The following is a 55,629-nucleotide window of genomic DNA, read 5'->3' on the forward strand; positions in this document are numbered from 1 at the left end:
GTCACCGGGGTGAGCGCGCTGGTCTCGGTCGCGGCCGGGGTGCTCGAGGTGCTCTCGGCGCTGATCCTAGGCTGGGTGATCGACGCCGCGCTGGCGGGCAAGGCGGAGGGGTTCTTCGCCGGCAACGCGGCCCTGTTGCTGGGGGTGGCGGCCTTCTTCGTGCTGCTGCGCCCGGTGGTGCTGGGCGTGTCGGGCCTGCTGCAGAGCGTGGTGCTGTCGCCTTCGATCTACACGCTGGTGCTGTCGCGGCTGCACCGACACACGCTGGGCCAGGCGGTCAGCTTCTTCGACAACGACTTCGCCGGGCGCATCGCGCAAAAGCAGATGCAGGCGGCGCGGGCCACCACCGATCTCACCGTCGACACGATCCAGACCGTGTTCTTCGCGCTGGCCTCGCTGGTCGGCTCGGTGCTGCTGTTGCTGACCATCGACACGCTGACGGCGGCGCTGCTGGCGCTCTGGCTGATCGGCTACATCGCCCTGATCAGGCTCTACATGCCGAAGATCCGCGCCACCTCGACGGCGCGGGCGGCGGCGCGGGCCATGGTGACGGGGCAGGTGGTCGACACCATCACCAACATCAAGACGGTCAAGCTGTTCGGTCATTCCGACCACGAGGACCGCGCCGCGATCGACGCGATGCACCAGTTCCGCGAGCGCAGCCTGGGCTTCGGCAAGGTCTCGGCGGGCTTCCGGTTCTGGCTGATGGCGCTGGCCGGGGTGCTGCCGGTGCTCGTCACCGGGGCGACCCTGTGGTTCTGGAGCCGCGGCGCGGCCAGCGCCGGCGACATCGCCGCGGCGGGGGCGGTCTCGCTCCGGTTGGCGCAGATGACCGGCTGGGTCAGCTTCACGCTGATGACGATCTATTCCAACCTGGGCGAGATCGAGGACGCGATCCATACCCTGTCGCCCGCGCATGGGCTGACCGACCGCACGGGCGCGGCCGCGCTCGACGTGCGCGCGGGCGCGGTGCGCTTCGAGGATGTCCGTTTCACCTATGGCGGCGGCGCGGGCGGGCTGCGGGGCGTCACGCTCGACATCCGCCCCGGCGAGAAGATCGGCGTGGTTGGCGCCTCGGGGGCGGGCAAGTCGACATTGGTGGCGGCGCTGCTCAGGCTCTACGACGTCGAACAGGGCCGCATCCTGATCGACGGGCAGGACATCGCCCATGTCACGCAGGAAAGCCTGCGCCGCCGGATCGGCATGGTCACGCAGGACACGGCGATGTTCAATCGCTCGGCCCGCGACAACATCCGCTACGGTCACCCCGATGCCGGGCAGGAGGCGGTGGAACGCGCGGCCCGGCGCGCCGAGGCGCATGGCTTCATCGCCGATCTCGCCGATCCCAAGGGGCGGCGCGGCTACGACGCCCATCTGGGCGAGCGGGGCGTCAAGCTGTCGGGCGGCCAGCGCCAGCGCATCGCCATCGCCCGCGCCCTGCTCAAGGACGCGCCGATCCTGGTGCTCGACGAGGCGACCTCGGCGCTCGACTCGGAGGTCGAGGCGCAGATCCAGACCGCGCTGGAGCAGGCGATGGCCGGCAAGACGGTGATCGCCATCGCGCACCGGCTTTCGACCATTGCGCGGATGGACCGGATCGTGGTCATGGAGGGCGGCCGCATCGTCGAGGAAGGCACGCATGATGCCCTGCTCGAACGCGGCGGGGTCTATGCGCGTTACTGGGCCCGCCAATCGGGCGGGTTCCTCGGGCAGGAGGCCGCCGAATAGAAGAGGACGCCATGACCGACAACCTGCCGCCGAAGACCCCGCAGCCCGATCCCGCCCCCCGTGGCGAGGTGACGATCGAGACGGTGACGCATCACGGCATGGGACGGCTGGCGGACGGCACGCTGGTGCCGCGCGTGCTGCCGGGCGAGGTGGTGACGCTGTCCGGGGAGGGGGCGAAGATCGTCACCCCGTCCCCGGAGCGCGTCTCCCCGCCCTGCCGCCACTTCAAGGCCTGCGGCGGCTGCGCGATGCAGCACGCCTCCGACGGATTCGTGGCGGATTGGAAGGCGGGCATCGTGCGCGCCGCGCTGCGCGCCCAGGGCATCGAGGGCGAGATCGCCCGCGTGCTGACCTCTCCGCCCGACAGCCGCCGCCGTGCCCGCCTCGCCGGTCGGCGCACCAAGAAGGGGGCGCTGGTCGGGTTTCACGCCCGCGCCTCGGACACGGTGGTCGAGGTGCCGGGCTGCCGGCTGATACTGCCGGCGCTCACCGCGTTGATCCCGGCACTGGAGCGGATCGCCGTGCTCGCGGCCTCGCGCAAGGGGGAGGCGGGCCTGACCGTCACCGACAGCACAGCCGGGCCGGATCTGCATATCGACACCGACAAGCCGCTCACCGAGGAGCTGCGGATCACGCTGCCGGAGATCGCCCGCGAGGCCGGTCTGTCGCGGCTGGTCTGGGGCGACGAGATCGTGGCCGAGCTGGAGCCGCCGGTGCAGCAGATGGGCCGGGCCCGCGTCGTGCCGCCGCCCGGCGCCTTCCTGCAGGCCACGGCGCATGGCGAGGCGGCGCTGCGCGACACGGTGCGCGAAGCCGTCGGCGACGCGGCGCGGATCGTCGATCTCTTCGCCGGCTGCGGCACCTTCACCCTGCCGCTGGCCGAAACGGCCGAGGTTCACGCCGTCGAGGGCGAGGCCGCGATGCTTGCCGCGCTCGACCGGGGCTGGCGGGGCGTGCCGGGCCTCAAACGGGTGACCACGGAGGCGCGCGATCTGTTCCGGCGGCCGCTGCTTGCCGATGAGCTGGGGCGATTCGACGCCGCCGTGATCGACCCGCCGCGCGCCGGGGCGCAGGCGCAGATCGCCGAACTGGCCGCCTCTCAAATCGGCGTGATCGCGATGGTGTCCTGCAACCCGGCAAGCTTTGCACGGGACGCAAAAACGCTGCTGAATCAGGGGTATGAGATGGGGCCGATCACCGTGGTCGACCAATTCCGCTGGTCCCCGCATGTGGAGTTGGCGACACGATTCACCCGAAGCTAATCATGCTGCCCGATGCTCGCCCCTAGGCGGCATTTCCCAAATCGGCTAGCTTCGCGCCAAACGGCACAGACCGGGACAGTGGGCAGTATGACCATCGACAGACGCAAGTTTCTCCTCGCCGCGCCGGCGCTTCTGGCGGCATGCTCGGGGCGCCAGCTCCTGAGCTACAACGGCCCCAAGGTCACCTCGATCATGGCCTTCAAGCAGCAGCGCAAGATGTACCTGCTGCATGGCAACAAGGCCCTGAAATCCTACCCGTTCCAGCTCGGCTTCACGCCGGTGGGCCACAAGCAGTTCGAGGGCGACGGCAAGACGCCCGAGGGGACCTACATCATCGATCGGCGCAACCCGAACAGCTCCTATCACCTGTCGGTCGGTATCTCCTATCCGAACGACCGCGACCGTGCCTTCGCCGAGGCGCATGGCAAGCGGCCCGGTGGCGACATCTTCATCCACGGCACGCCGTCGGATGTGCTCGGCAAGAAGGACTGGACCGCCGGCTGCATCGCCGTGACCAATGAAGAGGTCGAGGAGATCTACGCGATGGTGGGCGATTACACCCCGGTCTTCGTCAAGGCCTGAGCCGGTCATCGGCACCATGAACCGGACATGCGAAGGGGCGCCGCGGCGCCCCTTTTTCGTGCCTGTTATGCGATGCCGTCAGGCCGCGAGCACCATCCGGGGCCGTCAGGCCGCGAGCACCATGGTCCACCAGATCTTGCCTGCGGGCTCCTGGAACCAGGCGAGGCCCATGCGCTGGGCGGCCGGATCGAGGATGACGTCGCGGGTCGCGGCTTCTTCCATCCAGGCGGCCAGCGTCTCGAGTTCGGTCTCGTAGGTCTCGGAGATCGTCTCGCCGATGAGCCGCCCCATGTAGCCCACGCGCCGCAGTCGGTCGACCGGAGAGGAGCCGTCGGAGCCGAAATGCCAGGGCCGGTTCTGGATGCTCATGTCGCGCGAATGGGTCGCAGCCGCGGCGTTGAGCTGCGCGTCGAGCGTCAGCTGGGACAGCCCGCGCGCCCGGCGCAGCGTGTTGACGCCGTCGAGCATCCGGTACGGGATCTGCGCCTCATCCTCGGGCGTGATACGGTAGACCTGCGGCAGCGGCAGCCCGTCCGGACCGATCCGGCCCTGGGGCGCGCGGGCGCAGGCCGTGAGGCCAGTTAAGAGAAAACCGAGAATCAGCGCGCGTCGCTGCATGTGTCACCTTTCGGGTCCGAACCGGGCCTGATTAGCGGCAGTGGAGCGACAGATCAAACGGGATCGGCGGGGCTTCGCCGCGGTGACGTTTGAGTGAATTGCGCCTCACGAGATCGCGATCTAGTGCTGTGGCGTCACGACATTCCCTTTTGGAGATTCGCATGGGCCACGCCCCGAAAGCGTTGAACCGCCGTCACTTCGTCGCCGCCTCTGCCGCCTTCGGCGCGGCCGCGCTCGCCAGCCCGGCGCTGGCGCTGTCCGGCTCGACCGAGATCGAGAGCGACATCTCGTCCTCGGTGAGCCGCAACGTCTCGAGCTTCCGCACGCTCGACTGGCGGCCCTACTTCGCGGATCTGCGCAACGGCGCGATCCTGTGCGACACCCAGAGCCGGGCGCTGCATTTCTGGAGCGAGGATCAGAGCATCTACAAGCTCTACCCGACTTCGGTGCCGCTGACCCCCGACCTGACCCGTCTGGGCCGGACCGAGATCATCAAGAAGGTCGAGGGCCCCGACTGGCGCCCGACGCCCGAGATGCGCCAGCGCAACCCGGAATGGCCGGAATACATCCCCGCCGGTCCCGATAGCCCGCTCGGCACCCATGCGATGTGGCTGACCTGGCAGTACTACCGGATCCACGGCACCCACGACACGCGCAAGATCGGCCGCCGGTCGTCGAATGGCTGCATCGGTCTCTACAACGAGCACATCGCCGAACTGTTCTCGCTCTCGACCCTCGGCACGCAGGTCATGCTGATCTGAGATCGCGCCGCATCGATCGGCAAAAAGGGGGCCTCGCGGCCCCCTTTTTTCTGTCAGAGCCAGCCCGACAGATTTTCGCGGATCACCCGCTCCAGCATGTCGACATGCTCGGCATGGTCGTTGAGGCAGGGGATGTAAGTGAAGGTCTCGCCGCCGGCATGCTCGAAGCTCTCGCGGATCTCCTCGTTGATCTCCTCGAGCGTCTCGATGCAGTCGGCCGAGAAGGCCGGGGCGCAGATCGACAGCTTGCGAACGCCCTCGTCTTTGGCCAGCCGGGCCACCTCCTCGACGGTGTAGGGCTTGAGCCATTCCTCGCGGCCGAAGACCGACTGGAAGGTGGTCACCACCCGGGTGTTCTCCCAGCCCAGAGCCTCGCGCAGCAGCCGCGTCGTCTTCTGGCACTGGCAGTGATACGGGTCGCCTTCGAGCAGGTAGCGCTTGGGCAGCCCGTGATAGGAGCAGACCAGCACCTCGGGGCGGTTCTCGGGGTCGGGATGGGCGCGACGTACCGAGTTGGCGAGCGCCTGGATGTAGTCCGGCCGGTCGAAATAGGGGTCGACCACCCGCGCCGTCGGCTGCCACTTCTCACGGCCCAGCGCCTTAAAGAACGCGTCATTGGCGGTCGCCGAGGTGGCGCCCGCATATTGCGGGTAGAGCGGGAAGAAGAGGATCTTGCGGCAGCCGTTCTCCACCATCTTGCGCACCACCGAGGCGGTCGAGGGATTGCCGTAGCGCATGCAGAACTCCACCTGCACCGCATCGCCGTGCTGCGCGGCGAAACGCTGGCGCAGCGCCTCGGTCTGGGCGCGGGTGATGGTCCGGAGCGGGCTTTCGTTCATCTCCTCGTTCCAGATCGAGCGATAGGCCGCGCCGGATTTCTGGGGCCGGGTCGACAGGATGATGCCCTGCAGGATCGGCTGCCAGATCATGGGGTTGGTATCGACCACCCGGCGGTCGGAGAGGAACTCCGACAGGTAGCGCCGCATCGAGCGGTAATCGGTGCCGTCGGGCGTGCCGAGATTCGCGACGAGGATGCCGACGCGGGATGTCGGCAGCGCCGGATGCTCGGCGGGGGCGTGGGTCGGGCGGGTCGCGTCGAGCATCATCTGTCCTCAGGGCTGCGTCTGGTTAGGCATGTTTGCACAGAAAAGTAGCCGTAGGGCGACCCGGTCAATCGGCGTTTTCGTCGCGGGCGCGTCTGAGTGCCTCTTCGAGGCTGTGGCTGGCCGATCCCGGGCGCAACGGTTGCGGCTGGTCGGCCGAGGGTGCCCAGCCGGTCAGGGTGATGACCTCGAAGCGCGCGCCGATCCGGCCGTCTGGGCGGCCCGCGCTTTCGGCGAGAAGCCGTGCGGCCTCGGCCAGCACGGCCCGCCGGGTAAAGCGGCGAAGCCGGCCGGCCATGGCGTTGGTCTCGCCCATGGCGCGCAGATCGCGCATCAGGTGGAACGGGGTCTCGTAGCTGACATCATAGGGCGTGGCGTCGGCCACCGGGAGCGCCAGCCCGGCACGCTGCAGCAGCGCGCCGAGATCGCGGATCTCGCCCATCGGCGCGACCCGGGGCGACAGCCCGCCGCTGACGGCGGTTTCGGCGGCGGTGAGCGCAGCGCGCAGCTCGCCCAAGGTTTCACCGCCGAACAGCGTGACGATCAGCAGCCCATCGGGCTGCAGCGCCCGGGCGCACTGGATCAGCTGTCCGACCGGGTCCTCGGCCCAATGCAGCGCCAGCGCGTGGACCACCAGGTCATGCGCGCCGGGGACCAGATCGAGGGTCGGCGTGTCGAGCACGATCCGCGCCGCCGGCATCCGCGCGGCCCATAATTCGGGCCATGGCGTGACCACCGCCGGGTCGTGAAAGCTGCGGTTAACCTCGGCGAGTCTATCCTCGACGTCATCGGCCGCCGCCTCCTGCAGGAACAGCGCCGGGACGCGACGCGCGCGGGCGCGGCGGCTTTCGAGGGCGGGGCGGTCGAACAGGGCGGGGCGCTGGGTCGTGGACATGGGGCCGAAATAGAGACTGAACATGGGAATGCAAAGCGTGCTGAGGGCGATCTACCCGCCCGCCTGCTTGTCCTGCGGCGAAATGACCGAGGCGGATTTCGCGCTGTGCGGCGCCTGCTGGCACGACACGCCTTTCTTGGGCGACACGCTGTGCACGCTCTGTGCCCGGCCGCTGCCGGGCGAAGCTGAGCCGGGGCTGCGCTGCGACGCCTGCCTTGCCGCGCCGCCGCCATGGACGGCCGGGCGCGCGGTGCTGCGCTATTCGGGAGGCGGTCGAAGGCTGGCCCTGGCGCTCAAGCATGGCGACCGCACCGATCTCGCCCGGCCGCTGGGCGACTGGATGGCGGGGGCAGCGGTGGATCTGGTCGAAGCGGATACGCTGGTGGTGCCGGTGCCGCTGCATCGCGGCAGGCTCTGGACCCGGCGCTACAACCAGTCGGCGCTGCTGGCGGCGCGGATCGCGTGGCGGCTGGGCCTCGAGACCTGTCCCGACGCGCTGTGGCGGCGCCGTGCGACCACGAGCCTCGCGGGCGATGCCGAAACCCGCCGCGCGACGCTCGATGGCGCGATCGTGCCGCACCCGCGCCGGGGCGCGCGGATGGCGGGGCGCCCGGTGCTGATCGTCGACGACGTGCTGACTTCCGGGGCGACGCTTTCGGCCTGCGCGCGGGCGGCGCGGAGCGCGGCGGCAAGCGAGATCCGCGTGATCGCACTGGCCCGCGCCGCTCCGGATGCCTAGATCATGGGAAACCCCTTTGTTTTCCGGAGAACCCGAATGGCCGAGACCACCCCCCAGATCGAGATCTACACCTCGCCGACCTGCGGCTACTGCCACGCCGCCAAGCGCCTGCTGGCCCAGAAGGGCGTCAGCTATACCGAGATCAACGTGGTGGCCCAGCCCGAGCGTCGGGCCGAGATGATGCAGCGCGCCAATGGCGGCCGAACCGTGCCGCAGATCTTCATCGGCGGCACCCATGTCGGCGGCTATGACGACATGGCGCTTCTGGACCGTCGCGGCGGGCTCGACCCGATGCTGGGCAAGTGAGCCGCGCCGCGCTCCTGCAGCTCACCGCCTCGGACGATCCTGCGCAGAACGTCGAGACGCTGCGCGGGATGGTCCGGGAGGCGGTGGCGCAGGGCGCGGAGCTGGTCTGTACGCCGGAGGTGTCCAACTGCGTCTCGGCCAGCCGGTCGCGGCAGATCGAGGTGCTTCGGCCCGAGGCCGAGGACCCGATGCTGGCCGCGATGCGCGACGAGGCGGCGCGGGCGGGCATCTGGCTGTCGCTCGGCTCGATCGCGGTCAAGACCGACGACCCGGATGGCCCCTTTGCCAACCGCTCCTTTCTGATCGGACCGGATGGCGGCATCGCCGCGCGCTACGACAAGATCCATATGTTCGACGTCGAGGTGAGCGCGACCGAGACCTATCGCGAATCGGCAGGCTACCGTCCCGGTGACCGCGCCGTGCTGGCCGAGACGCCGTTGGGGCGGATCGGGCTCAGCATCTGCTACGACGTCCGGTTTCCGCATCTCTACCGCCGCCTCGCCCAGGCGGGGGCCGAGATCCTGCTGGTGCCCAGCGCGTTTTCTCCCGTCACCGGTGCCGCCCATTGGGAGACGCTGCTGCGGGCGCGGGCCATCGAGACCGGCTGCTACGTGCTCGCCGCGGCGCAGACCGGGCGGCACGCGGCGCGCGAGGGGCGGGCGCGCGAGACTTGGGGGCACAGCCTCGCCGTCGACCCCTGGGGCGCGGTGATCGCGGATTCCGGAACGGCACCCGGCGTCGCGATCGTTGATTTGGACATGGCCGAAGTGGCACAAGCGAGACGGCGCGTGCCCTCGCTCGCGCATGACCGCCCCTATGATGGCCCCGAATGAACCAGCCCGTCGACAATCTCGCCATCACGCTGTTCAGCGAGATCCTCGCCGTCGACCAGCTGGCGCGCAACACCATGTCGCGGGTGCTGCCCAAGGGCATGGAGCTGTCGCATTTCTCGGTGCTGAACCACCTCGCCTTCTCGGGGACCGAGCGGACGCCGGCGCAGCTGGCCAAGACCTTTCACCTGACGCGCGGCGCGATGACCAACACGCTGGGCAAGCTCGAATGGGCGGGGTGGGTGCATATCCGCCCCGACTGGGACGATGCGCGTCGCAAGATGGTGGCGATCAGCCCGGCCGGGCTCGAGGCGCGCAACGCCGCCGTCGCCGCGATCACGCCGATCGTCGCTGAGGTGGTCGAGCGGGTCGGGGCCGAGCGCGCCCGCGCCGCGCTGCCGGTGCTGCGCGAGCTGCGGCTTCGGCTGTCGGACGTCGAATAGGCCCCGCCGTCTCTCGGGATTTCGGCGTCAGAGGGTCACCCGTTCGGGCCGCAGGCTGGCGGTGACGTAGTTCACCGACAGGTCACGCTCCGACAGCGACCAGCTCCAGTTGATTGGGTTGAACACCATGCCGCGCCGGTCCACCGGCGTCAGCCCGGCGCGCCGCAGCAGCTCGTAGAGCTCGTCGGGGGTGATGAACTTGTTCCAGTCATGCGTGCCCTTGGGCAGCCAGCGCATCACCCATTCGGCGCCGATGATCGCCATGCCGAAGCTCTTGGCGTTGCGGTTGAGGGTCGAGCAGATATGCAGCCCGCCGGGCTTGAGCAGGTCGTGGCAGGCGGTGAGGTAGTCGACCGGCGAGGCGACATGCTCGACCACCTCCATGTTGAGCACCACGTCGAACTGCTCGCCCGCCTCGGCCATCGCCTCGGCGGTGGTGTGGCGGTAATCGATCTCGAGACCCGATTGCTCGGCATGCAGCCGGGCCACCGGGATGTTGCGTTCTGCGGCGTCGGCGCCGACCACCGTCGCCCCCAGCCGTGCCATCGGCTCGCACAGGAGACCGCCGCCGCAGCCGATATCAAGGATCCGCAAGCCCTCGGCGGGTTTCTTCGCCGAAAGGTCGCGGTCGAACTGCGCCGCGATCTGGTCGGTGATGTAGCCCAGCCGGCAGGGGTTGAGCATGTGCAGCGGCTTGAACTTGCCGCCCTCGTCCCACCATTCGGCGGCCATCGCCTCGAACTTGGCGACCTCGGCGGGGTCGATGCTGGAGCGGGCGGTCTCGGGCTGCGGCATGATCTTGTCCTTCCTGGTCGTGGGCGGGTGACGGCTCCGCGCTTGTGCCTATATAGGTCGGGCATGGACAAGGTCTCAGGTCACCGCCGCGCGCTCGCGCATCTCTATCCTCCCATCGAGCCGTTCGATCAGCGCATGGTCGACATGGGCGATGGGCACCGGGTCTATGTCGAGCAATGCGGCAACCCGACGGGCCGGCCGGTGGTGGTGGTGCATGGCGGGCCGGGGGGCGGATGCAGCCCGGCGATGCGGCGCTACTTCGACCCCGAGATCTGGCGGATCGTGCTGTTCGACCAGCGCGGCTGCGGCCGCTCGCGGCCGCATGCCAGCGTCGAGGCCAACACCACATGGCATCTGGTCGCGGACATGGAGCGGATTCGCGAGCTGCTCGGGATCGGGCGCTGGGCGCTGTTCGGTGGCAGCTGGGGAGCGACGCTGGCGCTGGTCTATGCCCAGACCCATCCCGAACGGGCCGCGGCGCTGATGCTGCGCGGCGTGTTCCTGATGACCGAGGCCGAGTTGCAATGGTTCTATGGCGGCGGCGCCGGCCAGTTCTGGCCCGAGCTGTGGGAGCGCTTCGTCGCGCCGATCCCCGTAGAGGAGCGCGGCGACATGATCGCCGCCTATCACCGGCGGCTGTTCTCGGGCGATGGCGGGGTGGAGCTGCGCCACGCCCGACTCTGGGCCGGCTGGGAAAACGCGCTGGCCTCGATCGACAATGACGGGCCTCTTGGCGATGGCCCGGCCGAATATGCCCGCGCCTTCGCCCGGCTCGAGAACCATTACTTCCACAATCGCGGCTTCCTCATGCCGGGGCAGGGGATCCTCGATCGGATGGACCGGATCGCGCGGATCCCGGGGCTGATCGTGCAGGGGCGCTACGACATGATCTGCCCGCCCGCCGGGGCGCACCGGCTGGCGGCGCTCTGGCCCGCGGCGCGGCTCAGGATGATCCCGCGCGCCGGCCACGCCCTGTCCGAGCCGGGCATCGCCGCCGAGCTGGTGCGCGCCACCGATGCGCTGGGCCGCGGCAATGAGGGGCCGGTCTTCGGCCGCGCGACGTAAGGTCAAGGCCGCAAGGCTTTACAGCTACCCCCACATCGCTAACCTGAAGGCAATCAAGAGGGTGCGGAAATGCACCGTGCTGGCCCGTTCGGGCCACAGGGGGGTCTCGGGCGGTTTGGGGAGCGTGATCAGGATCGTGTTGCAGCGTCTGGGCTTCGGCCTGCTGACGCTGTTGATCGTCTCGATGGTGATCTTCGGCGCGGTTAACCTGCTTCCGGGCGATTTCGCGCAAGCCGTGCTGGGCCAGTCGGCCACGCCAGAGGCGGTTGCGGCGATCCGCACCCAGCTCGGTCTCGATCAGCCGCTGCCGATCCGCTACGTCGCCTGGCTGCGGGACGCGGCGCGCGGTGATCTGGGGGTGAGCTTCGCGCAGGCCAACTTCGCCAGCTTCACTGGACGGGTCGATCCCTCGGCCACGGTGCTGGCTCAGATCGCGCCGCGTTTCGCCAACACCATGTTTCTCGCCGGGGTCACCGCCGTGATCGCCGTGCCGCTGGCGGTGGGGCTGGGCATCCTCGCGGCGCTGTGGCGCGACACCGCCTTCGACAAGGGCGCCAACATCGCCACGCTGTCCTCGATCTCGAGCCCGGAATTCTTCCTCGCCTACATCCTGATCCTGCTTCTGGCGGTGGTGAACCCGGTGCTGCCGTCGCTGTCCAACATCTTTCCCGGCATGAGCTTCGGCGAGCGGCTGGAGCGGACGCTGCTGCCGGCGCTGACGCTGACGCTGGTGGTGACGGCGCACATGATGCGCATGACCCGCGCCGCGATCCTCAACCTGATGGCGCAGCCCTATATCGAGATGGCCCGCCTCAAGGGGATGCGCCCCTTCCGGGTGATCTGGCGCCACGCGCTGCCCAACGCGCTGGCGCCGATCGTCAACGTGGTCGCGCTCAACCTCGCCTATCTGGTCACCGGCGTCGTCGTGGTCGAGGTGGTCTTCGTCTATCCGGGCATCGGCCAGCTCTTCGTCGACAGCGTGAAGCTGCGTGACATCCCGGTGGTGCAGGCCTGCTGCCTGATCTTCGCCGCGGCCTACATCCTGCTGAACCTCACCGCCGACATCCTGTCGATCGTCTCGAACCCGCGGCTGAGGCACCCGAAATGAGCGTCTGGCTCTGGATCGTGGCCGTGCTGGCGGCGCTCTTGGGCCTGGGCTGGGCCGGGCGGGCGCTGGGCCGGCTGAGCGGGCGGCGGCGGTTCCGCGACATGTCGTTGGCCGAGGCCTTCGGCTGGGCGCTGGCGCTCGCGGCGCTGCTCGGGGCGGCTTGGCTCTGGACCCGGCCCGGCGCGGTCTATTTCCGCTGGGCACTGATCGGCTTTGCGATCTCTGCCGTGGCAGCCTTCGTCTTCCGCCTGCTCGGCCGCCATCTCGGGCCCGAGCGGCTGAGAAAGCAGTTCCGCAAGATGCCGCTGACGGCGGCCTTCGGCATCCTCGTGATCATCATCTATGCTGTCGTCGCGATCTTCGCGGGCTGGATCGCGCCGCATGGGCAGGAGGCGGTTCTGGGCGCGGCCAACGTGGTGCCCGGCGGCGATCCGGCGATGGGCGGCGACCCGGCCTTTCCGCTCGGCACCGACCGGATCGGCCGCGACATCCTCTCGCGCCTGATCTACGGCGCCCAGAACACGGTCGGGCTCGCCTTCGCGACCACGCTGCTGGCCTTCTTCCTCGGCGGCACGCTGGGGCTTCTGGCGGCGGTGGTGGGCGGCTGGCTCGACCAGCTGCTGAGCCGCGGCGTCGACGTGCTGATGGCGATCCCCTCGCTCATCTTCGCGCTGCTGCTGCTGACCATCGCCAGCGTCTGGGCCGAGGGGGCGCGCGGTTGGCTCACCTTCTACATGGTGGTGATCATCGCGGTGATCGATTCGACCCGGGTGTTCCGGCTGGCCCGCTCGGTCGGCATCGGCATCGTGGTGATGGATTACGTCGAGGCGGCGAAGCTGCGCGGCGAAGGCATGGGCCATCTCGTGTTCCGCGAGATCCTGCCCAACGCCATGGCGCCGCTGCTCGCGGAGTTCGGGCTCAGGTTCTGCTTCGTGTTCCTGACCATCGCCTCGCTGTCCTTCCTCGGGGTCGGCATCCAGCCGCCGCTGGCCGATTGGGGCACCATGGTCCGCGACCTCGCGCAGTTCATCAACTTCGCGGCCTTCGCGCCGATGGTGGCGCTGGCGCCGCTGCTGCCGGCGCTGGCGATCGCGCTGCTGACGGTGGGGGTGAACTTCGTCGTCGACTGGATGCTGCACCGCGCCTCGGGGCTGAAATCGTGACGCCGCTGCTGGAAATCCGCGACCTGTGGATCGAGGGGCGCTCGGACGAGGAGTGGCACCCGATCGTCGAGGGGGTCGACCTGACGCTGGGCCGGGGCGAGGTGCTGGGGCTGATCGGCGAATCCGGGGCGGGCAAGTCGACGCTCGGTCTCGCCGCGATGGGCTATGCGCGCGACGGGGTGCGGATCTCCGGCGGTTCGGTGCGGTTCGACGGGATGGATCTGCTCCGCGCGTCAACCGAGCAGAAACGCAGCCTGTTGGGGCGCCGCATCGCCTATGTCGCGCAATCGGCGGCGGCGAGCTTCAACCCCGCCCACAAGCTGATCGACCAGCATGTCGAGGCACCGGTGCGGCACGGCATCCGCGACCGGGGGGAGAGTGTCGCCGACGCGGTCGAGCTCTACGAGAAGCTGCGCCTGCCTGATCCCGACCGGATCGGATTTCGCTACCCGCACCAGGTCTCGGGTGGCCAGCTGCAGCGGATGATGACCGCGATGGCGATGTCCTGCCGCCCCGACCTGATCATCTTCGACGAGCCGACCACCGCGCTCGACGTGACCACGCAGATCGAGGTTCTGGCGGCGATCCGCGACATCGTCGACCAGTTCGGCACCTCGGCGATCTACATCACCCACGACCTCGCGGTGGTGGCGCAGATGGCCGACCGCATCAAGGTGCTGCTCTCCGGCCGCGAGGTCGAGACCGCGCCGACGCGGGAGATGCTCACCCATCCCCGCGAGGAATACACCAAGTCGCTCTGGGCGGTGCGCGGCTTTCACCGGCCCGAGAAGCCCGCCCCCGCGCCCGGCGACACGCCGATCCTCTCGGTCGAGGGCGTCACCGCCGCCTATGGCCGGCAGACCGTGCTCGAGGAGATCTCCTTCGATATCCATCCCGGCCGCACCGTCGCCGTGGTGGGCGAGAGCGGATCGGGCAAGTCGACCACCGCGCGGGTGATCACCGGGTTGCTGCCGCCCCGCTCCGGCACGGTGCGCTTCGAGGGCGAGGCGCTGCCCGCCGGGTACCGGCAGCGCGGCAAGGACCAGCTGCGGCAGATCCAGATGATCTACCAGATGGCCGACACGGCGCTGAACCCGCGCCAGAGCGTGGCGCAGATCATCGGCCGGCCGGTGCGGTTCTATCGCGGGCTCAGGGGGCGCGCCTTGCGCGCCCGTGTCGACGAGCTGATGGAACAGATCGAGCTCGATCCCGCTACCTTCCGCGACCGGCTTCCGGGCGAGCTGTCGGGCGGGCAGAAGCAGCGCGTCGGCATCGCCCGCGCGCTCGCCGCCGAGCCGCGTCTTATCATCTGCGACGAGGTCACCAGCGCGCTCGACCAGATCGTGGCCGAGGGCATCTTGCGGCTTCTGGCGCGGCTGCAGGACGAGCTGGGGTTGAGCTACATGTTCATCACCCACGACCTCGCCACGGTGAAAGCGATCGCCGATGAGGTGGTGGTGATGCAGTCGGGCCGGGTGATCGAACAGGGTGCGAAGACCGCGATGTTCACGCCGCCGCACCACCCCTACACCGACCTGCTGCTCTCTTCGGTGCCCGAGATGGACCCCGACTGGCTCGACCGGCTGCTGGCCGAACGCGGAGTTGAGGGGCTCGGCGAGGCGGCCACTGATAGGATGTAAGCGAATCGGTCCGAGAAGGCCGAAGAAAAACAAGAGGGAGAACCACATGCTGCCACAGATCAGCCGCCGAGGATTGCTCCGGTCCGGCGCTGCCGCGGGCCTTCTGTCCGTCACCGGCCTGCCGCTGCGCGCGCAGTCGCGCGGGGGCACGCTCAAGCTCGGGCTTGCGGGCGCCAACACCTCCGACAGCTGGGACGGGCGCACCCATTCCGACACCTACATGATCGTCACCGCCCATGGCGCGGTGTTCGACTGCCTGACCGAGATCGCCGCCAATGGCGAACTGGTGGGCGAGCTGGCCGAGAGCTGGGAATCGACGCCCGATGCCAAGACCTGGACCTTCGACCTGCGCCAAGGCGTGACCTTCCACAACGGCCAGCCCTTCACCGCCGACGACGTGATCGCCTCGCTGAAGCTGCATCTCGACGAGGACGCGAAATCCGCCGCGCGCCCGATCGTCGCGCCGATCACCGAGATGAAGAAGCTCGGCGAGCATCAGGTGCAGTTCACGCTCGAGGCCGGCAATGCCGACTTCCCGTTCCTGATGTCGGACTACCACCTGCTGATGTATCCGCATCAGAACGTCGAGGAAGCGATCGCCAAGGGCATCGGCACCGGACTCTACAAGGTCGAGAGCTTCGATCCGGGCGTGCGCACGCTGCTCTCCCGCGTCGACAGCCATTACAAGGACGGCAAGGCCGGCTGGTTCGACCAGATCGAGGTGATCGCGATCAATGACGGCTCGGCGCGGATGACGGCGCTGATGACGGGCCAGGTCGACGCCGTGAACAATGTCGAGTTCCAGGTCGAGCCGCTCCTGAAGGCCAACCCGCAGCTCGCGCTCAACGAGGTGACGGGCAACCAGCATTACACCTTCCCGATGCTCACCGACCTCTCGCCGATGGACAACCTCAAGGTCCGGCAGGCGCTCAAGCACGCGGTGCGGCGCGAGGAGATGGTCGAGAAGATCCTGCTCGGCCACGGCGCGGTCGCCAACGACCACCCGATCGGCCCGGCGAACCAGTACTACTTCGCCGATCTCGAGCAGAACGAATACGACCCCGAGAAGTCGAAATCGCTCCTGAAGGAGGCCGGTCTCGACGGGCTGAGCATCGACCTCTCGGTGTCCGAGGCCGCCTTCTCCGGGGCGATCGATGCGGGCCTGCTGTATCAGGCCAGCGCCAAGGATTGCGGCATCGACATCAACGTCGTGCAGGAGCCGGCCGATGGCTACTGGTCCAACGTCTGGATCAAGAAGCCCTGGTGCGCCTCCTACTGGTCGGGCCGAGTCACCGAGGACTGGATGTTCACGCTGGGCTACGAGAGCGGGGCGGCGTGGAACGACACCCATTGGGACGACCAGCGCTTCCAGACCCTGCTGAAGGACGCGCGCGCCGAGCTCGACAGCGACAAGCGCCGCGAAATGTATCACGAGATGCAGCGCCTGTGCTCCAAGGAGGGCGCGACGGCGATCCCGATGTATGCGAACTTCGTCGACGGCTACAACACCAAGCTCGGCCATCCCGACGTGGTGGGCAACGTCTTCGATCTCGACAGCAACCGCATCTGCGAACGGTGGTGGATGGCCTGACGCCATCGCACCGCTGGCGCGCCGTTCCCGGGGAGGGGGCGGCGCGCTGCGCGTCTTGCTCTAGGCCTTAACCGGAATCGAAACCTACGCCTCGAGCCCTGCGCTGAACCGCACCTCACCCTCGGGTGGGCCGCCTCTGAAGGCCAGCCACATGACGTTGCGCGCTGGGGTGTCGCGATAGGTGACCGCCCCGTCCGCGACAAAGCCGAAGCGTCCGTAATAGAGCGCGCTGCCCGTCAGCACGCAGCCCCGCGCACCGGCCGTCTCGATCTTTTCCAAGCCTTGCCTGATCAGGCTCGATCCTATGCCGCTCCGCTGCCGGCGCGGCCGCACGGAGACCGGTCCGATCCCGAACCAGCCCTCGCGCTCGGACCCGACCATGGCCGGGGAGAACGCGACATGCCCGACGATCTCGCCGGCCTCGACCGCGACCAGAGACAGGGTCAGATCGCCATCGCGGCGCAGCATGTCCAGCGCCTCGGCCTCCGTGCCGTCGCTGAAGCGCATCGGCGCGAAGGCCTCGCGGGTCAGCTCGCGGACCGCATCCACGTCTCCTGGTTCTTCGGGTCGAACGCGCATGGCCGAGGATAGGCGGAAATCCCGCAACCATGACAGGTCTTTCCCCGAAGCAAGGTGACGGCGCTCTGCCCGGCGCGCGGGGCGCCGCGCAGGAACCGACACCCGGCGGCGGCGTTGGCTGCGTGACACATGATCTTTCGTCAGGAACGAGGACTACGATGCCCGAGAATTTCGCTGGAGAGCTGACCCAGGACGTCCGTACCCAGATGGTGGACCTGTTGAACAAGAACCTTGTCAACATGCTCGCCCTGACGCTGGCGGTGAAGCAGGCGCACTGGAACCTCAAGGGGCCGGGCTTCATCGGGGTGCACGAGCTGCTCGACCAGGCCGCCGACCGGCTGCGCGAAGGCGCTGACCTGATGGCCGAACGCGCCGTGATCCTCGGCGGCTTCGCCCGCGGTACCCTCGAGGTCGCCGCCGAGAAGTCGCAGATGGACGCCTACCCGGTCGAGGTCAGCGACATCAAGAAGCACGTCGAGGAGCTGAAGTCGCGTTACATGTTCGTCGGCGGCGAGGTCCGCAAGGCGATGGAAGAGGCGGGCGACGCCGGCGACGAGGACACCGCCGACCTGTTCACCGAGGTGAGCCGCACGCTCGACAAGGATGCCTGGTTCATCGGCGCCAACGCCTGATCGGCGCCGTTCCGACGCCAGACCCACCCAAGAGACGCGCCGCCTTCGCGGCGCGTTTTTTCATGCGCCGCGATTGACCCCGCCGCGCGGCGGGTGGAGGCTCGGTCCAGTACCGGAGGACAGGGCATGACGGATCTCGAACTCTATGGCCACCCGGACTCGGGCCATGCCTGCAAGGTGGCGCTGGCGCTGACCCTTGCCGGTCTGCCCTGGCGCGCCACCCGCATCGACATCTGGGCCCCGCCCGACACCCGTCCGGCGGCCTTTCTCGCCGCAAGCTCTGCCGCCGAGGTGCCGGTGCTGATGATCGACGGCGTGGCGCATGCCCAGTCCGGCGCGATCCTGATCGAGCTCGCGACCCGCTTCCACTGCCTCGGCGGCGAGAGCCCGGCCGGGCTCCGGCGCGGCCGCGAGGTGATCTTGTGGGAGGCGAACCGCATCGGCATGTGCCTGCCGCAGCTCAAGGAGGCGCGGCGGCTGGGCGGGGCGCATTTCGACCCTGCGGTGGTCGACTGGCTGGAGGGACGCTTCGCCGTCGACCGGGCGCGCTTCGATCGGATGCTGGGCGGGGCCGACTTCCTGCACGGCGCGGCGCCGGGGATCGGCGACTGCGCGGTCTGGGGCTACGCGCAGTGGCTGACGGAGGCCGGCGTCACCCCCAGCCCGGTGATGGCGGGCTGGCTCGAGCGGATGCGGGCGCTGCCGGCGGCGCGCACGCCCGAGGCCTTCTTTCCAGCCGACTGAAAAGGGGCTGCGAACACCGGCCTTGCAGACTCGGGCGCTGCCGCCTATATCCCCCTTCAACAGCGGTGCGTCGGTCGCGAGATCGGCGCTCCACCGGGAAAGATCGACGGGCCGCTGGCCCGTTTTTTTGTGCTTGGAGGACCCCATGTCCGACCTCATCGCCAAGGCCGCGATCGACCGCCGCGTCCAGGAGATCATCGAGCCCGTCATCACCGACATGGGCTTCGAGCTGGTGCGCGTGCGTCTGATGTCGGGCAAGTCCACGACGCTGCAGATCATGGCACAGAAGCCCGACGGCACGATCGAGGTCGACGATTGCGGCCGGATCTCGACCGCCGTCTCGGCGGTGCTCGACGTCGAGGACCCGATTCTCGACGCCTACACGCTCGAGGTTTCCTCGCCCGGCATCGACCGGCCCCTGACCCGGCTCAAGGATTTCGACCAGTGGCAGGGCTTCGAGGCCAAGATCGAGACCGAGGAGCTGATCGACGGCCGCCGCCGCTTCAAGGGCGAGCTGGCCGGCATCGAGGGCGACGAGGTGCTGATCGAGATCGAGGAAGGCACGATCGGGCTGAAATTCGAATGGCTGTCGGACGCCAAGCTGGTGCTGACCGACGAGCTCATTCGCGAGGTGCTGCGCTCGCGCAAGGATGCGGGGCAGATCGACGAGACCCAATTCGACGATGTTGAAACCATCATTGATGGTGATGAGGAGAACGACTGATGGCCATCACGTCCGCAAACCAGCTGGAGCTTCTGCAGACCGCCGAGGCGGTGGCGCGCGAGAAGATGATCGACCCGGGCCTCGTCGTCGAGGCGATGGAGGAGAGTCTCGCCCGCGCCGCCAAGAGCCGCTACGGCGCCGAGATGGACATCCGGGTCAATATCGACCGCAAGACCGGCCGCGCCCGCTTTACCCGCGTGCGCACCGTGGTCGCCGATGACGAGCTGGAGAACTACCAGGCGGAGCTGACCGTCGATCAGGCCAAGCAGTATCTCGACGATCCCAAGATCGGCGACATCTACGAGGAAGAGGTGCCGCCGGTCGAGCTGGGCCGCATCGCCGCGCAATCGGCCAAGCAGGTGATCCTGCAGAAGGTCCGCGAAGCCGAGCGCGATCGCCAGTACGAAGAGTTCAAGGACCGCGCCGGCACGATCATCAACGCCACCGTCAAGCGCGAGGAATACGGCAACATCGTCGTCGAGCTTCCCGGCGCCGGCGAAGCCGTGCTGCGTCGCAACGAGAAGATCGGCCGCGAGGCCTATCGCCCCGGCGACCGGATCCGCTGCTACGTCAAGGACGTGCGCCGCGAGGTTCGCGGCCCGCAGATCTTCCTGTCGCGCACCGCGCCGGAGTTCATGGCCGAGCTGTTCAAGATGGAAGTGCCCGAGATCTACGAGGGCATCATCGAGATCAAGGCCGTGGCCCGCGACCCAGGGAGCCGCGCCAAGATCGCCGTGATCTCCTACGACAATTCGATCGACCCGGTCGGCGCCTGCGTCGGCATGCGCGGCTCGCGCGTGCAGGCCGTGGTCGGCGAGCTTCAGGGCGAGAAGATCGACATCATCCCGTGGAACGAGGACATGCCGACCTTCCTGGTCAACGCGCTGCAGCCGGCCGAGGTGTCGAAGGTGGTGTTCGACGAGGAAGCCGAGCGCATCGAGGTCGTCGTTCCCGAGGAGCAGCTCTCGCTCGCCATCGGCCGGCGCGGCCAGAACGTGCGTCTGGCCAGCCAGCTGACCGGTCTCGACATCGACATCCTGACCGAAGAGCAGGAGAGCAAGCGCCGTCAGGCCGAGTTCGAGACCCGCACCAAGCTGTTCATGGACACGCTCGATCTCGACGAGTTCTTCGCGCAACTTCTCGTCTCCGAGGGGTTCACAAATCTCGAAGAGGTCGCATATGTCGATCAGGACGAGCTTCTGGTGATCGACGGTGTCGATGAGGACACCGCCGGCGAGCTTCAGGCGCGTGCCCGCGACTATCTCGACGCGCAGAACAAGGCGGCGCTGGAGCGCGCCCGTGAGCTGGGTGCCGAGGAGAGCCTGATCGGCTTCCCGGGGCTGAGCCCGCAGATGGTCGAGGCGCTGGCCAAGGACGGCGTCAAGACGCTCGAGGATTTCGCCACCTGCGCCGACTGGGAACTGGCCGGCGGCTGGACCGTGCAGAACGGCGAGCGCATCAAGGATGACGGCGTGCTCGAGCCCTTCGATGTCAGCCTCGAGGAGGCGCAGGAGCTGGTGATGACGGCGCGCGTCGCGCTGGGCTGGGTCGACCCCGAGGAACTGGCCGCCGACGAGGCCGCCCGGGCCGAAGCCGAGAACGAAGAAGAGGCCTGAGGCATAGATGGGTCGCGGTGGAATGAAGGCGGAGCGGGCCGAGGGGCCGGAACGGAAATGCATCGTCACCGGTGACGTGCAGCCGAAATCCGGGCTGATCCGCTTCGTGATCGGCCCCGACGGCCAGGTGGTGCCCGACATTCTCGGCAAGCTGCCGGGACGGGGCCTTTACGTCACCTCCGATCGGGAGGTGATAGAAAAGGCGAAGCGCGGGCAGTTCGCCCGCGCCGCCAAGGCGCCGGTCACGGTGCCGGACGGGCTGGCCTCCGAGGTGGAGCGTCAGCAGGCGCGGCGGGTGATCGATCTGATCGCGCTGGCGCGCAAGGCGGGGCTCGCCATCGCGGGCTTCGAAAAGGTGAAATCGGCCCTCGCCAACGACCAGGTGCGGGTACTGCTGCAGGCCTCGGACGGATCCGAGCGCGGCAAGACCAAGCTATGGACCCCCACGGGGGCGCGATATTACGGCTGCCTGACCTCGAACGAGCTGGGTTTGGCCTTTGGCCGTCAAAGTGTGATACACGGCGCGCTCGCCGCTGGCGGACTCAGCGATCGTGTTGTAGAGGAGGCCGCGAAACTGCGCGGTCTACGAGAGAGCAACGGCGGCGATACGGCCTCCGGGAAGGATATGTAAATCTGATGAGCGATACCGACGGCAAGAAACCTCTTGGTCTGCGCGGGTCCCGTCCGGGGAACGTCAAGCAGAGCTTTAGTCATGGCCGGACCAAGAACGTCGTGGTCGAGACGAAACGCAAGCGCGTCGTGGTGCCCAAGCCCGGTGCCGCCTCCGGCGCTTCGGCGGCCGGCGGCGTGAAGGGCGATCCCTCGAAGCGGCCTGCCGGAATCAGCGAGGCCGAACTCGAGCGCCGGATGCGCGCTCTGGCGCTGGCCCGTGCCCGCGAGGCCGAAGAGGCCGAGAAGCGCGCCGCCGAAGAGGCTGCCCGCGCCGAGGAGCGCGAGCGTCGCCGCGCCGAGATCGAGGCCAAGGAACGCGAGGACCGCGAGCGCGAAGAGGCGCTCAAGGCCAAGGCCGAGGCCGAGGAGCGTGCCAAGCGCGAGGCCGAGGAGGCTGCGCGTCGTGCCGCCCAGCCGGCGCCGCAGCAGCAACAACCCGCGCAGCAGCCGGTACCCGGCGAAGCCGCCGGCGGCCCGCGCCCCGGGTCCGGCCCGCGTAAGACCGGCGATCGCGACCGCGATGCCCGCGCCGACAAGAAGGCCAAGCCGGCCGGCAAGGGCGACAACCGTCGCTCGGGCAAGCTGACGCTGAACCAGGCGCTTTCAGGCGAAGGTGGCCGTCAGCGTTCCATGGCGCAGATGAAGCGCAAGCAGGAGCGTGCCCGTCAGAAGGCGATGGGCGGTCATGTCGAGCGCGAGAAGGTGACGCGCGACGTGCAGCTTCCCGAGGTGATCACCGTGGGCGAGCTGGCCAACCGCATGGCCGAGCGCGTCGCCGACGTGGTCAAGTCGCTGATGAACAACGGCATCATGGCGACCCAGAACCAGTCGATCGACGCCGACACCGCCGAGCTGATCATCGAGGAGTTCGGCCACCGCGTGCAGCGCGTCTCGGACGCCGACGTGGAGCAGGTGATCGAGCAGGTCGAGGACAAGCCCGCGGATCTCAAGGACCGCGCGCCGATCATCACCGTCATGGGTCACGTCGACCACGGCAAGACCTCGCTGCTCGACGCGATCCGCAAGACCAAGGTCGTCTCGGGCGAGGCCGGTGGCATCACCCAGCATATCGGTGCCTACCAGGTCGACGCCGCCAATGGCACGCGCCTGACCTTCCTCGACACGCCCGGCCACGCGGCCTTCACCTCGATGCGGGCCCGTGGCGCGCAGGTGACGGACATCGTGGTTCTGGTGGTCGCGGCGGATGACGCCGTGATGCCGCAGACGGTCGAGGCGATCAACCACGCCAAGGCCGCCAAGGTGCCGATGATCGTGGCGATCAACAAGGTCGACAAGCACGACGCCAACCCCGACAAGGTGCGCACCTCGCTGCTCCAGCACGAGGTGATCGTCGAGAAGATGTCGGGCGACGTGCAGGACGTCGAGGTTTCGGCCATCACCGGCAAGGGTCTCGACGAGCTGCTCGAGGCGATCGCGCTGCAATCCGAGATCCTCGAACTGAAGGCCAACCCGAACCGTCCGGCGCAGGGCGCCGTGATCGAGGCGCAGCTCGACGTGGGCCGCGGCCCGGTCGCGACCGTCCTCGTGCAGAACGGCACGCTCAAGCGCGGCGACATCTTCGTCGTGGGCGAGCAGTGGGGAAAGGTCCGCGCGCTCGTGGATGACAAGGGCGATCGCGTCGAGGAGGCCGGTCCCTCGGTCCCCGTCGAGGTGCTGGGTCTCAACGGCACGCCCGAGGCGGGCGACGTGCTCAACGTCGTCGAGACCGAGGCGCAGGCTCGCGAGATCGCGGAATACCGCGCCAACGCCGCCAAGGAGAAGCGCGCTGCCGCCGGTGCCGCGACCACGCTGGAACAGCTCATGGCGAAGGCCAAGGAAGACAAGAACGTCTCCGAGCTGCCGATCGTGGTGAAGTCCGACGTGCAGGGTTCGGCCGAGGCCATCGTCCAGGCGATGGAGAAGATCGGCAACGACGAGGTCCGGGTCCGGGTGCTGCATTCGGGCGTCGGCGCGATCACCGAGAGCGACATCGGCCTCGCCGAAGCCTCGGGTGCGCCGGTCTTCGGCTTCAACGTCCGGGCCAACGCGCCCGCGCGTCAGGCCGCGAACCAGAAGGGCGTCGAGATCCGCTACTACAGCGTGATCTACGACCTCGTGGACGACGTGAAACAGGCGGCCTCGGGCCTTCTGTCGAACGAGATCCGCGAAAAGTTCATCGGCTATGCCAACATTAAGGAGGTCTTCAAGGTCTCCAACGTGGGCAAGGTCGCGGGCTGCCTCGTCACCGAGGGCGTGGCACGCCGCTCCGCCGGTGTCCGCCTGCTGCGCGACAACGTGGTGATCCACGAAGGCACGCTGAAGACGCTCAAGCGCTTCAAGGACGAGGTCGCGGAGGTCCAGTCGGGCCAGGAATGCGGCATGGCCTTCGAGAACTACGAGGACATCCGCCCCGGCGATGTCATCGAGATCTTCGAGCGGGAGTCGGTCGAGCGCACGCTCTGATCACTCGCGGAAACGGGATTGCAGGGGGCGGCCTTCGGGCCGCCCCTTTTGCGTCCAAGGTCGTGCTTGACGACCGGGGAGGGGCCGGCGATCCATGGGCCATGCGGCGCGTGATGATCATCGGCCAGCCGGGTTCCGGAAAGTCGACGCTGGCGCGTCGGATGGGGGCGATCACCCACCTGCCCGTGGAGCATATCGACCGGGTGCATTGGGCACCCGGCTGGACCGAGCGCACGCGGGACGAAAAGGACCGGCTCTGCGCCGAGATCCATGCCAAGCCCGAATGGATCTTCGAGGGCGGCCATTCCAGCACTTGGAGCGAGCGGCTGGCGCGCGCGGACACGGTGATCTGGCTCGATCTGCCGCTCTGGATCCGGCTGCCTCGGCTGTTGTGGCGCACCCTGCGCCATTGGGGTCGGACCCGGCCCGACCTGCCGCCGGGCTGCCCTGAGCGCTTCGACCGGGAGTTCTTCCGCTGGGTCTGGCGCACGCGCGCCTCGATGCGGCGGCGGCTGAACTGGTTCTATGATCAGATCCCCGAAGGCAAGAACCGGCATCACCTGCGCTCCGGGCGCGAGGTCGAGGCCTATCTGCGCGCGCTCACGGCGGCCATGGCGCGCGGCGATCTGGGCCTGCCGCACCGATGAGGCACACGAAAAAAAGGGACGGCCAGCGCCGTCCCCTTCGCGTGGGCTACGTGGAAAAAGGTTACGCGAAAGGGGCCATCAGGCGACTTGCGGCGCCGCGTTGGCAGGACGGCCTTCGTAGAGACGCTCGCCGACCCGCACCAGCATGCGGCCATTGGCGAGTTGCTTGACGAGCAGGCCCTGCACCGAGATGCAGCTTCCGATCAGGATTGTTTGCAGCATGGTCAACTCCAGCGGTGATGCACTGGTTCCATCATAAGGCTTTTTCGTTACGAAAAACACCGGCGTGACGGATTTTTGACCGCATTTGGCCCTAATCGGCGGGTTCTGACGCAGGGTTCGGGCGACCGATCCTCAGAGCCAGTCCCGCAGGACGGGAATCAACGGGAGGTCGGCGGGCGGCATCGGGTACTCGCGCAGCCGGTTCGGCCGTACCCATTCCAGCGCCTGATTCTCCCGCCCCCTGACCACGCCCTGCCAGCGGCGACAGGCGAAGAGCGGCATCAACAGGTGAAAGCTCTCATAGGCGTGGCTGGCAAAGGTCAGCGGCGCGAGACAGCTCTCCTGCGTGTCGATGCCGAGCTCCTCGTGCAGCTCGCGGATCAGCGCCGCCTCCGGCGTCTCGCCCGGCTCGACCTTGCCGCCGGGAAACTCCCACAGCCCGGCCATCGACTTGCCCTCGGGGCGCTGCGCGAGCAGCACCCTTCCATCGGCGTCGATCAGCGCGACGGCAGAGACGAGGACGATCTTCACGAGCGGTAGTCGGCGTTGATCTCGATGTAGCGGTGCGTGAGGTCGCAGGTCCAGGCCACGGCCGAGCCCTGCCCCAGCCCGAGATCGACGTCGATCACGATTTCCTGCCCCTTCATGTAGGCGGCGGCCTTCTCCTCGCTGTAGGACGGGCTGACCCAGCCCTTCTCGGCCACGAGGATGTCGCCGAAGCGGATCGAGAGCCGGTCGCGGTCGGCCTCGGCCCCGGACTTGCCAACCGCCATGACGACGCGGCCCCAGTTCGGGTCCTCACCGGCAATCGCGGTCTTGACCAGCGGCGAGTTGGCGGTGGCCATGGCAATCTTGCGGGCATCGGCGTCGGAAGCCGCGCCGGAGACGCGGATCTCGACGAACTTGGTCGCGCCTTCGCCGTCGCGCACCACCTGATGCGCGAGGTCGAGCATAACCCGCTCCAGCGCCTCGGCGAAGTCGGCATTGCCCGTGGCATCCGCACCCGAGGCCCCGGTCGCGGCCATCAGCAGCGTGTCCGAGGTCGAGGTGTCGCTGTCCACGGTGATGCAGTTGAAGGTCCGGTCGGTGATCTGGCGCAACAGGGTCTGCAGCGCCGGCTGTTCGAATTTCGCGTCGGTGAAGATGTAGACCAGCATGGTCGCCATGTCGGGCGCGATCATGCCCGATCCCTTGGCGATACCGGCGATCTTCACGCTCTTCCCGTCGATCTCGACCGTTTCGGTCGCGCCCTTGGGAAAGGTGTCGGTGGTCATGATGGCGCGAGCCGCGCCTTCGATGCCCGCGGGCTCCAGCGCGGCGTTCAGCACGTCGAGCTTTGCCACGATCCGCTCATGCGGCAGCGGCTCGCCGATCACGCCGGTGGAGGAGGTGAAGACCCGGGAGGCGTCGATGCCGGTGGCTGCGGCCACGGCGGTGCAGATCTCGGCCACCGAGCGTTCGCCGGCCTGACCGGTGAAGGCGTTGGAGTTGCCCGAATTGACGAGAAAGGCGGCGCGGGACGTGTCCGCGCCGATCTTCGCCTCGCAGTCGCGGACCGGGGCCGAGCGGGTGGAGGAGCGCGTGAACACCCCCGCCACCGCCGAGCCCTCGGCCAGCTCCGCGAGCATCACGTCGGTCCGGTTCGCGTATCGCACGCCGGCGGCCACGGAGGCGAAACGCACGCCCGCGATCTCGGGCAGGGCGGGGAAGCTGGCGGGCGCCAGCGGCGAGACCGGACCGGCCATGATCAGTTGCCCTCTTCGAGCAGGTCGAGATTGGTCAGCACGGAGGGGTCGAAGGCGCCCTCCTCGGGACGGGTGACTTCGGCTTCGGCCTCGAGCTCCTCAAGCCGGGCCTCGATCTTCTGCTGCTGGATCTGGCTGGCGAGATCCTCGCGCACCTCGTCGAGCGTCGGCGGCTCTTGGGTGCGGGTGTCGTCGAGCCGGATCACGTGGAAGCCGAACTGCGTCTCGACCGGCGTTTCGGTGGTCTCGCCCTTCTCGAGCGCGGCCACGGCGTCTTGGAACGGCTGCACCATCATGCCGTCGGCGAACCAGCCGAGGCTGCCGCCCTGCGCGCCCGAACCGGGATCGGTCGAGACTTCCTTGGCGATCTCGGCGAACTCCTCGCCGGCCTCGAGCCGCTCGAGCACGGCCTGCGCCTCTTCCTCGGTCTCCACGAGGATGTGGCTGGCGTTGTACTCGTTGGTGGCCTCGGCGTCGGCGAAGGCTTCGTCATAGGCGGCCTGGAGCTCCTCGTCGGAGACCTCCTCGCCCATCATCTCGGTGATCGCCTCGCCGGCGAGCAGCGAACGGCGCTGGTTGGCGAGGGCCAGTTCCACCCGGGCGGGGACGCCCTCGACCGTGTCGGCAAGCACCTGCTGCTGCACCAGCTGATCGAGGATGCCCTGGAACAGGGTCTCGGGCGGAAGCTGCTGGTATTGTTGCGGCAGTTGGCTGCGGGTGATGATCATTTCGCCCAGCGTGATCTCGGTGCCGTTGACGGTGGCGACGACGTCCGAGGCCTGCTGCGCGGCGGCCATGGTGGACAGGCCGGCCATCAGGGCGGCGGCGGGCAACGTGCGGATCATGCGGTTTCCTTCCCTCAGCCGCGCGGGGAACGCGTCCCGGGCGCGACGTTGACACTCGGTCTCCCGCTCCTTACATCGCCGGATGGGCTGGCAAAGGGCGGCACTTGCGCCCTATCTATGCCCCACATGCGGGGGCGACAAGCGACCTCCTTGCAGATCAAGTCACGACGGCAGGAGACAATCGCCAATGCTGGGTATCGGATCGCTGGCCAAGAAGGTCTTCGGCACGCCGAACGACCGCAAGATCAAGTCCACGCGACCGCTGATCGAAAAGATCAACGCGCTCGAGCCCGAGTTCCAGGCGCTGGACGACGCGGGCCTCAAGGCCAAGACCGCCGAGTTCAAGGAGCGGATCGAAAACGGCGAGAGCCTCGATCACCTGCTGCCGGAGGCCTTCGCCAACTGCCGCGAGGCGGCGCGCCGCGCGCTCGGCCTGCGGGCCTTCGACACGCAGCTGATGGGCGGGATCTTCCTGCATCAGGGCAACATCGCCGAGATGAAGACCGGCGAGGGCAAGACCCTGGTCGCGACCTTCCCGGCCTATCTCAACGGCCTGTCGGGCAAGGGCGTGCACGTCGTCACCGTGAACGACTACCTCGCCAAGCGCGACGCCGAATGGATGAGCAAGGTCTACGGCGCGCTCGGCCTGACCACCGGCGTGGTCTATCCGCAGCAGCCCGAGTCCGAGAAGAAGGGCGCCTACGCCGCCGACGTCACCTATGCGACGAACAACGAGCTGGGCTTCGACTACCTGCGCGACAACATGAAGTCCGAGCTGTCGCAGATGAACCAGCGCGGCCACAACTTCGCGATCGTCGACGAGACCGACTCGATCCTGATCGACGAGGCGCGCACGCCGCTGATCATCTCCGGCCCGAGCCAGGACCGCTCCGAGCTCTACCGCCAGATCGACCGGGTGATCCCCGACCTGACCGAGGAGCATTACACCCTCGACGAGAAGACCCGCTCGGTCACCTATACCGACGAGGGCAACGAGTTCCTCGAAGCGCGGCTGCAGGCGCTCGGCATCCTGCCCGAGGGGCAGACGCTCTACGATCCCGAGAGCACGACCATCGTGCACCACGTCAACCAGGGCCTGCGCGCGCACAAGCTGTTCCAGCGCGACAAGGACTACATCATCCGCGACGGCCAGGCCGTGCTGATCGACGAGTTCACCGGCCGGATGATGCATGGCCGCCGTCTGTCGGACGGTCTGCACCAGGCGATCGAGGCAAAGGAAGATCTCGACATCCAGCCCGAGAACGTGACGCTGGCCTCGGTGACCTTCCAGAACTACTTCCGCCTCTACGACAAGCTGGCCGGCATGACCGGCACGGCGCTGACCGAGGCCGACGAATTCTACGAGATCTACCGTCTCGGCGTGGTCGAGGTGCCGACCAACCGCCCGATCCAGCGGATCGACGAGCACGATCAGGTCTACCGCACCGCCCGCGAGAAATTCGACGGCGTGGTCAAGGCGATCAAGGAGGCGCATGAAAAGCGCCAGCCGATCCTGGTCGGCACGACCTCGATCGAGAAATCCGAATTCCTGTCCAAGCTGCTCGAGAAGGAAGGCATCAAGCACAACGTGCTCAACGCCCGCCAGCACGAGCAGGAGGCGCAGATCATTGCCGATGCCGGCAAGCTCGGCGCGGTGACCATCGCCACCAACATGGCCGGCCGCGGCACCGACATCCAGCTCGGCGGCAATGTCGAGCTGAAGGTGATCGAGGCGCTGGCCGCCGATCCGGAGGCGCATCCCGACGAGATCCGTGCCCGGATCGAGGCCGAGCATGCCGACGAGAAGAAGGCCGTGCTCGAGGCCGGTGGTCTCTTCGTGCTCGCCACCGAGCGGCACGAGAGCCGGCGCATCGACAACCAGCTGCGCGGCCGCTCGGGCCGGCAGGGTGACCCGGGGCGGTCCTCCTTCTTCCTGTCGCTCGAAGACGACCTGATGCGGATCTTCGGCTCCGAGCGCCTCGAGAAGGTGCTGTCGGGTCTGGGCATGAAGGAAGGCGAGGCGATCGTGCACCCTTGGGTGAACAAGTCGCTCGAGCGCGCACAGGCCAAGGTCGAGGGGCGCAACTTCGACATCCGCAAGCAGCTGCTGAAATACGACGACGTGATGAACGAGCAGCGCAAGGTGATCTTCTCCCAGCGCCGCGAGATCATGGAGGCCAAGGATCTCTCCGAGATCGTCGCCGACATGCGTCACCAGGTGATCGAGGACATGGTCGCCACCCATATCCCGCAGCGTGCCTATGCCGATCAGTGGGACGCCGAGGGGCTCTATGCCAAGGCGATCCAGACGCTCGGCGTCGACGTGCCGGTGGTGAAATGGGCCGATGAGGAAGGGGTCGACGACGCGGTGATCCGCGAGCGGCTCGAAGAGGCCTCCGACAAGCTTATGGCCGAGAAGGCCGAGGCGTTCGGCCCCGAGACCATGCGCAGCATCGAGAAGCAGGTGCTGCTGCAGACCATCGACGGCAAGTGGCGCGAGCACCTGCTGATGCTCGAGCATCTGCGCTCGGTGGTGGGCTTCCGCGGCTATGCGCAGCGCGACCCGCTCAACGAGTACAAGACCGAGGCCTTCCAGCTGTTCGAGGGTCTGCTCGACGGGCTGCGGGCCGAGGTCACCGAGAAGCTGGCCCAGGTCCGTCCGATCACCAAGGAAGAGCAGCAGGCGATGCTGCAGCGCGCGATGCAGGCGCAGGCGGCCCGGGCACAGGCCACGGGCAGTGCGGCAGGTGCAGGTGCTGCGGCCGCCGGTACTGGTGCAGCGGCGGCGGGTGCCGGCGCGGCCACCGGTGCCCCGGCGCAGCCGGCACCGCGGCGCGAAGCCCCGGAAATGGCCGGGGCAGGGGCCGAGGCCGCGCCCGCCCGGTCGGCGGCGGATTTCGACGAGAACGACCCGGCGAGCTGGGGCAATCCGTCGCGCAACGAACCCTGCCCCTGCGGCTCGGGCGAGAAGTTCAAGCACTGCCACGGCAAGCTCTGAGGCCCGACCAGATCCGGGCATCTGCCGCAAAGATGCCCGGATGACACCCTCATGCGGCCGGTTTGCGGTCGCGCTGGGGCCTTGTCGCCAGCCTAGCCTAGACCCGTCCCAACAAAGGAGCGGGTCATGGCCGTCTTGAGATTTCTCGCTACCGCCGCCGGTTGCGCCGCCGCTGCCTTCGCGATCGGCCAGTTCATGGAGAACGGCGTTTCACGCGCTCAAGCCACGCCGGTCGACCTCCCCGAGACCTTCCCCGAAGCGCCGGTGCTGATCGCCGCCCGGGTCGAGGCCCCGCCGGTCCCGAACATCGTATTCGACCGCCCCCAAGCGCCGCGCGACCCTGCCCGGCTGGCCGGGATCGCCGCGCCGCGCGTGGCGCGCGATTGCGGCCTCGCGCTTTCGGCCGAACCCCGCCCGGGCGCCATGGCGCTGCTGCAGGTCGCCGCGCCCTGCGCCCGCGACGCGCGGCTGACGCTGCGCCATCAGGGGCTGACCGTGACACTGCTCACCGATGACGAGGGCCGGGCCGAGACTCTGTTCCCGGCGCTCGCCAAGCGAGCGGTGTTCATGGCGGAGGCCAACGGCGCGTCGGCCGTCGCCGCCGCGGATATCGCCGACCTCGCCGAATGGCGCCGTGTCGCCCTGCAGTCGGACGGCGGCGAGGGGCTATCGCTCCATGCCTTGGCGCCCGGCGCGCGGCACGGCGGCGAGGGCCATCTGAGCCGCGACATGCCGGCCAGCGCCAGCGGCGCGGCGGTGATCGTGCTGGGCGATCCGGCGGCGCCGCTGCCGCGGCTGGTCGAGATCTACAGCGCCCCGACCGGGGAGCGCGCCGCCGTCAGCGTCGAAATCGAGGTGACCGAGGCCAATTGCGGCCGCCCGGTCGCGGCCGAGCTGCTGCAAAGCGGCGATCGCGGACCCGCCGGCACCGGCATCGAGCTCACCCTGCCGGGCTGCGACGCGGTGGGCGAGCTTCTCGTCTTGCAAAATCCGGAACCGGGGATGACAGTCGCGTCGAGATGACGCGTCACGCCCCCGCTGCCCTTTCCCTCGTCCCGATCCTGCGTCGCGTGGCCCTGTGGGCCGCGCTGTGCGTGTCGGCCACCGGCCTCGCCGCCCAGCCGGACGACCGCGAGGTGACGCTGACCTCGCGCAACGGCTCTCTGACCATTACCGGAAGCCTCTTGGGTTTTGATGGACGGTTCCTGCGGATCGCCTCCGAGCATGGCGAATTGACGCTGCCCTTGGCGGGGGTGGACTGCGCGGGCGCTGTCTGTCCCGATCCGGAAAGCTGGGTACCCGCGCTGCGGCTCTCGGGTGCGGCCCGGCTGGGTGATCTGGTGTTGCCGGCGCTGATCGACGGATATGCGCGGGCGCGGGGGCTCGTGCTCGAGACCGCGCCGGGCGATGCCAGTCATGCGCATTACAGCCTCGTGTCGCCCGAGGGCGGCAAGCCGCTGCTGCAGGTGTCGTTCCGGCTCACCTCCACCGAGGACGGCTTTGCCGACCTGCTCGCCGACGAGGCCGATCTCGCCATGGCCGAGCGGCTGCTCGATGCCGGGGAGCTGACGCTGGCGCGCGACGCAGGCCTCGGCCGGCTCGACGCGCCGGGGCGGTTGCAGCTCATCGGGCTCGACGCGCTGGTGCCGGTGGTAGCGCCGGGGCGGCGGATCACGGCGCTGTCGCTGTCGCAGCTGTCGCGGCTCTTTGCCGGAGAGATCACCGACTGGTCGCGGCTCGAGGCGAAGGCGGGGCCGGTGACGCTGCATCTGGGGCCCGAGACAAGCGGCCAGACGCAGGGGTTCGAGGCCTTGGTGCTGGCGCGCGCGGGCCGGACGCTGTCGGACGCGGTGGTCCGCCACCCCGACGCGGAGGCGCTCGCCGAAGCGGTCGCGGCCGATCCGGGGGCGATCGGCATGTTGCCCTTCGGCCGGACCGGCGCAACCCAGCCGCTCGCCCTGACCGGGCCGTGCGGGCTGCGCGGCGCGGCGCGGGCCGAAACGGTCGCGACGGGGGATTACCCGCTGACCCTGCCGCTGGTGCTCTACCGTCCGATGCGGCGCCTGCCGGACGCGGCCGAGGCGTTTCTTGGCTGGATCGCCACCGCCGAGGCCCAGCTGGTGCTGCGCCGTGCGGGGGTGACGGGCCTCGCGCCGATCCCCATTCCGATCACCGCGCAGGGGGACCGGATCGCCGGCGCCGTGCTTTCGGCGGGAGAGGATACCGGGATCGAGGAGCTGCAGCGCATGTTGCGGGTGCTGCGTCCGCGAGAGCGGCTGTCGACGACCTTCCGCTTCGAGACGGGGGAGACCGCGCTCGACCCGGTGTCGCGCTCGCGCGTCGTGCAGCTGGCGCAGTCGATCCGGGACGGTCGCCACAACGGCGAGTCGCTGCTGCTCGCCGGGTTCTCGGACGGGCAGGGCGGGCCGGTCGCCAATCATGACCTGTCGCTCGAGCGGGCCGAGGCGGTGCGCGCCGCAGTACTGTCGCTGCTGGGGGGCACCCTGCCGCCGGGGGTAGAGCTGGAGGTCGCGGCCTTCGGCGAGGCGCTGCCCATGGGCTGCGACGACAGCGAGACCGGCCGCGGGATCAATCGCCGGGTCGAGCTCTGGGTGGCGCCGCTGCGCTAGATCAGCCCTTCGGCGCGAAAGCTGGTCTCGCGTGATTTGCCGATCACCAGATGGTCGTGCAGCAAGATGTCGAGCGCTGCCGCCGCCTCGATCCGCGCGGTCATGGCGATGTCGGCCTCGGAGGGGGTGGGGTCGCCGGAGGGGTGGTTGTGCACCAGGATCAGCGCCGAGGCATTGAGCTCCAGCGCCCGCTTCACCACCTCGCGCGGATAGACAGGCACGTGGTCGACCGTGCCGCGCGCCTGCGCCTCGTCGGCGATCAGCACGTTGCGCCGGTCGAGGAACAGCACGCGGAACATCTCGGTGTCGCGATGCGCCATCACCGTGCGGCAATAGTCGAGCAGCGGCTCCCAGCCCGACAGAACCGGGCGCGCGATGACCCGCGCCCGCGCCATGCGATGCGCCACAGCCTCGACCACCTTGAGCGCGCCGACCACCGCCGGCCCCGCCCCCTCGATCTCGGACAGGCGGGGAATCGGCGCGGCGAGCACGCGGTTGAGGTCGCCGAAGGCGTCGATCAGCCGCCGGGCGAGCGGTTTCATGTCCTGCCGCGGCACGGCGAGGAAGAGCAGCAGTTCCAGAAGCTCGTAATCGGGCATGGCCTCGGCCCCGCCGGCGAGGAACCTCTCGCGCAGGCGGCGGCGGTGATCGGCCATGTAGGACGGCACGCGGCCCTTGGGCAGGGGCGCTACCTCGGCCACCTCATCGGAGTCGAAGGGCAGCGGGCGTTCGGCGAATGACGGCACCATGCCCGCGACTGTCTCGCGGGCATGGTTAACGCGGGCTTAACCTCAGCCCTTCATCGAATCCCAGAACCCCTTCACCGCCGAGAAGAAGTTCGAGCTCTGCGGGTTGTTCTTCTCGCCGAGCTCGTCGAACTCGCGCAGCAGCTCGCGCTGGCGCGCGGTCAGGTTGACCGGCGTCTCGACGGCGAGCTCGATAAACATGTCACCGCGCTGACCGCCGCGCAGGGCGGGCATGCCCTTGCCGCGCAGGCGCATCTGCCGGCCCGACTGGCTGCCTTCGGGGATCTTCACTCGGCTCTTGCCGCCATCGATGGTCGGCACCTCAATGTCGCCACCGAGCGCCGCCGCCGCCATGGAGACGGGCACGCGGCAGTAGAGATCGGTGCCGTCGCGCTTGAACAGCTGGTGCTCGGCCACGTCGATGAAGATGTAGAGGTCGCCCGAAGGCCCGCCCCTGAGCCCGGCCTCGCCCTCGCCGGCGAGACGGATGCGGGTGCCGGTCTCGACGCCCGCCGGGATGTTGACCGAGAGCGACTTCTCCTTCTCGACCCGTCCGGCGCCCTGGCAGGCACGGCAGGGATCCTTGATGATCTGGCCGATGCCGTTGCAGGTCGGGCAGGTCCGCTCGACGGTGAAGAAGCCTTGCTGGGCGCGCACCTTGCCCATGCCCGAACAGGTCGGGCAGGTGGCGGGCTCGGAGCCGTCGGAGGCGCCGGAGCCGTGGCATTTGCCGCAGGTGACCGAGGTCGGCACGGTCACGGTCTTCTGCAGACCGGAGAAGGCGTCCTCGAGATTGATGCGCAGGTTGTAGCGCAGATCGTTGCCGCGCGCGGCGCGCGAGCGGCCCTGGCCGGCGCCACCGCGCTGGCCCATGAAGTCGCCGAACAGGTCGTCGAACACGTCCGAGAAGGCCGAGGCGAAATCGCCTTGGCCCCTGAAGCCGCCAGCCCCGCCGCCGGGCCGCCCGCCCATGCCGCCTTCGAAGGCGGCGTGACCGTAGCGGTCATAGGCGGCCTTCTTGTCGGCATCCTTGAGAACGTCATAGGCCTCGTTGGCGGCCTTGAACTGCTCCTCGGCATTGGGGTTGTCGGAATTGCGGTCGGGATGCAGCTCCTTGGCCTTGCGGCGATAGGCCTTCTTGATCTCGTCGGCGGACGCGCCCTTCGAGACCCCGAGCGTTTCGTAGTAGTCGCGTTTTGCCATGGGATCATCCATCTATCGAACGGGAAAGGGCCGACCCGGTCCCGGGCCGGCCCCTCGGACTGGGAGCTCGGGGACCGCTCAGCGGCCCCGCTTGTCGTCGTCCAGATCCTCGAAGTCGGCGTCGACGATGCCGTCGTCATCAGCGTCCCGCGACTTGGTGTCCGCCTCGGCGGGCTCCTCCTCGCCGGCTTCTTCCTGGCTGGCCTTGTAGATCGCCTCGCCCAGCTTCATCGCCGCCTCGGAGACGTTCTGGATGCCGGCACGGATCTTGTCGGGGTTGTCACCCTCGAGCTCGTCCTTGAGCGCGGCCAGCGCCAGCTCGATTGCCTCGATGGTCGAGGGATCGACCTTGTCGGCATGCTCTTCCATCGACTTCTCGGTCGAGTGGATGAGGCTCTCGGCCTGGTTTTTGGCCTCGACGAGGTCGCGCCGCTTCTTGTCGGCGTCGGCGTTCTCCTCCGCCTCGCGGACCATCTTCTCGATGTCCTCGTCGGTGAGACCGCCGGAGGCCTGGATGGTGATCTTCTGCTCCTTGCCAGTGCCCTTGTCCTTGGCCGACACCGAGACGATGCCGTTGGCGTCGATGTCGAAGGTCACCTCGATCTGCGGCATGCCGCGCGGGGCAGGCGGGATGTTCTCGAGGTTGAACTGGCCGAGCATCTTGTTGTCGGCCGCCATCTCGCGCTCACCCTGGAAGACCCGGATCGTCACCGCGTTCTGGTTGTCCTCGGCGGTCGAGAAGATCTGGCTCTTCTTGGTCGGGATGGTGGTGTTGCGGTCGATCAGGCGGGTGAACACGCCACCCAGCGTCTCGATGCCAAGCGACAGCGGCGTCACGTCGAGCAGCACCACGTCCTTGACGTCGCCCTGCAGCACGCCGGCCTGGATCGCCGCGCCCAGCGCCACGACCTCGTCGGGATTGACGCCCTTGTGCGGCTCCTTGCCGAAGAACTTGGTCACTTCCTCGATCACCTTGGGCATGCGGGTCATGCCGCCGACAAGAACCACCTCGTCGATCTCGGAGGTCGAGATGCCGGCATCCTTGAGCGCCGCCTGGCAGGGCTTCATCGAGGCCTTGATCAGGTCGCCCACGAGGCTTTCCAACTTGGCACGGGTCAGCTTCATGACCATGTGCAGCGGCGTGCCGGTCTTGCCGTCCATCGAGATGAAGGGCTGGTTGATCTCGGTCTGCTGGCTCGAGGAGAGCTCGATCTTGGCCTTTTCGGCCGCTTCCTTGAGACGCTGCAGCGCCATCTTGTCCTGGGTCAGGTCGACGCCATGCTCCTTTTTGAACTCCTCGGCGAGGTAGTTCACGATGCGCATGTCGAAGTCTTCGCCACCGAGGAAGGTGTCGCCATTGGTCGACTTCACCTCGAACAGGCCGTCGTCGATCTCGAGGATGGTCACGTCGAAGGTGCCGCCGCCGAGGTCATAGACGGCGATGGTCTTCGAGTCCTTCTTGTCGAGGCCGTAGGCCAGTGCCGCGGCGGTCGGCTCGTTGATGATGCGCAGCACCTCGAGTCCGGCGATCTTGCCGGCGTCCTTGGTGGCCTGACGCTGGGCGTCGTTGAAGTAGGCGGGGACCGTGATGACGGCCTGCGTCACCTCCTCGCCGAGATAGGACTCGGCAGTCTCCTTCATCTTCTGCAGGGTGAAGGCGGAAATCTGCGACGGCGAATACTTCTCGCCCTTCACCTCGACCCAGGCGTCGCCATTGCCGCCGTCCACGATGCTGTAGGGGACAAGCTTGCGATCCTTCTCGACCGCAGCGTCGGACATGCGACGGCCGATCAGGCGCTTGACCGCGTGGATGGTGTTGGACGGGTTGGTGACGGCCTGCCGCTTGGCGGGCTGGCCGACCAGACGCTCGTCATCGGTGAAGGCGACGATCGACGGGGTGGTGCGGGCGCCTTCCGAGTTCTCGATCACACGGGGCTGCGAGCCGTCCATGATCGCGACGCAGGAGTTGGTGGTCCCGAGGTCGATGCCGATTACTTTAGCCATGTTCAAAACCCTCTAGCTCTAGGCGGTTTTCCGGTTCGGACCCGTTGAGGCATCCGCCCCGGACAGGAATGTAGCGGCGGAGAAGCCCCGCCGCGGATCACTGGGCTATATAGGGAGGGCGTTTTCGGGCTGCAACTGGCAGAGGCGGTCGCGATGCGCCATTTTGCCGCGAGACGGGAACCGGAGGGGCGCGATGGCAACCCAAGAGATCGATCTGCGGGGCGTGCGGGTGCTGCCGGGCCTGCTCGGGCCGGAAGCACAGGCCGCGATGCTGGCCGATCTGCGCGAGGTGGCGCGCGCCGCGCCGGTGATGCGGCCGGTGACGCGGCGGGGTCCGATGAGCGTGCGGATGACCTCGGCCGGGCGGCTGGGCTGGGTCGCCGACCGGCGGGGCTACCGCTACGAGCCCCTCCATCCCGAGACCGGCCAGCCCTGGCCCCCGATCCCCGACAGCGTGCTGGCGGTCTGGCGGGCGGTGTCGGGGGTGGAGGCCGATCCAGACAGCTGCCTTGTCAACCTCTACCGCGAGGGTGCGAAGATGGGCATGCATCAGGATCGCGACGAGGGTGACTTCTCCTACCCGGTGGTGTCGATCAGCCTCGGCGACGAGGCCCTGTTTCGGGTCGGATCGGTCGAGCGCGGCGGCAAGACCGCCTCGATCTGGCTGCGCTCGGGTGACGTGGCGGTGATGGGCGGCGCGGCGCGGCTGGTGCATCATGGCATCGACCGGGTGCGCGACGGGTCCTCGACGCTGATCGACGGCGGCGGCCGGATCAACGTGACGCTGCGGGTGGTGCGCTAGTGAGGCTCCTATGGCGCTTGGCCGTCAGCGGGCGAGCGAGCAGCAGCCGGTGAGAAGCGTGGTCTGTGGGCCCCCCCCGACCATCAGCGCCTCGAAGCCGTAGCGGCGCGACGACATGCCGTCCGAGCAGCTCTGGTTGAGCAGCGACAGGCTCCAGATCGTGCCATCCGTCCGCAGCGCCGCGGCGAAGCGGCCGCGATGGCCAGCGCTGCCCACGAGGGCAGGGGCGGGCGCCTCGAACAGCTCGCCTTCGGGCGTGTCCAGCCGCCAGCTCTCGCCGGTCTCCAGCCGCCAGAACGGTTCGGTCCCGAAGCATGCGGCGAGAGGCGGAATCGCCCCGTCCCACTGTCCCGGTCGCCGGTCGAGAAAGCCCAGGCTCACCCAGCCCGTGCCTTCGCCCGCATTGACCCGGCCCCAGCCCCCGTCGCGCGACATCTCGATCACCTCGATGCCACGCGCGTCATGGGCGAGATGGCCGATCACCTTATGCCCGGCGCCGGGGCCGGAGCGGATGTTGAGCTGGTCGTCGGCGGCCACCCGCGCCACGTCGAACAGCGCGGGCCAGGCATCCTGCGTGGCGAGCGCCGGCGCGGCCCAGAGCAGCAACGCCAGCGCCAGCCCCCTCACCGCCCGGCGCTCCAGCTCGCCGAGGCGCGCTTGCGGGTGAAGAACTCGGCCATCATGCCGATCGCCATCAGCGCCAGCCCGACCCAGAGCGGGTAGAGCGCCGAGGTGAAATGCGGCGTGTAGTTGAGAAAGATGTCGCCCCGGGCCTGGTCGATGGCGTGAAACAGCGGGTTCCAGTCGAACAGGGCGAGCATGTAGCCCGGCAGCGTGTTGGCCACGAACATCTTGCCCGACGCGATCATGTTGACCCGCGAGTAGATCGACACGCCGAGCTGGGTGAACTCGGGCAGCCAAGGCTTGATCGCCATGAAGATCATGCCGACGCCGACGCCGGAGAACCACGACACAAGCAGCATCCCCATCGCGCCCACCGGGTCCTCGATCACCACCGGCGTCACCAGCACGTGGTAGAAGAACAGCACCACCAGGAGCGACAGCACCTGGATGTAGAGCGAGCCCAGCGCGGCGGCGGAGATGGTCACGGCGGTGTTGAGCGGCGCGTGCTTCATCATCGAGGAGGCCGGGCCGTCGGCCTTCACCACCGCCGCTACCGCCTTGGTGTGGGTGAGAAACAGGAAAATGCCGGACATCAGGTAGAGCAGGAAGTCGCCCCTGAGCCCGGCGCCGCGGGCGCCGATCAGCGCGAACATCATGTAGAAGGCCAGCACGAAGATCACCGTCTGGGCGATGTTCATCGCCAACCCGGCCAGGGCGTTGCGGTGGCTCTTGCGGATCTCCCGCACGGTCGAGTGGTAGATCAGCTCGGCCAGGCCGGCGGCGTGGCGGCCGGCGCCGCGGGAGCGTTCGCGTTCGAACATCTGGCCTCGTTCCTGCGGTCGCGGGGGCGACGATTTTCTTGCCGATCCCCCGGCGGAATACCATAAGGAGATCGCCCCGACCCATCAACATTGCATGAAGCGGATGGCGATTTCGGGGCGCGACCGGGTGAAAGGACGATTGGGCTGATGGATTTCGACAGGCTGACGCGGGTGATGCGCACTCTTGCCATCGAGGCGGGCGAGAAGATCATGGAGATCTATGACGGTCCCGATTTCGAGGTGCGCGCCAAGGGCGACGACAGCCCCGTCACCGCCGCCGACGAGGCCGCCGACGCGCTGATCTCCGCAGGGTTGCGCGCGGCGTTCCCGGATCTGCCGCTCGTCACCGAGGAGCAGGCCGACAGCCACGGGCAGGAGGTGAGCACCTTCCTGATCGTCGACCCGCTCGACGGCACCAAGGAATTCGTGCAGCGGCGCGGCGACTTCACCGTCAACATCGCGCTGGTCGAGGATGGCCAGCCGACCCGGGGCGTCGTCTATGCCCCCGCCAAGCAGCGCCTGTTCTACACCGAGGCCTCGGGCGCCTCGGTCGAGGAGCAGGGGCCGTTCGACGCCGAAACCCCCGGCGCCACCAAGCCGATCAAGGTCGCGACCCCCGGCGCCGCGCTGCGCGTCGTCGCCTCCAAGAGCCACCGCGACGCCGCGACCGACGACTATATCGGCAAGTACGAGGTCGCCGACATGAAGAGCGCGGGCTCCTCGCTCAAGTTCTGCCTCGTCGCGACCGGCGAGGCCGATCTCTATCCGCGGCTGGGGCGCACCATGGAATGGGACACGGCGGCCGGTCATGCGGTGCTCGCCGGTGCGGGCGGTCAGGTCGTGCGCTTCGACGATCACAGCCCGCTCGGCTATGGCAAGCCGGGTTTCGAAAACCCGTTCTTCATCGCCCTGGCCCCGGGCATCGAACTGGCGAAACCCTGATGTCGCTGCTCATCGTCATTCCCGCCCGCTACGCCTCGACCCGCTACCCGGGCAAGCCGCTTGTCGAACTCAAGGGTGCCACCGGCGAGGCGCGCAGCCTGATCCGCCGCTCCTGGGAGGCGGCGCAGCAGGTGTCGGGCACCCCCCGCGTCGTGGTCGCGACCGATGACGACCGGATCCGCAGCCATGCCGAAGGGTTCGGTGCCGAGGTGGTGATGACCTCCGAGGCCTGCCGCAATGGCACCGAGCGCTGCGCCGAGGCCTTCGACACGCTGGGCGGCGGTTTCGATCTGGTGGTCAACCTGCAGGGCGACGCGCCGCTGACCCCGCCCTGGTTCGTCGAACGGCTGGTCGAGGATCTGCGCGACCACCCGGTCGCCGAGGTGGCGACGCCGGTGCTGCGCGCCGACGCCGCGGCGTTGGCCGGGTTCCGCGAGGACCGGCGCGAGGGTCGGGTCGGGGGCACCACGGCGGTGTTCGGCGCCGACAACACCGCGCTCTACTTCTCCAAGGAAGTGATTCCCTACACCGGCCGCGACGACTACGCCGCCGATGAGGCGACGCCGGTGTTCCACCATGTCGGCGTCTATGCCTACCGGCCCTCGGCGCTCGCCGCCTATGGTCGCTGGCCGCAGGGGCCCTTGGAGACGCTCGAAGGGCTGGAGCAGCTGCGCTTTCTCGAGCGGCGCGTGCCGGTACTCTGCGTCGAGGTCGAGGCACGCGGGCGGCAGTTCTGGGAGCTGAACAACCCGCAGGACGTGCCGCGGATCGAGGCGATGCTCAAAGAGATGCAGGTGGCGTGACGCCCGCGCGCGTCAGCGTGGTGATCGTCAGCCGCGGCCGTCCCGCCGCGCTGGGCCTGTGTCTCACCGCGCTGGCGCAGAATCGCCACCCGGCCTTCGAGGTGATCGTCGTCACCGATGCCGAAGGCGAGGCGGCGCTCGCGGCCTGGGCCGGACGGATCCGGCTGCGGCGCTGCGACGAGGCCAATATCAGCCTGGCGCGCAACATCGGTATCGAGGCGGCGGCAGGCGAGGTGGTGGCCTTTCTCGACGACGACGCGCTGCCCGAGCCGGGCTGGCTTGCCGCGCTGACGGCGCCCTTCGCCGACGAGGATGTCGCGGCGGCGGGCGGCTATGTGCGCGGGCCCGGCCATCTGGGCTGGCAATGGCGGGCGCGGGCGGCCTTTGCCGATGGCAGTACCCGTGACCTGATACTCGACAATGACGAGACCGTGGTGCTGCGCGGCCGGCTCGGGCGCGGCATCAAGACCGAAGGCACCAATATGGCGGTGCGGCGCGGCCTGCTGGCGGCGATGGGCGGGTTCGACCCCGCCTATCGCTTCTATCTCGACGAGACCGACCTGAACCTGCGGCTGGCCGCGCAGGGCGCGCGCACCGCGATCGTGCCCGGGGCGATCGTGAATCACGGCTATCTCGAAAGCCCACGCCGGCGTCGCGACCGGGTGCCGCGCGACCTGTTCGAGATCGGCGCCAGCCTCGCGGTGTTCCTGCGCCGCCATGCCGTTCGACTCGACGGGAATGCCCGGCTGTCGGCGGAGCGCGCAGCGCAGCGGCGGCGCCTGCTGCATCACATGCAGTGGGGCCGGATCGCGCCGGGTGACGTGGCCGGGCTGCTTGAGGGGTTCGACGCCGGAGTGTCGGAGGGGCGGCTGCGGCCGCTGGCCCGGCTGGCCCCGCTCGACGAACCGCCGCCGCCCTTTGCGGCGCTGCATGACGTGCCGCCCGAAGGGCCCGCGACATGGCTTTCGGCCCGGCCCTGGGAGGCGCGCGCGAGACTGGCCGAGGCGGCCGCCTTCGCCGCCGAGGGCCATGTCACGACGCTTCTGGTGCTTTGGCCCGATGCCCGTCGACATACGCTCCGCTTCGATCGGCGCGGCGTCTGGGTCCAGTCGGGGGGGCAGTTCGGGCCATCGCTGCCGGACGATCCGCTGTTCCGCCGCTGGCGTTTCGACGAGCGCGTCGCGCATGAGATGGCGCGACAGCAGGCGACCCGCGATCCGGAGGGCGCGAACTCCGTTCGGTATGAAACCGACTTGGAACCCATGAAACCGTCATGGTAGTCCGGTGTTGTATGTTAGAAAGATGTCGGCAGACATCGTGAACCGTTTTCCCCCGCCTCCGCTCTCCCGGAGTCGCGACCCAAAGGATCCAGACAGATGAAGCAACGTGTGACCAAGGCCGTCTTTCCCGTCGCAGGACTTGGAACGCGCTTTCTCCCCGCCACCAAGTCGGTGCCGAAGGAGATCATGACGCTCGTGGATCAGCCGTTGATCCAATACGCGATCGACGAGGCACGCGCTGCCGGGATCGAGGAGTTCATCTTCGTCACCGCGCGCGGCAAGTCGGCGCTCGAGGATTACTTCGACCATTCGCCCGAACTCGAGGCGCGGCTTGCCGAGGATGGCAAGGATAAGCTCCTCGAAGTGCTGAAATCCACCTACATGCCCTCGGGCGCGATCGCCTATATCCGCCAGCACCAGGCGCTGGGCCTCGGTCACGCCGTGTGGTGCGCCCGCAACCTGATCGGCGACGAGCCCTTCGCGGTGATCCTGCCGGACGACGTCATCGCCGCCGAGAAGCCCTGCCTGCAGCAGATGGTCGAGGCGCATCGCGAGACCGGCGGTTGCATGGTCGCGGCCATGGAAGTGCCGAACGAGCGTACCTCCTCCTACGGCGTGCTCGACGTGGAGCCGGGTTCGGGCAATGCGATGAAGGTGCGTGGCATGGTGGAAAAGCCCAAGCCCGCCGACGCGCCCTCGAACCTCGCGGTGATCGGCCGCTACATCCTGTCGCCCGAGGTGATGAAGCATCTCGATTCGGGCGAGAAGGGCGCCGGCGGAGAGATCCAGCTCACCGATGCCATCGCCAAAGAGATCGAGGGGCCGCGCGGGGTCTATGGCTACCGCTTCGCGGGCGAGCGTTACGATTGCGGCTCCAAGGCCGGCTTCCTGCAGGCAACCGTGGCCTTCGGCCTCGCGCGCGAGGAGCTGCGCGACGAGTTCAGCCAGTATCTCCAGGAGATGATGGCGTTCCGCAGCGCTGCCCAGTAAGGGTTTGCCCCCCACGGCGCTGGTCCTCGACCTGACGCGGCTGGCCAGTCGGGCCGGCCGCACCCGGACCGGCGTCGACCGGGTCGAGCGGGCCTGGCTCGAAGCCTGCCTCGCAGATCCGCGCCCGATCTTCGGGCTGCTGCGCACGCCCATCGGGTTCGCGCTGCTCGACCGAAGCGGCATGGCGCGTTTCGCAACCGCATCCGACATCGACGACTGGGGTGCGCCGGGCGCGGTGGCCGGGCTGTTTCGCCGGCTCGATCCGCCGCGCCGCGCGGCACAGGGACATGTTCGCCGCCTTGCGCTCGCGCGCAGCAGCCGCCCCGGTTTGGGTCGTATGCTGCGCCGACACCTGCCTTCGGGCGCCCTCTATCTCAATACCGGGCATGCCGATCTCGATGCTGCGGTGATGCAGGCGATGCGCGGCGCGGACGCCCGTATAGCGGTGCTGATCCATGACACCATCCCCCTCGACCTGCCCTGGGCCGCGGGACCGGGCACGGTGCGGCGCTTTGCCGAACGGCTGTCGGTGACGGCCCGCCATGCCGACCGAGTGATCGCCACGGCCCGGACGACGGCCGCCGATATCGAGGGGCATCTGCGGCGGCTGGGCCGGGTGCCCGAGTTGGTCGTGGCCCCGCTCGGCGTCACGCCCGCCTTTCCCGACCGCGCCGCGCTGCCGCCGGATCTCGATTTGTCGCGCCCCTACATGCTGGCGCTGGGCACGATCGAGCCGCGCAAGAACCATGCGCTGCTGCTCGATGTTTGGGAGCGGCTTGGCCCGAATGCGCCCCAGCTGCTGATCTGCGGTGCCCGCGGCTGGAACAACGCGGCGGTGTTCGAGCGGCTCGACCGCGGCGTGCCCCGTGTCACCGAACTGGCGGGGCTGACCGACGGGGCCATCGCCACGCTGATCAAGGACGCACGTGCGCTGCTCTTTCCCTCGCTGGCCGAGGGCTATGGGCTGCCGCCGCTTGAGGCGCTGAGCCTTGGCTGCCCGGTGGTGTGTAGCGATCTCGCCATCGCCCGCGAACTGATGGGCGGGCGTGCCGTTTACTGCGCCCCCACCGATCGCTACCAGTGGGAGCAGGCGGTTCGGGCGCTGGCGCTGCCCGGCGCCGCGCGGCCGCCGCGCCTTTCCCCGCCCGGCTGGGAGGCGCATGTCGCCCGGGCACTGGCCGGGCTCTGATCGGCAGGAAAGGGAGCTGCGCGTGAAGGCCTGGCAGGCATACCGGCTGAGACTGCACCGCCGACGCTGGCGGCTCCGGGCGCTTCGCAAGCGGCGCGAACTGACGACGGTGGTCGATCGCACCCGCGCGATCCGCCCCGCGGACATTCTGGTCTTCACCACGCTGCGCAACGAGAACATGCGGCTGCCGCATTTCCTCGACTATTACCGCCGGATGGGCGTCGGGCATTTCCTGATGGTCGACAATGGCAGCAACGATGGCGGCGCCGAATATCTCGCCGCGCAGGAGGACGTGTCGCTGTGGCGCAGCGACGCCAGCTACAAGCGCGCCCGCTTCGGGGTCGACTGGCTGAACTGGCTGGCGCGGCGTCACGGCCATGGCCACTGGTGCCTGACCGTCGATCCCGACGAGCTGCTGGTCTATCCGTTTTGCGACACGCGGCCGCTGAAGGCGCTGACCGACTGGCTCGACGCCTCCTCGATCCGCAGTTTCGGGGCGATGCTGCTCGACCTCTATCCCAAGGGGACGATCGGCGCGCAGCCCTATGAGCGGGGCGGCGATCCGCTCGAGATCGCCTGCTGGTTCGATCCGGGCAATTACAGCCTGTCGCGCAACGAGACGTTCGGCAATCTGTGGATCCAGGGCGGGCCGCGGGCGCGGATGTTCTTCGCGCAGGAGCCGTGGCGCGCCCCGGCGCTCAACAAGATCCCGCTGGTGAAGTGGGACCGCCGCTACGCCTATGTCAGCTCGACCCACATGCTGCTGCCGCGTGGGCTCAACCTCGTCTATGACGAGTGGGGCGGCGAGAAGACCAGCGGCCTGCTGCTGCACACCAAGTTTCTCGACGGTTTCGGGGCCAAGGCCCGCGAGGAGCTGCAGCGGCGTCAACATTACGCCGCAAGCGCCGAGTACAAGGCCTATGCCGCCGGTCTGGAGGCGGACCCGGAACTGTGGTGCCGATGGAGCGAGAAATACATCAACTGGCGCCAGCTCGAGGAGCTGGGGCTGATGTCGCGGGGCAACTGGACGTGAGCTTCGGGGTGGTGATCCTGGTGCACACCGCGCTGGGACGCGCGGCGCAGGTGATCCGGCACTGGGCACGGTCGGGCTGCCCGGTGGTGGTGCATGTCGATGCCGCGATGAAGCCTGCCCGCTACGCGCGCTTTCGCGCCCAGTTCGACGACCTCTCCGACCAAGTCCTGTTCTGCGAGCGGCATCGCTGCGAATGGGGCGGCTGGGGCATCGTCGCGGCGACCCGGTCGGGCGCGGCGCTGCTGCTGGAGCGGTTTCCAGATCTGGGGCACGTCTATCTCGCCTCGGGCGCCTGCGTGCCGCTGCGCCCGGTGGCCGAGCTCGACGCCTATCTGCGCGACCGGCCCGGCACCGACTTCATCGAGAGCGCCCGGGTGGCGCATGTGCCTTGGACGGTGGGCGGCCTCTCGGAGGAGCGCTTCACCCTGCGCTTTCCGTTCTCGTGGAAGCGGCAGCGCTGGCTGTTCGACCGCTACGTCGCGTTGCAACGGCGGCTGGGGGTGCGGCGGCGGCTACCCGAGGGACTGGAGCCGCATATCGGCTCGCAATGGTGGTGCCTGAGCGCGGCCACGCTGCGGGCGATCCTGTCGGACCCACAGCGCCCGGCGCTCGATCGCTATTTCCGGCGGGTCTGGATCCCGGATGAGAGCTATTTCCAGAGCCTCGCGCGGCGCTGGTCGGGACGGATCGAGAGCCGGTCGCTGACCATGTGCAAGTTCGACTTCCAAGGCAAACCGCACCTGTTCTACGACGACCACCTGCCGCTGCTGCGCCGCTCGGACTGCTTCGTGGCGCGCAAGATCTGGCCCCGGGCCGAGGCGATCTATGCGCAGATGGAGGCGGGCGGGCACCCGGCCGGCGTGGCCGAGCCGGCGCCGGCTCGGATCGATAGGGTCTTCGCCGAGGCGACCGAGCGGCGGGTGCGCGGCCGCGCCGGGCTCTACATGCAAAGCCGCCTGCCGCATGAGGGATGGGAGAACGGCTTCACCGCCGCGCCTTACGGCGTGCTGGAGGGGTTCGCCGAACTCTACGAGGGTTTCGGGCCGTGGTTCGCCAAGGCCAGCGGCGCTACGGTGCACGGCCATGTCTTCGCGCCCGAGGGCGCCGAGTTCGAGGATGGCGCGCCGATCTGGCGCGGCGCCCTCGCGGCGGCGCCCGAGCTGCGCGATCACAACGCGCAGCGCTTTCTCACCAACCTGATCTGGAACGGCCGAGCAGGGCGGCAGGTGTTCCAGTTCGGCCCGCGCGACAGCCAGTTCGTGAGCTGGGACATCGCGAAGGATCCCAACGCCCGGATCGGCGTGATCTCGGGGGCCTGGGCGGTGCCGCTCTTTGCCTCGGGCCTGCCGGTGGCACGCCTCAAGGACGAGGCTGCGCGGTTGCAACGGGTCGAGGCCGATCACCTAGAGGCGCTGCGCTCGCCCCATGCCAAGGCTCGGGTGCGGGTCTGGACGCTGGCCGAGTTCCTCGAGACGCCAGACGAGGCGCTGGCGCGAATCCTCGCCGATATCGCGCCCGGCCGCACCGGGCCTCTACCCGCGCCCCCCGCGCTGCGCCCGCTCGAAGGCTTTGGCCGGTTCCTGCAGGAAATGCGCAACCAGGGCATGCACCCCTACCTGACCGGTGACGTTCCGGCCGAGCCGCCGGCGCCGCGCCAGCCGGCCCCCAGACCCTATATCGTGAGGCCGCATGGCTGAGTTCGACAGTTTCGTGGTGCTGGCCGAGATGCGGACCGGCTCCAATTTCCTGGAAGCCAACCTCAACGCGCTCGACGGGGTGCGTTGCCACGGCGAGGCGTTCAACCCGCATTTCATCGGCACGCCGAAGGATGCGCCGATCCTCGGCACTGACCGCGCGGCACGCGACGCCGATCCGTTGGCGCTGCTGGCGCGGCTGCGGGCTGCGCCGGGGCTCAACGGTTTCCGCTATTTCGGCGATCATGATCCGCGCATCTTCGACGCGCTGATGGCCGAGCCGCGCATCGCCAAGATCGTGCTGACCCGCAACCCGCTCGACAGCTATGTCAGCCACCGCATCGCCACCGCCACCGGGCAGTGGAAGCTGACCGATCCGCGCCACGCCAAGGCGGCGCTGGTGCGCTTCGAGCCGGAAGGTTTCGCCGCGCATCTGCAGCGTCTGCGCGAGACCCAGAGCCGCATCCGGGCGGCGCTGCAGCGCGGCGGGCAGACGGCGTTCCATCTTGGCTACGAGGATCTGCAGGAGGTCGAGGTCCTCAACGGCCTCGCTGCCTGGCTGGGGGTCGAGGCGCGGCTCGAAGGGCTCGATCGCAGCCTCAAGAAGCAGAACCCCGGCAGCGTCACCGACAAGGTGGAGAACCCCGAGGAAATGCGCGAGGCGCTGGCGGGAATCGACCGGTTCGACCTCGACCGGACGCCCGAGTTCGAGCCGCGCCGGGGGCCGATGGTGCCGCGCTACTTCGCCGCGGCGCGCAGCGGGCTGCTCTGCATGCCGCTGAAATCGGGGCCTGAGGCGGCGCTCGCGGATTGGCTGGCGGCGGTCGACGGCGCGCCGCTGCGCACGGGTTTCACGCAAAAGACGCTGCGCGACTGGCAGCGCAGCCATCCCGGCCACCGCAGCTTCACTGTGCTGCGCCACCCGGTGGCCCGCGCCCATGCGGCCTTCTGCGAACGGATTCTGGCGCGGGGGCCGGGCAGCTTCGCCGAGATCCGCGAGACGCTGCGGCGGCAGTTCGCACTGGAGATCGACCCGGTCGCCGAGGGGCCGGACCCGGATCCGGCGCGGCACCGCGCGGGGTTTCTCGCCTTTCTGGGCTTCCTGAAGGCCAATCTGGGCGGCCAGACCGCGATCCGGGTCGATGCTGCATGGGCAAGTCAGGGCGCGCTCCTGCAGGGAATCGCCGGTTTCGACAGCCCCGATGCGGTGCTGCGCGAGGCGGATCTGGCGCGCGACCTGCCCTGGATCGCGGCGCAGGCCGGCTGCGAGGCACCGCGCTGGGCAGGGGGGTCTGACCCGTGGCAGGGGGCACTGGCCGCGATCTACGATGCCGATATCGAACGCGCGGCGCGCGCGGTCTATGGCCGCGATTACAGCCGGTTCGGCTTCGAGGACTGGCGGCCGCTGGAGGGTTGAGGCCGCTCAGGCGGCCTGCGTGGCGGGGCCTTCGGTCAGGATCGCGTGCAGCGTGCCGATCTCGGCATTGGCGCGCAGCTTCTGGCAGGTGGCGGCATCGCGCAGGGTGCGGGAGACCAGCGCCAGCGCCTTGAGATGCTCGACGCCGCTGCCGCCGGGCGCCAACAGGCAGAACACCAGATCGACGGGCTGGCGGTCGACCGCGTCGAAGTCCAGGGGCTTTTCCAGCCGGATGAACAGGCCGCGCACCCGCTCGACACCTTCGAGCCGGGCATGCGGCAGGGCCACGCCGTGGCCTACGCCGGTGGGGCCCAGCGCCTCGCGTTCGAGCAGCGCCTCGACCACGCGGCCCGGCGGCAGGTCGTAGCAGCTCTCAGCGAGGTCCCCGAGATCCTGGAACAGGCGTTTCTTGGAGCTGGTGGAGGCCAGCAACTTCACGCCCTCGACGGGAAGGATCTCGGAAATCTGCATAGGGAGTCCCCTGTCTGCGAGGCGGGCTCGGAGAGCCAGGTTCGTGGTCCCTCCTAGCCGATGTTACGCGGGTCGATCCACCCGAAATTGCCGTCGTCGCGGCGATAGACCACGTTGATCCCGCTATGCTTCTCATTGCGGAAGACCAGCACCGGCGCATCCGCCAGCTCCAGCTGCATCACCGCTTCGCCGACCGACAGCTCCGGGATCTTCGATTCCATCTCGGCCACGATCATCGGCGCGAGGCCGTCCTGCTCGGATTCGTCCGAATCCCCGCCGGCGGCGAGGATATAGGAGCCCGCGAGAGATTGTTCAACCGGGTTCGCACGCGCCTTGTGGTGGTCCTTGAGGCGGCGCTTGTAGCGCCTGAGTTGCTTGTCCATCTTCTCGCAGCAGGCCTCGAAGGCGGCGTAGATCTCTGTGGCGCGGCCGGTGGCCTGGGCGTTGAGGCCAGTTGAGAGGTGCACCACGGTCTCGCAGACATGCTCATGGCCCGAGCGCGAGAACACCACGTTGGCGTCCGTCGGCCGACCCGCATACTTGGCGACCGTGGCACCGAGCTCGGTCTGCACGTGAGTCTGCAGCGCCTCGCCGATCTCGATCTGCTTGCCGGTGATCTGGTAGCGCATGGAGGTCTCCTTCAAGGGCGCGGCACAATGGCGGCGCGCGCCCGGGGCGCGCCGATGCCAAGGGCCGGCGGGGGGTGGGGATGAGTGGACCCGGCTTGCCGCAGGGCCGGTGCGGCCCGTCGTGTCGGAGCCGTAACGGCCTGTGGACAAGTGCGGTGGGTCTGCGTCATCGAGTCCCATCTCGCCCGATCGGCCCCCGGCTTGTCAACGCTGCCGTTGCAGCGGAGATCAGCCGATCCGGAAGCCCTGGCCGAGATAGACCCGGCGCACGTTCTCGTCGCGGATCACTTCTTCGGTGGTGCCCGACATCAGCACGTGGCCGTCATGCAGAATATAGGCACGATCGACGATGCCGAGGGTCTCGCGCACGTTGTGGTCGGTGATCAGCACGCCCAGCCCGCGGGTCTTCAGCGCCGCCACGAGGTCGCGGATCTCGCCCACGGCGATCGGATCGACCCCGGCGAAGGGCTCGTCGAGCAGCACGTAGCGCGGGTTGGCGGCGAGGCAGCGGGCAATCTCGACCCGGCGTCGTTCGCCGCCCGACAGGGCCAGCGCCGGGGCGCGGCGCAGATGCCCGATCGAGAAATCCGACAGCAGCTCCTCGAGCCGCTCGCGGCGGGAGGTGCGGTCGCGCTCGGCGATCTCCAGCACCGCGAGGATGTTGTCCTCGACGTTGAGGCCACGAAACACCGACATCTCCTGCGGCAGGTAGCCGATGCCGAGCCGGGCGCGGCGATACATCGGCAGCAGCGTCGCGTCGCGGCCCTCGATCGTCACCTGTCCGCCCTCTGGCGTGACCAGCCCGGCGATCGAGTAGAAGCAGGTGGTCTTGCCCGAGCCGTTGGGGCCCAAGAGCGCCACCACCTCGCCGCGGTCGAGATGCAGCGACACGTCGCGGATTACCGGACGCTTGCGATACGACTTGCGCAGGCCGGTGACCCGCAGGCCGCCGCTGCCGGGGGTCAGTTCAAGGGCGGGGCGGGAGGTCACTGCGCCGGCTCGATGACGCTGCGCACGCCGCCGGTCAGCTCGGCGGTGCCGGCAGCGAGGTCGATCGACATGTTCTGCGAGGACAGCGCCGTGCGGCCCTGCGTCAGCAGCACGTCGCCGGTCAGCAGCAGCGTGCCGCCGGCGATGTCGTAGATCGCGCTCTGGGCCTCGGCGGCCTCGGTGGCGGTGACGAAGGTCACGCCGCCCTCGGCCTCGAGCCGGGCGATATCGCCTGTGGCTTCGTCATAGATCACCTCGACCGTGGCGGCGGAGATCTTCATCTCGCCCTGACCGATGCGGACATCCCCCACGAAGGTGGCGCGGCCGGTGGCCTGATCGACCGAAAGGCTCTCGGCGGTGATCTCGACCGGCGCGTCGGGGTCGGCGTCGAGCCCGCCCAGTGCCATTTGGGTCTGGGCCGCAGCGAGGCCGGGCAGGAACAGGGCGATCGTCAGCAGCGTGGCGGTCAGGCGGGTCATCAGTTCTCTCCTCGGCTCGCCGGATCATATAGCAGCCGGACGCCGCCGGAGAACACCATGTGCGGAACGCCGCCCTCGGGCAGGGTGGTGCGCATCTCGGCGGCGGTCAGCTCGCCGAACGGCGCGGTCACCACGATCTCGCCGGTCGAGACCAGCCCGCCGGTGGCGAGATCGGCTTCCATCGTCGGGGTCTCGACGCTGTAGCCGCGGCTGTCGAGGATCGAGACGCCGCCATCGAGCCGCAGTTGCCCGCGGCTCGGCTCGACCTCGCCGCGCGCGGCCTTGAGATCGACCCGCGCGGCGCCGGGGCCTTCGATGCTGCCGCGCGGCGCGACCACGATGTAGACGCCGTCGGTGCCGGCGCGGGGTCGCACGGTATCGGCCTCTACCGCGATCGCCGCGCCGCTTTCGGTGCTGCCGGCGAATCGCGGGGCGCTGACCCGCTGTTCGGCGGCGATCGCCTCGATCTCGGCGAAGGGAATCTCGCCGGGCCGGGTGGGGCTGCGGGCGATCAGGAACAGGGTCGAGAGCAGGATCAGCCCGACCAGCGGCAGCAGCACCTTGGCGCGGCCGATGAAACGCGAATAGGCGTTGTCGCGGGCATGCATTCAGGCAACGCCGGCCCGCAGGCAGTCATGGATGTGCAGGATTCCCAAGGGACGCCGCGCGGCGTCCTCGTCATCCACGACGAAGAGGCAGGTGATCTTGCGCTCGTTCATCTGCGCCAGCGCCTCGGCGGCGAGCGCGTCGGGGCGGATGGTGCGCGGCGCGGGCGTCATCACCTCGACCGCGATGTGGTCGAGCAGCCCGTCCATATGCCGCCGCAGATCGCCATCGGTGACGATTCCCACAAGCCCGCCCGACGCGTCGGTCACGCCGACCACGCCGAATCCCGCGCCGGTGATCGCCAGCAGCGTGTCGGCCATCGGCGTGTCGCGATCGACCAGCGGCAGCTCTTCGGCGCCATGCATCAGATCACGCACCCGCGCCAGCCGGGCGCCGAGCTTGCCACCGGGGTGGAAGGCGCGGAAATCGGCCGCGGTGAAGCCGCGCCCGCGCATCAGCGCGATGGCCAGTGCGTCGCCCAGCGCCAGCGTCATGGTGGTCGAGGTGGTCGGCACCACGCCGATGCCGCAGGCCTCGGGCAGGGCGGGCAGCGTGATCGCGATGTCGGCCTGGGTCATCAGGGTGCTCTGCGGCCGGGCCGCGACGCCAATCAGCGGGATGCCGAATCGCCGGGTATGAGCGACGAGATCGGCGAGCTCGGGCGTCTCGCCCGAATTCGACAGCACCAGCACCACGTCGCCCTTGGAGATCATGCCGAGATCGCCATGGCTGGCTTCGGCCGGATGCACGAAGGAGGCGGGCGTGCCGGTCGAGGCGAAGGTGGCCGCGATCTTGCGGGCGACATGGCCGGACTTGCCCATGCCTGAGACGATCACCCGGCCGGGCGCGGCCCGGATCGCCTCGAGCGCCTGCGCGAAGCCGCCATCGAGCCCGCGTGCCAGCGCGGCGAGGCCCGCGGCCTCGTCGCCGATCACCTGGCGGGCGACGGTGAGATCGGCGGAGCGTTGTGCCTCGTCAGTCATGTCAGTGCGAGAAGATGTCGGCATCGGCCCATCCCGCCAGATCGAGCGCCGCGCGCGTGGGCAGGAAGTCGAAGCAGGCCTGCGCCAGCTCGACGCGACCTTCGCGCGCGAGCCGGGCATCGAGCGCGTCGCGCAGCCGATGCAGGTACAGCACGTCCGAGGCGGCGTAGTCGAGCTGCGCCGAACTCAGCTCCTCGGCGCCCCAATCGGATTGCTGCTGCTGCTTGGAAATGTCGACGCCGACGAGTTCCTGCAGCAGGTATTTGAGGCCATGCCGGTCGGTATAGGTGCGGATGAGCTTCGAGGCGATCTTGGTGCAGTAGACCGGGCGCGCGGTGGCGCCGAAGGCGTTCAGCATCGCGGCGATGTCGAACCGGCCGAAATGGAACAGCTTGAGCACCTGCGGGTCTTCGAGCATCCGGACCAGATTCGGTGCCGCGTTCTGGCCGGGGCGGACCTGGATCATGTGGCAGTCGCCGTCGCCCGCCGACATCTGCACGAGGCAGAGCCGATCGCGCACCGGGTTGAGACCCATGGTTTCGCAATCGATGGCAACGACAGGGCCGAGATCGAGCCCGTCCGGTAGATCGTCTTGATATAGGTGGTTCGCCACGAGACCCTCGCTTTAATGCGGGAGGGATGGTGCCCAGGAGAGGACTCGAACCTCCACGTCCTTTCGGACACTGGCACCTGAAGCCAGCGCGTCTACCAATTCCACCACCTGGGCAGGTCGTGTGAGGGGCGATCTACGGAATGGCGCGGGGGGTGTCAACGGGCCTTCGCGGGTTTTTTGCGCTGCCGCGGCGGAAGCCCGTCGAGCCGCTCTGCAGCGTCCCTTGCCGTCGCCTTTAGTGGGCCTCCGGATCGGCGCTTGTCCGCATCCGCCCCGGCGGGTAAACCGCGAGGCATCAAATTACCTCAATCAGGGCGGGGCCGATGACCGGACTTGTGACCATCTACGGCGGATCGGGCTTCCTCGGGCGCTATATCACGCGTCGGATGGCGCAGCAGGGCTGGCGCGTGCGCGTGGCCTGCCGCCGTCCCGAAGAGGCGCTCTTCGTGCGCACCTACGGCGTGGTGGGGCAGGTCGAGCCGGTGCTGTGCAACATCCGCGACGACAACAGCGTGCGCGCGGCGCTGACCGGGGCCGAGGTGGTGATCAACTGCGTGGGCGTGCTGGCCGAGCAGGGGCGCAACACCTTCCAGGCCGTGCAGGCCGAGGGTCCGGAGCGGATCGCCCGGCTCGCCGCCGAGGCGGGCGTGGCGCGCATGGTGCATGTCTCGGCGATCGGCGCCGATGCCGAGTCCGAGAGCGGCTACTCCCGCTCCAAGGCCGAGGGCGAGGCGGGCGTGCTGAGGCACATGCCGCAGGCGGTGATCCTGCGCCCGTCTGTCCTGTTCGGTGCCGAGGACGGGTTCTTCAACCGCTTCGCCGCCATGGCGCAGTTCTCGCCGGTGGTCCCGCTGGTCGGTGCCGACACCCGGTTCCAGCCGGTGCATGTCGACGACGTGGCCCATGCCGCCGAGATCGCGGCCGAGGGCCGCGCCGCGCCGGGCGTCTACGAGCTGGGCGGGCCGGACGTGCACAGCTTCCGCGAACTCATCACCCAGATGCTGCACATCATCCGGCGCCGCCGGATCGTGCTGGGCCTGCCCTTTGGAATCGGCCGGCTGATGGCCAGCGCCGGCCGGGTGGTGCAGATGCTCAGCCTCGGTCTGGTGCGCGCGCCGATCACCGCCGATCAGGTCGCCGATCTGCGTCGCGACAATATCGTGAGCACACGTGCAAAGGGATTCGCCGATCTCGGCATCAACCCACGCGCGATGGAGGCGGTGCTGCCGGATTATTTGTGGCGGTTCCGCCCCTCGGGGCAGTATCTGGCCATCAAGGAATCGGCGCGGAACCTGCGCCACCACTAACGGACGGACATCGCCATGACTGGAGAGACGATTCTCCTGCCTCTCCTGCTCGGTCTGCTGGAGGGCCTGACCGAGTTCATCCCGGTCTCATCGACCGGTCACCTGCTGATCGCTGGGCATTTCCTCGGCTTCGAAAGCGCCGGGCGCACCTTCGAGGTGGTGATCCAGCTCGGCGCGGTGCTGGCGCTGCTGACGCTCTATTTCACCCAGCTCTGGGGGGTGCTGCGCGCCGCGCCGCACGATCCGGCCGCGCGCCGCTTCGTGGCGGCGGTGCTGATCGCCTTTCTTCCGGCGGCGGTGATCGGCGTGCTGGCGCATGATCTGATCAAGACGGTGCTGTTCGAAACCCCGGCGCTGATCGCCGTGATGCTGGTGCTGGGCGGGGTGGTGCTGCTCTTCGCCGACCGCATGGCGCCGACGCCGCGCTACGAGGATGCGACGCAGCTGCCGATCAAGACCGCGCTGGCGATCGGGATGTTCCAGGTGCTGGCGATGGTGCCGGGCGTGTCGCGCTCGGGCGCGACCATCGTCGGCGGGCTGTCGATGGGGGTCGGCAAGCGCGCGGCGGCCGAGTTCTCGTTCTTCCTGTCGATGCCGACCATGGCCGGGGCGGTGGCCTACGACCTGTTCAAGAACCGCGACGTGCTCGATCTCACCGCGATCCACGAGATCGCCATCGGCTTTGCCATGGCCTTCGTGGCAGGGGTGGTCGTGGTGAAATGGCTGCTCGGCTACGTCTCGCGGCATGGATACGCGCTGTTCGGCTGGTGGCGAATCATCATCGGCCTGCTGACTCTGGCCGGTCTTTTCATGGTCTGAGAGGGTGATGGGTCAGCACGGTTTACTAATTATTTGCA

55 protein-coding genes and 1 tRNA gene (1 of these 56 only partly in view) are annotated in these 55,629 nt (G+C 68.8%); 34 read left to right on the top strand and 22 right to left on the bottom strand.

Annotated elements, in window-relative coordinates:
* From FHS00_RS04690 to FHS00_RS04700, 3 genes are all read left to right on the top strand, one after another.
* Positions 1-1,728 carry the 3' portion of an ABC transporter ATP-binding protein gene (locus tag FHS00_RS04690; RefSeq protein ID WP_183470341.1) on the top strand. The gene continues 96 nt to the left of window position 1, outside the view, so 1,728 of the gene's 1,824 nt are visible here — the last part of the coding sequence; its start codon lies beyond the left edge, outside the window; its stop codon occupies positions 1,726-1,728.
* Between the two features lie 11 nt (positions 1,729-1,739).
* A complete protein-coding gene (locus FHS00_RS04695; protein ID WP_183470343.1) occupies positions 1,740-2,990 on the top strand; it encodes a class I SAM-dependent RNA methyltransferase in 1,251 nt (416 codons plus the stop codon).
* Positions 2,991-3,077: 87 nt separating this feature from the next.
* Complete coding sequence (locus FHS00_RS04700; RefSeq protein WP_183470345.1) at positions 3,078-3,572, top strand: L,D-transpeptidase family protein; 495 nt, start codon at positions 3,078-3,080, stop codon at positions 3,570-3,572.
* A gap of 105 nt (positions 3,573-3,677) precedes the next feature.
* Here the strand turns inward: FHS00_RS04700 and dalA are convergent, their stop codons facing one another.
* Positions 3,678-4,190, bottom strand: coding sequence for a divisome-associated lipoprotein DalA (dalA, locus tag FHS00_RS04705; RefSeq protein WP_183470347.1), 513 nt, complete (start codon positions 4,188-4,190; stop codon positions 3,678-3,680).
* A 161-nt stretch (positions 4,191-4,351) separates the two neighbouring features.
* On the opposite strand from dalA, the gene FHS00_RS04710 reads away from it, so the two are divergent.
* Positions 4,352-4,951 (top strand): L,D-transpeptidase, encoded by a 600-nt coding sequence (locus FHS00_RS04710; protein WP_183470349.1) that lies wholly within the window; start codon positions 4,352-4,354, stop codon positions 4,949-4,951.
* A gap of 53 nt (positions 4,952-5,004) precedes the next feature.
* Here the strand turns inward: FHS00_RS04710 and hemH are convergent, their stop codons facing one another.
* On the bottom strand, positions 5,005-6,057 hold the full coding sequence (gene hemH, locus FHS00_RS04715; RefSeq protein WP_183470351.1) for a ferrochelatase: 1,053 nt from the start codon (positions 6,055-6,057) through the stop codon (positions 5,005-5,007).
* A gap of 64 nt (positions 6,058-6,121) precedes the next feature.
* The gene (locus tag FHS00_RS04720) at positions 6,122-6,949 is read right to left on the bottom strand and encodes a methyltransferase domain-containing protein (RefSeq protein ID WP_183470718.1); all 828 of its coding nucleotides are present in this window, start codon (positions 6,947-6,949) and stop codon (positions 6,122-6,124) included.
* Positions 6,950-6,971: 22 nt separating this feature from the next.
* On the opposite strand from FHS00_RS04720, the gene FHS00_RS04725 reads away from it, so the two are divergent.
* The 4 genes from FHS00_RS04725 to FHS00_RS04740 are packed head-to-tail and all read left to right on the top strand — an operon-like array spanning position 6,972 to position 9,267.
* Positions 6,972-7,688, top strand: coding sequence for a ComF family protein (locus FHS00_RS04725; protein ID WP_183470353.1), 717 nt, complete (start codon positions 6,972-6,974; stop codon positions 7,686-7,688).
* A gap of 36 nt (positions 7,689-7,724) precedes the next feature.
* Positions 7,725-7,994, top strand: a complete 270-nt coding sequence (gene grxC, locus FHS00_RS04730; RefSeq protein WP_183470355.1) for a glutaredoxin 3 — start codon at positions 7,725-7,727, stop codon at positions 7,992-7,994.
* On the top strand, positions 7,991-8,827 hold the full coding sequence (locus FHS00_RS04735) for a nitrilase-related carbon-nitrogen hydrolase (RefSeq protein ID WP_183470356.1): 837 nt from the start codon (positions 7,991-7,993) through the stop codon (positions 8,825-8,827). The genes grxC and FHS00_RS04735 overlap by 4 nt, the downstream gene beginning before the upstream one ends.
* Positions 8,824-9,267, top strand: coding sequence for a MarR family winged helix-turn-helix transcriptional regulator (locus FHS00_RS04740; protein ID WP_183470358.1), 444 nt, complete (start codon positions 8,824-8,826; stop codon positions 9,265-9,267). Before FHS00_RS04735 ends, FHS00_RS04740 begins: the two co-directional genes overlap by 4 nt.
* Positions 9,268-9,294: 27 nt before the next feature.
* Here FHS00_RS04740 and ubiG read toward each other — a convergent pair whose 3' ends face one another.
* Positions 9,295-10,062: a bifunctional 2-polyprenyl-6-hydroxyphenol methylase/3-demethylubiquinol 3-O-methyltransferase UbiG gene (gene ubiG, locus FHS00_RS04745; protein WP_183470359.1), complete on the bottom strand. Its 768-nt coding sequence runs from the start codon at positions 10,060-10,062 to the stop codon at positions 9,295-9,297.
* A gap of 63 nt (positions 10,063-10,125) precedes the next feature.
* Between ubiG and pip the strand changes: the two genes are divergently transcribed.
* From pip to FHS00_RS04770, 5 genes are all read left to right on the top strand, one after another.
* Positions 10,126-11,127 (top strand): prolyl aminopeptidase, encoded by a 1,002-nt coding sequence (pip, locus tag FHS00_RS04750; protein ID WP_183470360.1) that lies wholly within the window; start codon positions 10,126-10,128, stop codon positions 11,125-11,127.
* A 115-nt stretch (positions 11,128-11,242) separates the two neighbouring features.
* Positions 11,243-12,235 (top strand): ABC transporter permease, encoded by a 993-nt coding sequence (locus FHS00_RS04755; protein WP_183470720.1) that lies wholly within the window; start codon positions 11,243-11,245, stop codon positions 12,233-12,235.
* Entirely contained in the window at positions 12,232-13,398 is a 1,167-nt protein-coding gene (locus tag FHS00_RS04760) for an ABC transporter permease (protein ID WP_183470361.1), read from the top strand. The genes FHS00_RS04755 and FHS00_RS04760 overlap by 4 nt, the downstream gene beginning before the upstream one ends.
* On the top strand, positions 13,395-15,038 hold the full coding sequence (locus FHS00_RS04765) for a nickel ABC transporter ATP-binding protein NikE (protein WP_183470363.1): 1,644 nt from the start codon (positions 13,395-13,397) through the stop codon (positions 15,036-15,038). Before FHS00_RS04760 ends, FHS00_RS04765 begins: the two co-directional genes overlap by 4 nt.
* A 46-nt stretch (positions 15,039-15,084) precedes the next feature.
* Positions 15,085-16,629 carry an ABC transporter substrate-binding protein gene (locus tag FHS00_RS04770; protein ID WP_183470365.1) on the top strand — a complete coding sequence of 515 codons (1,545 nt, stop codon included), beginning with the start codon at positions 15,085-15,087 and terminating at the stop codon, positions 16,627-16,629.
* Positions 16,630-16,713: 84 nt separating this feature from the next.
* On the opposite strand, the gene FHS00_RS04775 is transcribed toward FHS00_RS04770, so the two are convergent.
* Entirely contained in the window at positions 16,714-17,208 is a 495-nt protein-coding gene (locus FHS00_RS04775) for a GNAT family N-acetyltransferase (RefSeq protein WP_183470367.1), read from the bottom strand.
* A gap of 158 nt (positions 17,209-17,366) precedes the next feature.
* Between FHS00_RS04775 and dps the strand changes: the two genes are divergently transcribed.
* The 7 genes from dps (at position 17,367) to FHS00_RS04810 (ending at position 24,706) form a co-directional block, all read left to right on the top strand.
* The gene (gene dps / locus FHS00_RS04780; RefSeq protein ID WP_183470369.1) at positions 17,367-17,840 is read left to right on the top strand and encodes a DNA starvation/stationary phase protection protein Dps; all 474 of its coding nucleotides are present in this window, start codon (positions 17,367-17,369) and stop codon (positions 17,838-17,840) included.
* A gap of 126 nt (positions 17,841-17,966) precedes the next feature.
* Positions 17,967-18,584, top strand: coding sequence for a glutathione S-transferase family protein (locus FHS00_RS04785; protein WP_183470371.1), 618 nt, complete (start codon positions 17,967-17,969; stop codon positions 18,582-18,584).
* A gap of 145 nt (positions 18,585-18,729) precedes the next feature.
* Positions 18,730-19,308, top strand: coding sequence for a ribosome maturation factor RimP (rimP, locus tag FHS00_RS04790; RefSeq protein ID WP_183470373.1), 579 nt, complete (start codon positions 18,730-18,732; stop codon positions 19,306-19,308).
* Positions 19,308-20,924, top strand: a complete 1,617-nt coding sequence (gene nusA / locus FHS00_RS04795; RefSeq protein ID WP_183470375.1) for a transcription termination factor NusA — start codon at positions 19,308-19,310, stop codon at positions 20,922-20,924. Before rimP ends, nusA begins: the two co-directional genes overlap by 1 nt.
* Positions 20,925-20,931: 7 nt before the next feature.
* Complete coding sequence (locus FHS00_RS04800) at positions 20,932-21,555, top strand: RNA-binding protein (RefSeq protein WP_183470377.1); 624 nt, start codon at positions 20,932-20,934, stop codon at positions 21,553-21,555.
* Between the two features lie 5 nt (positions 21,556-21,560).
* A complete protein-coding gene (gene infB / locus FHS00_RS04805) occupies positions 21,561-24,059 on the top strand; it encodes a translation initiation factor IF-2 (protein ID WP_183470379.1) in 2,499 nt (832 codons plus the stop codon).
* A gap of 101 nt (positions 24,060-24,160) precedes the next feature.
* Complete coding sequence (locus FHS00_RS04810; RefSeq protein ID WP_183470381.1) at positions 24,161-24,706, top strand: P-loop NTPase family protein; 546 nt, start codon at positions 24,161-24,163, stop codon at positions 24,704-24,706.
* Between the two features lie 78 nt (positions 24,707-24,784).
* Here FHS00_RS04810 and FHS00_RS04815 read toward each other — a convergent pair whose 3' ends face one another.
* The 4 genes from FHS00_RS04815 to FHS00_RS04830 form a co-directional block, all read right to left on the bottom strand.
* Positions 24,785-24,928 (bottom strand): hypothetical protein, encoded by a 144-nt coding sequence (locus tag FHS00_RS04815; RefSeq protein ID WP_183470383.1) that lies wholly within the window; start codon positions 24,926-24,928, stop codon positions 24,785-24,787.
* A 132-nt stretch (positions 24,929-25,060) separates the two neighbouring features.
* Positions 25,061-25,459 (bottom strand): (deoxy)nucleoside triphosphate pyrophosphohydrolase, encoded by a 399-nt coding sequence (locus tag FHS00_RS04820; protein ID WP_183470385.1) that lies wholly within the window; start codon positions 25,457-25,459, stop codon positions 25,061-25,063.
* Positions 25,456-26,673, bottom strand: coding sequence for a bifunctional glutamate N-acetyltransferase/amino-acid acetyltransferase ArgJ (argJ, locus tag FHS00_RS04825; protein ID WP_183470387.1), 1,218 nt, complete (start codon positions 26,671-26,673; stop codon positions 25,456-25,458). Before argJ ends, FHS00_RS04820 begins: the two co-directional genes overlap by 4 nt.
* A 2-nt stretch (positions 26,674-26,675) precedes the next feature.
* Complete coding sequence (locus tag FHS00_RS04830; protein WP_183470389.1) at positions 26,676-27,518, bottom strand: peptidylprolyl isomerase; 843 nt, start codon at positions 27,516-27,518, stop codon at positions 26,676-26,678.
* 187 nt (positions 27,519-27,705) lie between these two features.
* Here FHS00_RS04830 and secA point away from each other — a divergent pair, with 187 nt between their 5' ends.
* The 3 genes from secA (at position 27,706) to FHS00_RS04845 (ending at position 33,146) form a co-directional block, all read left to right on the top strand.
* Positions 27,706-30,516 (top strand): preprotein translocase subunit SecA, encoded by a 2,811-nt coding sequence (gene secA / locus FHS00_RS04835; RefSeq protein ID WP_183470391.1) that lies wholly within the window; start codon positions 27,706-27,708, stop codon positions 30,514-30,516.
* Between the two features lie 126 nt (positions 30,517-30,642).
* On the top strand, positions 30,643-31,539 hold the full coding sequence (locus FHS00_RS04840; protein WP_183470393.1) for a hypothetical protein: 897 nt from the start codon (positions 30,643-30,645) through the stop codon (positions 31,537-31,539).
* Entirely contained in the window at positions 31,536-33,146 is a 1,611-nt protein-coding gene (locus tag FHS00_RS04845; RefSeq protein ID WP_246391047.1) for a substrate-binding domain-containing protein, read from the top strand. Before FHS00_RS04840 ends, FHS00_RS04845 begins: the two co-directional genes overlap by 4 nt.
* On the opposite strand, the gene radC is transcribed toward FHS00_RS04845, so the two are convergent.
* The 3 genes from radC to dnaK form a co-directional block, all read right to left on the bottom strand.
* Positions 33,143-33,895, bottom strand: a complete 753-nt coding sequence (gene radC / locus FHS00_RS04850; RefSeq protein WP_183470395.1) for a RadC family protein — start codon at positions 33,893-33,895, stop codon at positions 33,143-33,145. The genes FHS00_RS04845 and radC overlap by 4 nt on opposite strands.
* 42 nt (positions 33,896-33,937) lie before the next feature.
* Complete coding sequence (gene dnaJ / locus FHS00_RS04855; protein ID WP_183470397.1) at positions 33,938-35,095, bottom strand: molecular chaperone DnaJ; 1,158 nt, start codon at positions 35,093-35,095, stop codon at positions 33,938-33,940.
* Between the two features lie 78 nt (positions 35,096-35,173).
* The gene (gene dnaK / locus FHS00_RS04860) at positions 35,174-37,099 is read right to left on the bottom strand and encodes a molecular chaperone DnaK (RefSeq protein ID WP_183470398.1); all 1,926 of its coding nucleotides are present in this window, start codon (positions 37,097-37,099) and stop codon (positions 35,174-35,176) included.
* A 193-nt stretch (positions 37,100-37,292) separates the two neighbouring features.
* On the opposite strand from dnaK, the gene FHS00_RS04865 reads away from it, so the two are divergent.
* A complete protein-coding gene (locus FHS00_RS04865) occupies positions 37,293-37,901 on the top strand; it encodes an alpha-ketoglutarate-dependent dioxygenase AlkB family protein (RefSeq protein ID WP_183470399.1) in 609 nt (202 codons plus the stop codon).
* Positions 37,902-37,925: 24 nt separating this feature from the next.
* Here the strand turns inward: FHS00_RS04865 and FHS00_RS04870 are convergent, their stop codons facing one another.
* On the bottom strand, positions 37,926-38,528 hold the full coding sequence (locus FHS00_RS04870; protein WP_183470400.1) for an SH3 domain-containing protein: 603 nt from the start codon (positions 38,526-38,528) through the stop codon (positions 37,926-37,928).
* Positions 38,525-39,346, bottom strand: a complete 822-nt coding sequence (locus tag FHS00_RS04875; protein WP_183470401.1) for an ABC transporter permease — start codon at positions 39,344-39,346, stop codon at positions 38,525-38,527. Before FHS00_RS04875 ends, FHS00_RS04870 begins: the two co-directional genes overlap by 4 nt.
* 147 nt (positions 39,347-39,493) lie before the next feature.
* Between FHS00_RS04875 and cysQ the strand changes: the two genes are divergently transcribed.
* From cysQ to FHS00_RS04915, 8 genes are all read left to right on the top strand, one after another.
* Entirely contained in the window at positions 39,494-40,288 is a 795-nt protein-coding gene (cysQ, locus tag FHS00_RS04880; RefSeq protein WP_183470402.1) for a 3'(2'),5'-bisphosphate nucleotidase CysQ, read from the top strand.
* Positions 40,288-41,091, top strand: coding sequence for a 3-deoxy-manno-octulosonate cytidylyltransferase (locus FHS00_RS04885; RefSeq protein WP_183470403.1), 804 nt, complete (start codon positions 40,288-40,290; stop codon positions 41,089-41,091). Before cysQ ends, FHS00_RS04885 begins: the two co-directional genes overlap by 1 nt.
* Entirely contained in the window at positions 41,088-42,371 is a 1,284-nt protein-coding gene (locus FHS00_RS04890; RefSeq protein ID WP_183470404.1) for a glycosyltransferase, read from the top strand. Before FHS00_RS04885 ends, FHS00_RS04890 begins: the two co-directional genes overlap by 4 nt.
* A 96-nt stretch (positions 42,372-42,467) precedes the next feature.
* The gene (gene galU, locus FHS00_RS04895; protein ID WP_183470406.1) at positions 42,468-43,361 is read left to right on the top strand and encodes a UTP--glucose-1-phosphate uridylyltransferase GalU; all 894 of its coding nucleotides are present in this window, start codon (positions 42,468-42,470) and stop codon (positions 43,359-43,361) included.
* 4 nt (positions 43,362-43,365) lie between these two features.
* A complete protein-coding gene (locus tag FHS00_RS04900) occupies positions 43,366-44,550 on the top strand; it encodes a glycosyltransferase family 4 protein (RefSeq protein WP_183470407.1) in 1,185 nt (394 codons plus the stop codon).
* Positions 44,551-44,572: 22 nt separating this feature from the next.
* Positions 44,573-45,583: a glycosyltransferase family 2 protein gene (locus tag FHS00_RS04905; protein ID WP_343064584.1), complete on the top strand. Its 1,011-nt coding sequence runs from the start codon at positions 44,573-44,575 to the stop codon at positions 45,581-45,583.
* Complete coding sequence (locus FHS00_RS04910; protein ID WP_183470409.1) at positions 45,580-47,280, top strand: DUF5927 domain-containing protein; 1,701 nt, start codon at positions 45,580-45,582, stop codon at positions 47,278-47,280. Before FHS00_RS04905 ends, FHS00_RS04910 begins: the two co-directional genes overlap by 4 nt.
* A complete protein-coding gene (locus FHS00_RS04915) occupies positions 47,273-48,694 on the top strand; it encodes a nodulation protein NodH (protein ID WP_183470410.1) in 1,422 nt (473 codons plus the stop codon). The genes FHS00_RS04910 and FHS00_RS04915 overlap by 8 nt, the downstream gene beginning before the upstream one ends.
* 6 nt (positions 48,695-48,700) lie before the next feature.
* On the opposite strand, the gene FHS00_RS04920 is transcribed toward FHS00_RS04915, so the two are convergent.
* The 8 genes from FHS00_RS04920 to FHS00_RS04955 form a co-directional block, all read right to left on the bottom strand.
* Positions 48,701-49,165 (bottom strand): PTS sugar transporter subunit IIA, encoded by a 465-nt coding sequence (locus FHS00_RS04920; protein ID WP_183470411.1) that lies wholly within the window; start codon positions 49,163-49,165, stop codon positions 48,701-48,703.
* Positions 49,166-49,218: 53 nt separating this feature from the next.
* The gene (gene hpf / locus FHS00_RS04925; RefSeq protein ID WP_183470412.1) at positions 49,219-49,794 is read right to left on the bottom strand and encodes a ribosome hibernation-promoting factor, HPF/YfiA family; all 576 of its coding nucleotides are present in this window, start codon (positions 49,792-49,794) and stop codon (positions 49,219-49,221) included.
* Positions 49,795-50,022: 228 nt separating this feature from the next.
* Positions 50,023-50,784, bottom strand: coding sequence for an LPS export ABC transporter ATP-binding protein (lptB, locus tag FHS00_RS04930; protein ID WP_183470413.1), 762 nt, complete (start codon positions 50,782-50,784; stop codon positions 50,023-50,025).
* Positions 50,781-51,263, bottom strand: coding sequence for an LptA/OstA family protein (locus FHS00_RS04935; protein ID WP_183470415.1), 483 nt, complete (start codon positions 51,261-51,263; stop codon positions 50,781-50,783). Before FHS00_RS04935 ends, lptB begins: the two co-directional genes overlap by 4 nt.
* Entirely contained in the window at positions 51,263-51,871 is a 609-nt protein-coding gene (locus tag FHS00_RS04940; RefSeq protein ID WP_183470417.1) for a hypothetical protein, read from the bottom strand. The genes FHS00_RS04935 and FHS00_RS04940 overlap by 1 nt, the downstream gene beginning before the upstream one ends.
* Positions 51,872-52,852 carry a KpsF/GutQ family sugar-phosphate isomerase gene (locus tag FHS00_RS04945; RefSeq protein ID WP_183470724.1) on the bottom strand — a complete coding sequence of 327 codons (981 nt, stop codon included), beginning with the start codon at positions 52,850-52,852 and terminating at the stop codon, positions 51,872-51,874.
* 1 nt (position 52,853) lies between these two features.
* The gene (locus FHS00_RS04950; RefSeq protein ID WP_183470419.1) at positions 52,854-53,465 is read right to left on the bottom strand and encodes a ribonuclease D; all 612 of its coding nucleotides are present in this window, start codon (positions 53,463-53,465) and stop codon (positions 52,854-52,856) included.
* 27 nt (positions 53,466-53,492) lie between these two features.
* Positions 53,493-53,579: transfer RNA gene (locus FHS00_RS04955), tRNA-Leu, on the bottom strand.
* 209 nt (positions 53,580-53,788) lie between these two features.
* Here FHS00_RS04955 and FHS00_RS04960 point away from each other — a divergent pair.
* Positions 53,789-54,772, top strand: coding sequence for a complex I NDUFA9 subunit family protein (locus FHS00_RS04960; RefSeq protein WP_183470421.1), 984 nt, complete (start codon positions 53,789-53,791; stop codon positions 54,770-54,772).
* A 15-nt stretch (positions 54,773-54,787) separates the two neighbouring features.
* Positions 54,788-55,591 (top strand): undecaprenyl-diphosphate phosphatase, encoded by an 804-nt coding sequence (locus FHS00_RS04965; RefSeq protein WP_183470423.1) that lies wholly within the window; start codon positions 54,788-54,790, stop codon positions 55,589-55,591.
* The last annotated feature ends 38 nt before the right edge of the window (positions 55,592-55,629 follow it).

This window comes from Limimaricola variabilis, from assembly GCF_014195545.1.
Classification (GTDB): domain Bacteria; phylum Pseudomonadota; class Alphaproteobacteria; order Rhodobacterales; family Rhodobacteraceae; genus Limimaricola; species Limimaricola variabilis.

Bases quoted from the DNA above. Each gene is read 5' to 3' on its own strand.
- pip (WP_183470360.1), top strand. From the start codon at position 10,126: ATGGACAAGGTCTCAGGTCACCGCCGCGCGCTCGCGCATCTCTATCCT.
- argJ (WP_183470387.1), bottom strand. From the start codon at position 26,673: ATGGCCGGTCCGGTCTCGCCGCTGGCGCCCGCCAGCTTCCCCGCCCTG.
- FHS00_RS04865 (WP_183470399.1), top strand. From the start codon at position 37,293: ATGGCAACCCAAGAGATCGATCTGCGGGGCGTGCGGGTGCTGCCGGGC.
- FHS00_RS04725 (WP_183470353.1), top strand. From the start codon at position 6,972: ATGGGAATGCAAAGCGTGCTGAGGGCGATCTACCCGCCCGCCTGCTTG.
- FHS00_RS04875 (WP_183470401.1), bottom strand. From the start codon at position 39,346: ATGTTCGAACGCGAACGCTCCCGCGGCGCCGGCCGCCACGCCGCCGGC.
- nusA (WP_183470375.1), top strand. From the start codon at position 19,308: ATGGCCATCACGTCCGCAAACCAGCTGGAGCTTCTGCAGACCGCCGAG.
- radC (WP_183470395.1), bottom strand. From the start codon at position 33,895: ATGGTGCCGTCATTCGCCGAACGCCCGCTGCCCTTCGACTCCGATGAG.
- FHS00_RS04710 (WP_183470349.1), top strand. From the start codon at position 4,352: ATGGGCCACGCCCCGAAAGCGTTGAACCGCCGTCACTTCGTCGCCGCC.
- FHS00_RS04845 (WP_246391047.1), top strand. From the start codon at position 31,536: ATGACGCGTCACGCCCCCGCTGCCCTTTCCCTCGTCCCGATCCTGCGT.
- FHS00_RS04695 (WP_183470343.1), top strand. From the start codon at position 1,740: ATGACCGACAACCTGCCGCCGAAGACCCCGCAGCCCGATCCCGCCCCC.
- dnaK (WP_183470398.1), bottom strand. From the start codon at position 37,099: ATGGCTAAAGTAATCGGCATCGACCTCGGGACCACCAACTCCTGCGTC.
- dnaJ (WP_183470397.1), bottom strand. From the start codon at position 35,095: ATGGCAAAACGCGACTACTACGAAACGCTCGGGGTCTCGAAGGGCGCG.
- FHS00_RS04720 (WP_183470718.1), bottom strand. From the start codon at position 6,949: ATGTCCACGACCCAGCGCCCCGCCCTGTTCGACCGCCCCGCCCTCGAA.
- FHS00_RS04840 (WP_183470393.1), top strand. From the start codon at position 30,643: ATGGCCGTCTTGAGATTTCTCGCTACCGCCGCCGGTTGCGCCGCCGCT.
- FHS00_RS04830 (WP_183470389.1), bottom strand. From the start codon at position 27,518: ATGATCCGCACGTTGCCCGCCGCCGCCCTGATGGCCGGCCTGTCCACC.
- FHS00_RS04935 (WP_183470415.1), bottom strand. From the start codon at position 51,263: ATGACCCGCCTGACCGCCACGCTGCTGACGATCGCCCTGTTCCTGCCC.
- FHS00_RS04960 (WP_183470421.1), top strand. From the start codon at position 53,789: ATGACCGGACTTGTGACCATCTACGGCGGATCGGGCTTCCTCGGGCGC.
- FHS00_RS04885 (WP_183470403.1), top strand. From the start codon at position 40,288: ATGTCGCTGCTCATCGTCATTCCCGCCCGCTACGCCTCGACCCGCTAC.
- secA (WP_183470391.1), top strand. From the start codon at position 27,706: ATGCTGGGTATCGGATCGCTGGCCAAGAAGGTCTTCGGCACGCCGAAC.
- FHS00_RS04810 (WP_183470381.1), top strand. From the start codon at position 24,161: ATGCGGCGCGTGATGATCATCGGCCAGCCGGGTTCCGGAAAGTCGACG.
- FHS00_RS04760 (WP_183470361.1), top strand. From the start codon at position 12,232: ATGAGCGTCTGGCTCTGGATCGTGGCCGTGCTGGCGGCGCTCTTGGGC.
- FHS00_RS04800 (WP_183470377.1), top strand. From the start codon at position 20,932: ATGGGTCGCGGTGGAATGAAGGCGGAGCGGGCCGAGGGGCCGGAACGG.
- FHS00_RS04775 (WP_183470367.1), bottom strand. From the start codon at position 17,208: ATGCGCGTTCGACCCGAAGAACCAGGAGACGTGGATGCGGTCCGCGAG.
- FHS00_RS04700 (WP_183470345.1), top strand. From the start codon at position 3,078: ATGACCATCGACAGACGCAAGTTTCTCCTCGCCGCGCCGGCGCTTCTG.
- dps (WP_183470369.1), top strand. From the start codon at position 17,367: ATGCCCGAGAATTTCGCTGGAGAGCTGACCCAGGACGTCCGTACCCAG.
- FHS00_RS04965 (WP_183470423.1), top strand. From the start codon at position 54,788: ATGACTGGAGAGACGATTCTCCTGCCTCTCCTGCTCGGTCTGCTGGAG.
- FHS00_RS04785 (WP_183470371.1), top strand. From the start codon at position 17,967: ATGACGGATCTCGAACTCTATGGCCACCCGGACTCGGGCCATGCCTGC.
- FHS00_RS04815 (WP_183470383.1), bottom strand. From the start codon at position 24,928: ATGCTGCAAACAATCCTGATCGGAAGCTGCATCTCGGTGCAGGGCCTG.
- FHS00_RS04940 (WP_183470417.1), bottom strand. From the start codon at position 51,871: ATGCATGCCCGCGACAACGCCTATTCGCGTTTCATCGGCCGCGCCAAG.
- galU (WP_183470406.1), top strand. From the start codon at position 42,468: ATGAAGCAACGTGTGACCAAGGCCGTCTTTCCCGTCGCAGGACTTGGA.
- hemH (WP_183470351.1), bottom strand. From the start codon at position 6,057: ATGATGCTCGACGCGACCCGCCCGACCCACGCCCCCGCCGAGCATCCG.
- hpf (WP_183470412.1), bottom strand. From the start codon at position 49,794: ATGCGCTACCAGATCACCGGCAAGCAGATCGAGATCGGCGAGGCGCTG.
- FHS00_RS04945 (WP_183470724.1), bottom strand. From the start codon at position 52,852: ATGACTGACGAGGCACAACGCTCCGCCGATCTCACCGTCGCCCGCCAG.
- FHS00_RS04915 (WP_183470410.1), top strand. From the start codon at position 47,273: ATGGCTGAGTTCGACAGTTTCGTGGTGCTGGCCGAGATGCGGACCGGC.
- FHS00_RS04920 (WP_183470411.1), bottom strand. From the start codon at position 49,165: ATGCAGATTTCCGAGATCCTTCCCGTCGAGGGCGTGAAGTTGCTGGCC.
- cysQ (WP_183470402.1), top strand. From the start codon at position 39,494: ATGGATTTCGACAGGCTGACGCGGGTGATGCGCACTCTTGCCATCGAG.
- grxC (WP_183470355.1), top strand. From the start codon at position 7,725: ATGGCCGAGACCACCCCCCAGATCGAGATCTACACCTCGCCGACCTGC.
- FHS00_RS04770 (WP_183470365.1), top strand. From the start codon at position 15,085: ATGCTGCCACAGATCAGCCGCCGAGGATTGCTCCGGTCCGGCGCTGCC.
- rimP (WP_183470373.1), top strand. From the start codon at position 18,730: ATGTCCGACCTCATCGCCAAGGCCGCGATCGACCGCCGCGTCCAGGAG.
- FHS00_RS04740 (WP_183470358.1), top strand. From the start codon at position 8,824: ATGAACCAGCCCGTCGACAATCTCGCCATCACGCTGTTCAGCGAGATC.
- infB (WP_183470379.1), top strand. From the start codon at position 21,561: ATGAGCGATACCGACGGCAAGAAACCTCTTGGTCTGCGCGGGTCCCGT.
- ubiG (WP_183470359.1), bottom strand. From the start codon at position 10,062: ATGCCGCAGCCCGAGACCGCCCGCTCCAGCATCGACCCCGCCGAGGTC.
- dalA (WP_183470347.1), bottom strand. From the start codon at position 4,190: ATGCAGCGACGCGCGCTGATTCTCGGTTTTCTCTTAACTGGCCTCACG.